Annotated in this window: 55 protein-coding genes (1 of these 55 only partly in view); 33 read left to right on the top strand and 22 right to left on the bottom strand. The window is 66.2% G+C overall.

Features of this window, described 5'->3' with window-relative positions:
- Positions 1-905, top strand: partial view of a DMT family transporter gene (locus tag L593_RS00275; protein WP_020444904.1) — the 3' portion only. 112 nt of this gene lie to the left of the window's left edge; the window shows 905 of its 1,017 coding nt (coding positions 113-1,017); its start codon lies beyond the left edge, outside the window; it ends in the stop codon at positions 903-905.
- A 97-nt stretch (positions 906-1,002) separates the two neighbouring features.
- On the opposite strand, the gene L593_RS00270 is transcribed toward L593_RS00275, so the two are convergent.
- Both L593_RS00270 and L593_RS00265 read right to left on the bottom strand, forming a co-directional pair.
- Positions 1,003-1,365, bottom strand: a complete 363-nt coding sequence (locus L593_RS00270) for a helix-turn-helix domain-containing protein (protein WP_020444903.1) — start codon at positions 1,363-1,365, stop codon at positions 1,003-1,005.
- 221 nt (positions 1,366-1,586) lie between these two features.
- Positions 1,587-1,997: a hypothetical protein gene (locus L593_RS00265; protein WP_020444902.1), complete on the bottom strand. Its 411-nt coding sequence runs from the start codon at positions 1,995-1,997 to the stop codon at positions 1,587-1,589.
- Positions 1,998-2,183: 186 nt separating this feature from the next.
- Here L593_RS00265 and L593_RS00260 point away from each other — a divergent pair, with 186 nt between their 5' ends.
- The 10 genes from L593_RS00260 (at position 2,184) to fen (ending at position 13,378) form a co-directional block, all read left to right on the top strand.
- Positions 2,184-2,789, top strand: coding sequence for a chemotaxis protein CheW (locus L593_RS00260; protein ID WP_020444901.1), 606 nt, complete (start codon positions 2,184-2,186; stop codon positions 2,787-2,789).
- 192 nt (positions 2,790-2,981) lie between these two features.
- Positions 2,982-3,344 carry a chemotaxis protein CheY gene (gene cheY / locus L593_RS00255; RefSeq protein WP_020444900.1) on the top strand — a complete coding sequence of 121 codons (363 nt, stop codon included), beginning with the start codon at positions 2,982-2,984 and terminating at the stop codon, positions 3,342-3,344.
- Positions 3,341-4,555: a chemotaxis-specific protein-glutamate methyltransferase CheB gene (gene cheB / locus L593_RS00250; protein WP_020444899.1), complete on the top strand. Its 1,215-nt coding sequence runs from the start codon at positions 3,341-3,343 to the stop codon at positions 4,553-4,555. The genes cheY and cheB overlap by 4 nt, the downstream gene beginning before the upstream one ends.
- Positions 4,548-8,318, top strand: coding sequence for a chemotaxis protein CheA (locus L593_RS00245; protein ID WP_020444898.1), 3,771 nt, complete (start codon positions 4,548-4,550; stop codon positions 8,316-8,318). The genes cheB and L593_RS00245 overlap by 8 nt, the downstream gene beginning before the upstream one ends.
- A gap of 19 nt (positions 8,319-8,337) precedes the next feature.
- Positions 8,338-8,943, top strand: a complete 606-nt coding sequence (locus L593_RS00240; RefSeq protein WP_049893715.1) for a chemotaxis protein CheC — start codon at positions 8,338-8,340, stop codon at positions 8,941-8,943.
- Positions 8,940-10,244: a chemotaxis protein CheC gene (locus L593_RS00235; RefSeq protein WP_020444896.1), complete on the top strand. Its 1,305-nt coding sequence runs from the start codon at positions 8,940-8,942 to the stop codon at positions 10,242-10,244. The genes L593_RS00240 and L593_RS00235 overlap by 4 nt, the downstream gene beginning before the upstream one ends.
- A gap of 3 nt (positions 10,245-10,247) precedes the next feature.
- Positions 10,248-10,775, top strand: a complete 528-nt coding sequence (locus L593_RS00230; RefSeq protein WP_020444895.1) for a chemotaxis protein CheD — start codon at positions 10,248-10,250, stop codon at positions 10,773-10,775.
- Positions 10,772-11,584, top strand: a complete 813-nt coding sequence (locus L593_RS00225) for a protein-glutamate O-methyltransferase CheR (protein WP_020444894.1) — start codon at positions 10,772-10,774, stop codon at positions 11,582-11,584. Before L593_RS00230 ends, L593_RS00225 begins: the two co-directional genes overlap by 4 nt.
- Positions 11,585-11,753: 169 nt before the next feature.
- Entirely contained in the window at positions 11,754-12,359 is a 606-nt protein-coding gene (locus L593_RS00220; RefSeq protein ID WP_020444893.1) for an N-acetyltransferase, read from the top strand.
- A gap of 38 nt (positions 12,360-12,397) precedes the next feature.
- Complete coding sequence (fen, locus tag L593_RS00215) at positions 12,398-13,378, top strand: flap endonuclease-1 (protein ID WP_020444892.1); 981 nt, start codon at positions 12,398-12,400, stop codon at positions 13,376-13,378.
- Here fen and L593_RS15800 read toward each other — a convergent pair.
- Positions 13,375-13,968 (bottom strand): hypothetical protein, encoded by a 594-nt coding sequence (locus L593_RS15800; RefSeq protein WP_020444891.1) that lies wholly within the window; start codon positions 13,966-13,968, stop codon positions 13,375-13,377. The genes fen and L593_RS15800 overlap by 4 nt on opposite strands.
- Positions 13,969-14,094: 126 nt before the next feature.
- On the opposite strand from L593_RS15800, the gene L593_RS00205 reads away from it, so the two are divergent.
- A complete protein-coding gene (locus tag L593_RS00205) occupies positions 14,095-15,501 on the top strand; it encodes an aspartate ammonia-lyase (protein WP_020444890.1) in 1,407 nt (468 codons plus the stop codon).
- Between the two features lie 21 nt (positions 15,502-15,522).
- On the opposite strand, the gene L593_RS00200 is transcribed toward L593_RS00205, so the two are convergent.
- From L593_RS00200 to L593_RS00180, 5 genes are all read right to left on the bottom strand, one after another.
- Positions 15,523-16,185 (bottom strand): DUF447 domain-containing protein, encoded by a 663-nt coding sequence (locus L593_RS00200; RefSeq protein WP_020444889.1) that lies wholly within the window; start codon positions 16,183-16,185, stop codon positions 15,523-15,525.
- A complete protein-coding gene (locus L593_RS00195) occupies positions 16,182-17,024 on the bottom strand; it encodes a triphosphoribosyl-dephospho-CoA synthase (protein WP_020444888.1) in 843 nt (280 codons plus the stop codon). The genes L593_RS00200 and L593_RS00195 overlap by 4 nt, the downstream gene beginning before the upstream one ends.
- A 126-nt stretch (positions 17,025-17,150) precedes the next feature.
- Positions 17,151-17,915 (bottom strand): tRNA-dihydrouridine synthase, encoded by a 765-nt coding sequence (locus tag L593_RS00190; RefSeq protein ID WP_020444887.1) that lies wholly within the window; start codon positions 17,913-17,915, stop codon positions 17,151-17,153.
- A gap of 11 nt (positions 17,916-17,926) precedes the next feature.
- On the bottom strand, positions 17,927-18,916 hold the full coding sequence (gene cofD / locus L593_RS00185; protein WP_020444886.1) for a 2-phospho-L-lactate transferase: 990 nt from the start codon (positions 18,914-18,916) through the stop codon (positions 17,927-17,929).
- 209 nt (positions 18,917-19,125) lie between these two features.
- Positions 19,126-20,682, bottom strand: a complete 1,557-nt coding sequence (locus L593_RS00180) for a hypothetical protein (RefSeq protein ID WP_020444885.1) — start codon at positions 20,680-20,682, stop codon at positions 19,126-19,128.
- 184 nt (positions 20,683-20,866) lie between these two features.
- Here L593_RS00180 and L593_RS16220 point away from each other — a divergent pair, with 184 nt between their 5' ends.
- A complete protein-coding gene (locus tag L593_RS16220) occupies positions 20,867-22,873 on the top strand; it encodes a DNA ligase (ATP) (RefSeq protein WP_020444884.1) in 2,007 nt (668 codons plus the stop codon).
- Positions 22,874-22,897: 24 nt separating this feature from the next.
- Here L593_RS16220 and L593_RS00170 read toward each other — a convergent pair whose 3' ends face one another.
- Positions 22,898-23,590, bottom strand: a complete 693-nt coding sequence (locus L593_RS00170) for a type 1 glutamine amidotransferase domain-containing protein (RefSeq protein ID WP_020444883.1) — start codon at positions 23,588-23,590, stop codon at positions 22,898-22,900.
- A gap of 162 nt (positions 23,591-23,752) precedes the next feature.
- Here L593_RS00170 and L593_RS00165 point away from each other — a divergent pair, with 162 nt between their 5' ends.
- Entirely contained in the window at positions 23,753-24,820 is a 1,068-nt protein-coding gene (locus L593_RS00165; RefSeq protein WP_020444882.1) for an mRNA surveillance protein pelota, read from the top strand.
- Positions 24,821-24,901: 81 nt separating this feature from the next.
- Here the strand turns inward: L593_RS00165 and L593_RS00160 are convergent, their stop codons facing one another.
- The gene (locus tag L593_RS00160; RefSeq protein WP_020444881.1) at positions 24,902-25,648 is read right to left on the bottom strand and encodes an MBL fold metallo-hydrolase; all 747 of its coding nucleotides are present in this window, start codon (positions 25,646-25,648) and stop codon (positions 24,902-24,904) included.
- A 51-nt stretch (positions 25,649-25,699) separates the two neighbouring features.
- On the bottom strand, positions 25,700-26,764 hold the full coding sequence (locus L593_RS00155) for a sensor histidine kinase KdpD (protein WP_020444880.1): 1,065 nt from the start codon (positions 26,762-26,764) through the stop codon (positions 25,700-25,702).
- 375 nt (positions 26,765-27,139) lie between these two features.
- Between L593_RS00155 and L593_RS00150 the strand changes: the two genes are divergently transcribed.
- Positions 27,140-27,499 carry a hypothetical protein gene (locus tag L593_RS00150; protein WP_049893712.1) on the top strand — a complete coding sequence of 120 codons (360 nt, stop codon included), beginning with the start codon at positions 27,140-27,142 and terminating at the stop codon, positions 27,497-27,499.
- Between the two features lie 215 nt (positions 27,500-27,714).
- Here the strand turns inward: L593_RS00150 and L593_RS00145 are convergent, their stop codons facing one another.
- Positions 27,715-28,941 carry a hypothetical protein gene (locus tag L593_RS00145; protein WP_049893710.1) on the bottom strand — a complete coding sequence of 409 codons (1,227 nt, stop codon included), beginning with the start codon at positions 28,939-28,941 and terminating at the stop codon, positions 27,715-27,717.
- Between the two features lie 303 nt (positions 28,942-29,244).
- Here L593_RS00145 and L593_RS00140 point away from each other — a divergent pair, with 303 nt between their 5' ends.
- Positions 29,245-29,433 carry a hypothetical protein gene (locus tag L593_RS00140; RefSeq protein ID WP_144060676.1) on the top strand — a complete coding sequence of 63 codons (189 nt, stop codon included), beginning with the start codon at positions 29,245-29,247 and terminating at the stop codon, positions 29,431-29,433.
- Positions 29,434-29,474: 41 nt separating this feature from the next.
- Here L593_RS00140 and L593_RS00135 read toward each other — a convergent pair whose 3' ends face one another.
- Positions 29,475-30,470 carry a 5,10-methylenetetrahydromethanopterin reductase gene (locus L593_RS00135; RefSeq protein WP_049893709.1) on the bottom strand — a complete coding sequence of 332 codons (996 nt, stop codon included), beginning with the start codon at positions 30,468-30,470 and terminating at the stop codon, positions 29,475-29,477.
- Positions 30,467-31,261: a coenzyme F420-0:L-glutamate ligase gene (locus L593_RS00130; protein WP_020444875.1), complete on the bottom strand. Its 795-nt coding sequence runs from the start codon at positions 31,259-31,261 to the stop codon at positions 30,467-30,469. The genes L593_RS00135 and L593_RS00130 overlap by 4 nt, the downstream gene beginning before the upstream one ends.
- Before the next feature lie 196 nt (positions 31,262-31,457).
- Between L593_RS00130 and L593_RS00125 the strand changes: the two genes are divergently transcribed.
- The 12 genes from L593_RS00125 to L593_RS00070 all read left to right on the top strand — a co-directional run bounded on the left by L593_RS00125 (position 31,458) and on the right by L593_RS00070 (position 44,479).
- Positions 31,458-32,210: an FAD-dependent oxidoreductase gene (locus tag L593_RS00125; RefSeq protein ID WP_020444874.1), complete on the top strand. Its 753-nt coding sequence runs from the start codon at positions 31,458-31,460 to the stop codon at positions 32,208-32,210.
- Positions 32,211-32,278: 68 nt separating this feature from the next.
- Positions 32,279-32,890, top strand: coding sequence for a dTMP kinase (gene tmk, locus L593_RS00120; RefSeq protein WP_020444873.1), 612 nt, complete (start codon positions 32,279-32,281; stop codon positions 32,888-32,890).
- A 71-nt stretch (positions 32,891-32,961) separates the two neighbouring features.
- The gene (locus L593_RS00115; RefSeq protein ID WP_020444872.1) at positions 32,962-33,864 is read left to right on the top strand and encodes a complex I NDUFA9 subunit family protein; all 903 of its coding nucleotides are present in this window, start codon (positions 32,962-32,964) and stop codon (positions 33,862-33,864) included.
- Positions 33,865-34,280: 416 nt separating this feature from the next.
- Positions 34,281-35,465, top strand: a complete 1,185-nt coding sequence (locus tag L593_RS00110; RefSeq protein WP_020444871.1) for a tubulin/FtsZ family protein — start codon at positions 34,281-34,283, stop codon at positions 35,463-35,465.
- Positions 35,443-36,453, top strand: a complete 1,011-nt coding sequence (locus L593_RS00105; RefSeq protein ID WP_020444870.1) for a hypothetical protein — start codon at positions 35,443-35,445, stop codon at positions 36,451-36,453. The genes L593_RS00110 and L593_RS00105 overlap by 23 nt, the downstream gene beginning before the upstream one ends.
- A 41-nt stretch (positions 36,454-36,494) precedes the next feature.
- On the top strand, positions 36,495-37,103 hold the full coding sequence (cofC, locus tag L593_RS00100) for a 2-phospho-L-lactate guanylyltransferase (RefSeq protein ID WP_020444869.1): 609 nt from the start codon (positions 36,495-36,497) through the stop codon (positions 37,101-37,103).
- A gap of 103 nt (positions 37,104-37,206) precedes the next feature.
- Entirely contained in the window at positions 37,207-38,379 is a 1,173-nt protein-coding gene (gene cofG / locus L593_RS00095; RefSeq protein WP_020444868.1) for a 7,8-didemethyl-8-hydroxy-5-deazariboflavin synthase subunit CofG, read from the top strand.
- A 101-nt stretch (positions 38,380-38,480) separates the two neighbouring features.
- Positions 38,481-39,308, top strand: coding sequence for an indole-3-glycerol phosphate synthase (gene trpC / locus L593_RS00090; protein ID WP_020444867.1), 828 nt, complete (start codon positions 38,481-38,483; stop codon positions 39,306-39,308).
- Complete coding sequence (gene trpB, locus L593_RS00085; RefSeq protein ID WP_020444866.1) at positions 39,305-40,588, top strand: tryptophan synthase subunit beta; 1,284 nt, start codon at positions 39,305-39,307, stop codon at positions 40,586-40,588. Before trpC ends, trpB begins: the two co-directional genes overlap by 4 nt.
- Positions 40,585-41,451 (top strand): tryptophan synthase subunit alpha, encoded by an 867-nt coding sequence (trpA, locus tag L593_RS00080; RefSeq protein WP_020444865.1) that lies wholly within the window; start codon positions 40,585-40,587, stop codon positions 41,449-41,451. Before trpB ends, trpA begins: the two co-directional genes overlap by 4 nt.
- 47 nt (positions 41,452-41,498) lie before the next feature.
- Positions 41,499-42,293 (top strand): 2-amino-3,7-dideoxy-D-threo-hept-6-ulosonate synthase, encoded by a 795-nt coding sequence (locus L593_RS00075; protein WP_020444864.1) that lies wholly within the window; start codon positions 41,499-41,501, stop codon positions 42,291-42,293.
- Between the two features lie 443 nt (positions 42,294-42,736).
- A complete protein-coding gene (locus L593_RS00070; RefSeq protein WP_081638611.1) occupies positions 42,737-44,479 on the top strand; it encodes a phosphatidylserine/phosphatidylglycerophosphate/cardiolipin synthase family protein in 1,743 nt (580 codons plus the stop codon).
- A gap of 29 nt (positions 44,480-44,508) precedes the next feature.
- Here the strand turns inward: L593_RS00070 and L593_RS00065 are convergent, their stop codons facing one another.
- On the bottom strand, positions 44,509-46,407 hold the full coding sequence (locus L593_RS00065; RefSeq protein ID WP_020444862.1) for a DHH family phosphoesterase: 1,899 nt from the start codon (positions 46,405-46,407) through the stop codon (positions 44,509-44,511).
- Positions 46,408-46,703: 296 nt separating this feature from the next.
- On the opposite strand from L593_RS00065, the gene L593_RS00060 reads away from it, so the two are divergent.
- Both L593_RS00060 and L593_RS00055 read left to right on the top strand, forming a co-directional pair.
- Positions 46,704-47,252, top strand: a complete 549-nt coding sequence (locus L593_RS00060) for a Mov34/MPN/PAD-1 family protein (protein ID WP_020444861.1) — start codon at positions 46,704-46,706, stop codon at positions 47,250-47,252.
- The gene (locus L593_RS00055) at positions 47,249-47,719 is read left to right on the top strand and encodes an adenylyltransferase/cytidyltransferase family protein (RefSeq protein WP_020444860.1); all 471 of its coding nucleotides are present in this window, start codon (positions 47,249-47,251) and stop codon (positions 47,717-47,719) included. The genes L593_RS00060 and L593_RS00055 overlap by 4 nt, the downstream gene beginning before the upstream one ends.
- Before the next feature lie 98 nt (positions 47,720-47,817).
- Here the strand turns inward: L593_RS00055 and L593_RS00050 are convergent, their stop codons facing one another.
- From L593_RS00050 to L593_RS00040, 3 genes are all read right to left on the bottom strand, one after another.
- Positions 47,818-48,975: an NAD(P)/FAD-dependent oxidoreductase gene (locus L593_RS00050; protein WP_020444859.1), complete on the bottom strand. Its 1,158-nt coding sequence runs from the start codon at positions 48,973-48,975 to the stop codon at positions 47,818-47,820.
- Positions 48,976-49,116: 141 nt separating this feature from the next.
- Complete coding sequence (locus L593_RS00045) at positions 49,117-49,653, bottom strand: Rrf2 family transcriptional regulator (protein WP_020444858.1); 537 nt, start codon at positions 49,651-49,653, stop codon at positions 49,117-49,119.
- Between the two features lie 75 nt (positions 49,654-49,728).
- Positions 49,729-50,421, bottom strand: coding sequence for a metal-dependent transcriptional regulator (locus L593_RS00040; RefSeq protein WP_020444857.1), 693 nt, complete (start codon positions 50,419-50,421; stop codon positions 49,729-49,731).
- Between the two features lie 184 nt (positions 50,422-50,605).
- On the opposite strand from L593_RS00040, the gene L593_RS00035 reads away from it, so the two are divergent.
- Together L593_RS00035 and L593_RS00030 are read left to right on the top strand one after the other, a co-directional pair.
- On the top strand, positions 50,606-50,800 hold the full coding sequence (locus tag L593_RS00035) for a methytransferase partner Trm112 (RefSeq protein ID WP_020444856.1): 195 nt from the start codon (positions 50,606-50,608) through the stop codon (positions 50,798-50,800).
- Between the two features lie 89 nt (positions 50,801-50,889).
- Positions 50,890-51,546 carry a hypothetical protein gene (locus L593_RS00030; protein ID WP_020444855.1) on the top strand — a complete coding sequence of 219 codons (657 nt, stop codon included), beginning with the start codon at positions 50,890-50,892 and terminating at the stop codon, positions 51,544-51,546.
- Between the two features lie 17 nt (positions 51,547-51,563).
- On the opposite strand, the gene L593_RS00025 is transcribed toward L593_RS00030, so the two are convergent.
- Both L593_RS00025 and L593_RS00020 read right to left on the bottom strand, forming a co-directional pair.
- Positions 51,564-52,685, bottom strand: a complete 1,122-nt coding sequence (locus L593_RS00025) for a DR2241 family protein (protein ID WP_020444854.1) — start codon at positions 52,683-52,685, stop codon at positions 51,564-51,566.
- A 165-nt stretch (positions 52,686-52,850) separates the two neighbouring features.
- Positions 52,851-53,732 (bottom strand): CbiX/SirB N-terminal domain-containing protein, encoded by an 882-nt coding sequence (locus L593_RS00020; protein ID WP_020444853.1) that lies wholly within the window; start codon positions 53,730-53,732, stop codon positions 52,851-52,853.
- Positions 53,733-53,888: 156 nt separating this feature from the next.
- Between L593_RS00020 and L593_RS00015 the strand changes: the two genes are divergently transcribed.
- Positions 53,889-55,049, top strand: coding sequence for a hypothetical protein (locus tag L593_RS00015; protein WP_020444852.1), 1,161 nt, complete (start codon positions 53,889-53,891; stop codon positions 55,047-55,049).
- A 163-nt stretch (positions 55,050-55,212) separates the two neighbouring features.
- Here the strand turns inward: L593_RS00015 and L593_RS00010 are convergent, their stop codons facing one another.
- A complete protein-coding gene (locus L593_RS00010) occupies positions 55,213-55,527 on the bottom strand; it encodes a hypothetical protein (RefSeq protein ID WP_020444851.1) in 315 nt (104 codons plus the stop codon).
- A complete protein-coding gene (locus L593_RS00005; protein ID WP_020444850.1) occupies positions 55,524-55,877 on the bottom strand; it encodes a winged helix-turn-helix domain-containing protein in 354 nt (117 codons plus the stop codon). Before L593_RS00005 ends, L593_RS00010 begins: the two co-directional genes overlap by 4 nt.
- Positions 55,878-56,376: the final 499 nt, after the last annotated feature.

Here is a 56,376-nt window from a genome sequence, read left to right as displayed (position 1 = left end):
TCCGGTGGAGCGACGCTCCAAGCGACGTCATCGCGTTCTATCGCGTCCTGTTCACGCTGCTGGCGGTCGCGCCCGTCGCGCTGCTCAGGCACCGCCAGGCGTTCGGGCGGATCGCTCGACGGGACGTCGTCGTCGCGAGCGTCGCCGGCGTCGCCCTCGCGTTGCACTTTCTGGCGTGGATCGAGAGCCTGGCCTGGACGACCGTCGCAGCCTCGGTGACGCTCGTGCAGACCCAGCCGGTCTTCGTGGCCCTCGGCGCCGCGCTGGTGCTCGACGAGCGGGTGGATCGTCGGACCGTCGCGGGCATCGTCGTCGCGCTGTTTGGAGCGTCGGCACTGACCCTCGTCCAGAGCGACGCGTCGCTTCCTGCCGGGGGCTCCGCGTTCGTAGGGAGCACGCTGGCGGTGATCGGTGCGGTCGCGGCGGCGGGCTACGTGCTGGCTGGCAGATCGCTCCGGCAGCGGATCCCGATCCTCCCCTACGTCACGGTGGTCTACGCGGCCTGCGTCGCGACGCTCTTCGTCGCCGTATCGATCGACGGGGCAACGGTCGTGTCCGTGCTTCGCGGCGATGCGTCTGCTGCGGGGCCCGCCGGGATACTCGACGCCGGTGCGTTCGTGGGGTATCCGGCCAGGGAGTGGCTCCTCTTTCTCGCGATGGCGCTCGGACCGGGACTCCTCGGCCACACCGTAGTCAACTGGACGCTCGAGCACCTCCGCTCGACGGTCGTGAGCGTCGCCCTGCTGGGCGAACCGGTCGGCTCGACCGTCCTCGGGGTCGTCCTGCTCGACGAAGTCGTCGGCCCAGGGGTCGTGGTCTCGATGGCGGTCGTCCTCGCGGGGATCTACGTGACGGCGACTGCCAGGGCGAATCGTGACGGAGAGCCAGAGGGGGTCCCGGAGTGAGCCGCAATCTGTCGCCCGTCGGATCGTGCGTCGTGAAGGCGGCGCCGGTAGCGGCCCTCGCCCCGTTTTGCTGTGGAAAACGCAGGCACCAGCGCGCTCAGGCGTCGCGAAGCGAGCCCGTCCTGCTGGACCCTGCGATCGAGTCCCGGTCGTCGACGTCCAGCACCGGGACGTCGCCTTCCAGCCCGAGCGTGACCTCGGAGATCGTTCTGCGATAGACCCTGGTTCGCCGGCCACGATTCGAGGATTCCCGTCCGTGACAGGTGAGCAAATTCGCCGCTTCCAGCTCCTCGATGCGACGGTAGCAGGTCGCGATCGGTACGTCGAGTTCGTCGCTGAGTTCTCTGGCGGAGCGTGGACGGTCCGCGGCAGCGAGGATCCTGGCTGCGTACTTCCCGCCGAGCGCAGCCAGCAGTGGTTCGATTGCGTCTGGATCGTCGTCGGCCGGCAACTCAGCCATGGCGGCTTACTTCCGCGGAGGATAGTTTGAATCTTTTGACCTTCTATCGAACGGGCCACGTTCCCGTGCTGGCTGCTTCCCGTGCTTCAGGGGGTGATTCGCGTGTTCTATGGTCCTGCTGTGCGCGTTCACCGGACGGTTTCCGAAGATTGAATCGCGTCCGCTGTGAGACGGGAAATCGAATTAACAGGTGGCGTGGTCGCCGAACCGGACCTGGCGGATCACTGCCGGTGGATACGGATCGGATCGACGAGCACGACCGACTCGTCGTCGAGCAATACCTTTCCGCGGACGTGCCGGATCGACCCGACGGTCGGCTTCACCTCCTCGATGGCTGTGGGGTCGCCGACGTCGGTCACGAGCCAGCCGGGAACGTGTCCGTTTGTTCCCTTCCCATGGAAGACGACGACCGCACTCTCTTCGGTGGACCGCTCTCCCAGCAACGTCGCTGCCGCAGCGATCTCTATCGTGTGCTCTGCGAGGTCGATAACCGTACCGTGTTCGACGTCGTCGAGAACGCCCGTTCTGAGCACCGTCGCAACGCGATCGAGTTTGACCGCGTACGTCCCCTCGCCGACGTGCAACGGGAGGACGTCGATACCACTCGCGCCAGCGCCGCCTGGATCGCCCATTCACCAACAGGTCGAGAGGGCGCCCTATTAACGACTTTTATCAATAATTCAGACGATCGACGAACGAGGCGACCCTCCTGACGCGTCGACTGGGTGTCAACTGGTTGTAACGTGGTCGTATCTGGGTGGCAGACCGTCCGCAATCGGGGGTCAGACTTAACCATACAGCCATCCTGCGGCAATTCGATGGAGCTGCCGGAGGAGCTCATCGGCATCGAAGAAGAGCTCGACATCGACGAGACGGCCGAGCCCGACGTCGCCCTCGGGGAGACCGAGGCAGAGGGACAACGCCAGGAGGAGGAAGAGGAGCGCGAGCAGTTCGTCCGCTTCTCACTCGGCGATCAGTCCTACGCACTCCACGTCAACGCCGTTCGGCGGCTCGTGGACGTCGGTGAGCGAACGCGAGTGCCGCGCACGTCCGAGGCGATCGACGGCATCACCGACCTCCGTGGCGAGATCACGGCAGTGATCGACCCTCGCGTCCTGTTCGGACTCCCCGAGTCCGAACGGTCCGTCGACGTGCAGGAGCTGATCGTCTTCGCGACCGGATCGAACCAGGGCAACGCCGGCATTCGGGTCGACGTGGTCGATGGCGTCGAAGCGATTCCGGTCTCTCATGTCGTACTGGAACCCGAAGACGTGAGTACGGACGCAGAGATGGTTTCCCAGCGCCTCGAGGAGCCTCTCGTCGCGGGACTCATTCGGGAAGACGATGGCGAGGGCGGGTTCGAGTACACGCCTGTCGTCGACGTCGACGCGATGCTCGACGTGGCGCGAAAGGTGACGGTCTGAGCGTTCTGTATTCTGTACCTACCGGGAGTAAGACGATCGTTCGATCGCCCGGCCGCTATCGATCGGGGCCGTTTTTCGGAGCAAGACGTGGCGCCACGAGCCCCGGGCCAAGAACCGTTATAGTATCAGTTCCGATAGGAATGGCGGTAGCATTTATGGTGCGCCTTCGCCAATCCGCTCGTGGTGTACCAAATGTCGACAGGGGTCCTCATCGTGGACGACTCTCATTTTATGCGGAACCTCCTCAGGCAGATTCTCGAAGAGGAGTACCAGATCGTCGGAGAGGCGTCCAACGGTGCCGAAGCGGTAAAGCTGTACAAAGAGCACGAACCGGATATCGTCATGATGGACATCGTGATGCCGAAGTGCAACGGGATCAAGGCCACGGCGGCCATCAAGAAGCTCGATTCCGACGCACGCGTCATCATGTGTACCAGCGTGGGCCAGCGCGAGAAGATGAAACTCGCGGTGAAGGCTGGCGCTGACGGCTACGTCACGAAGCCATTCGAGGAGCCGAGCGTCCGCAAAGCACTCAAAGACGTCGTTCCCGCATGAGTGAGGTACTCGTCGTCGACGACTCGCAGTTCATGCGTACCGTGCTCTCGACGGTCCTCGGCGAGCACGGCTACGACGTGGTAACCGCGAGCGACGGCGAGACCGCGATCGACGCCGTGGCGGAGCACGAACCCGACGTGATCACGATGGACGTCGAGATGCCCGGCATGGGAGGCATCGAGGCGGTCGAGCACATCATGGCCGACCACCCGACGCCGATCGTCATGCTCAGCGCGTACACGAAGGAGGGTGCCGACTCTACCCTCGACGCGCTCTCTCGTGGCGCGATCGACTTCCTGCCGAAACCGAGCGGCGAGATATCCGCCGACATCGGTGAGGTCGAGGACGAACTCATCGAAACCATCGACGCCGTCGAGGATGCCGACGTCGACTCCGTCGCGACGAGCCGGGCGGCAGCAGCGGCCCGAACGGCAGCAGACGCCGAGGCGGCCGTGCTCGAAGCGAGCGCGACCGTCGAACAGGCGCTGAGCAGCGGCGAGTCCAGTAGCACGACGTTCGGAGCACAGGCTGGCACGGCAACCAGCGAACCGTCCATCGAAACGAGCGAAGACAGTCTCGTCCCCGACGGCTTCACCGGTTCGCCGACGATCGTGATCGGCGCGTCGACCGGTGGCCCCCGCGTGATCGAGCGACTCCTCTCGGAGCTCCCCGTCGCGTTGAACGCACGCGTGCTGATCGTCCAGCACATGCCGGCGAGCTTCACCGATCGACTGTCGCGTCGTCTCGACGGCTTCAGCGAGTACGACGTCAGGGAAGCCGCCGATGGGGCGCGGGTTGCAGCGGGTGAGGCCCTGATCGCACGCGGCGATTACCACATGGAGGTCGCCTATTCCGGACCGGAGCACTGCAAGGTGCGACTGACCGAGTCCGAGCGCCTCCACGGCGTCCGCCCGGCGATCGACGTCACGATGCTCTCGGCGGCCCGCGAGGTCGACGAGCAACTCGTCGGCGTCGCACTCTCGGGCATGGGACGGGACGGCGCCCAGGGCATCAGCACGATCAAGGGCGTCGGCGGCGCGACGATCGCACAGGACGAGGAGACGTCGCCTGTCTACGGCATCCCCAAGCAGGCGATCTCGACGGGAGACGTCGATCGCGTCCTGCCCGACGACGAGATCGTCGAGGGGATCGTCGAGCTGGCGATCGAACGGGACGACAGCGACCCACCGGAGGTGGATCTGCATGGCTGACTATCTCGAGGCGTTCGCTCGCGAGAGCGAGGAACAGATCACCGAACTCAACAACGCGTTGCTGGAGTTCGAGAACGATCCGACCGACGAGGCGGCGATGGAACAGATCTTCCGCACCGCCCACACGCTCAAGGGCAACAGCGGTGCGATGGGCTTCGACCCGGCGGAGGAACTGGCCCACGCGATCGAGGATCTATTGGAGGCGATCCGCTCGAATCACGTGTCGGTCACCCCGGAGCTGATGGACGCCATCTTCGACGGCGTCGACGAACTCGACGCGATGATCAGCGAAGCCGTCGAAGAGGGCGAGATCCAGCGAGCGGCCGACGACGAGATCGCCACGCTCCGAGCCTATGCCGAGGCGGAGGGGCTCGCAGCGCCCACGGACGCGGCGATCGAGGACCTTCTCGACAACGTTTCGGCGCGGACGGACAGCGAACACAGCGTCTATCACGTACGGCTCGACGTGGCCGGTGACCCCGCGGTGCACGGACGAGCCGTGGTGGACGCACTCGACGACGCGTTCGAACTGCTCGGCACGGACCCCGACGGCGAGACCATCGATACCGGCGACTACGACGGAACGATCGACGCCGCTTTCGCGAGCGTCGTCGAGCGAGCGGCCGTCGAGGCTGCGCTGGATCCCGTCGACGCCGTCTCCGACCAGGTGATCACGGACGCGACCGATCGGATGGACGAACTCACGGCGGAAACGGTCGCCGAACCCACCGACGACGCGGGTGACTCCACGACCGAGGAGCCTGCCGAGTCCATGGACGACGTCTCCGTCGACGAACTGCTCTCCGACGACGACGTCGACCAGTTCGACGACCTCGACGAGATGGCAGAGGAGGTCGGCGACACCTCCGAGTTCGAGGACCTCGGCGACGCCGGGTCGTTCGCCGACCTCGGGATCACCGAGGACGACGTGGAGATCGAGGGCGTCGACACGGCCGACGAGGAGGTGACTGCCGCGGAGGAAGCCGAAACGAGCGAGTCGTCAGCCGATACCGACGACGTCCCTGCGGACGAAGGCGAAGTCGAGGACGCCGCGTCGGAGTTCGCCCAACTCAAAGCGGAGGTCGACCCTGTCGGCTTCGACGAACTCCAGGACGAACTGGCCGACCTCGAGTTCGACGAGTACGACAGCGACGACGAGGTCGGCTTCGACGAACTCCTCGACGAGGACGAACTCGAAGACGACGGTTCGTTCGCCGAATCGACGGTGACCGCCTCCGCGGCCGAGGACGCCGCTGCAGACGCCCCGGCGACGTCCGCAGTTGCGGACGACGACGCTGGCGACGCCGCGGAGACTGCAGGTGGCGCGGAGTCTGCCGAGGACCTGGGATCGGATGCGACCGCCGAGGACCTGTTCGGCGGTGTCTCCGAGGAGACGGACGAGGGCGCGATGGCCGAGGCTGAGGACCCCGCCACAGCCGACGCTGCCGTGGATATCGACGAAGCAACGACCGAGGCACAGACAGGAGGGGCCGCCCTCGACGACGTCGTCGCCGAGTCCGACGATGCTGTCGCCGGGTCTGACGATACTGCAGCCGAGTCCGACGACGCACCCGTCGAATCTGGTGATTCGCCTGCCGACGTCGGAACGTCGACCGCGGAGGCGGGGGCATCGGCCCCTGATACCGACGAACCGGCCGCAGACGTCGAAGAATCGGTTGTGGACGCCGAAGAACCCGCTGGAGACACCGATGTACTCCCCCTCGACGCCGAGGAACCCGCCGTCGACGCCGACGACACAGTGGCCGAACCCGACGACGCGGCTGTCGAGGGCGATACGACCTCGGCGGCTACCGATGACGAGGACTTCGACGCCGCGCAGGTACTGGACGCCGAGTCACTCGACGAGAGCGCGCAGTCCTTCGGTGAAGGCGGCATGGACCTCTCCGATTCGGAGGAATCCACCGCCGACGAGGACGTTCCCACTGCCGACGAGGAACTCGACCTCGACGACTCGTTCGGCGAGATGGAGGCAGACGCTGCAGCGGAAGCGGCAGCGGCGGACGCAGAAGCGACGGACGCTGCCGACGACGCCCCCGACGACGGCTTCGACCTCGGGTCGGAGGACGTCGACTTCGGCGTGGGATCCGTCGCCGGATCCGAGGAGTCGCCGGAGGACGCCACCGACGAAGGCGTCGCCGTCGGTGGGGCCCTGGAAGACGACTCGTTCGGCAGCGACGTGACGACGGATTCCCTCGGTGCCGAGGCGAGCGCGGACGTGGACGCGGCCGAGTCCGAAGCCGCCGAGGCCGTCGATGGCTTCGGCGACGCGGACGACGGCGTCCTCGACCTCGACGGCGACGTCGGTGGCTCGGACGCTCCGCCTGCCGGTGACGAGGGAACCCTGGAACCAGTGGAAACCGAGGACGTTGGTCCCGGCGCACGCATCACTGACGATGCTGAGAGTTCGTTCGAGGGAGAAGTCGACGAACTCGGCGGTTCGCTAGACGATTCCGACGCTGACACGCTCGAGGACCCAGGATTCAGCGACGCTACGGAAACCGAGGCCGACGACGGTCCCGACGTCGACGAGGATCGCCTGGATCGAATCCGCTCGCTCGGCGTCCCGTCGCGGGACGCCGACGCCGAGGCCCGTGCAGCGGGCACCCAGTCGATCCGCGTCGACGTCGAGTCGCTCGATCGCATGTTGAATATGGTCGAGGGACTGGTCACGAGCCGAGCGCGGCTCCGCCGGGCGCTGATCGAGAACGAGCCACGCGAGGTGCTGGAGGACGAACTCGACGACCTCGAGGACGTGACGAGCGAACTGCAGGACACCGTCATGGACGTCCGGCTGGTGCCGCTCCGGACCGCGGTGAACAAGCTGCCGCGGATCGTCCGCGACGTTGCCCGCGAGGAGGACAAGCAGGTCGACTTCGAGATGGTCGGGGAGGACGTTCAACTGGATCGGTCCATCCTCGACGAGATCGGCGACCCGCTGGTCCACCTCGTGCGGAACGCGATCGACCACGGGATCGAGACGCCGGACGTTCGCGAGGAGTCCGGCAAGCCCGCCGAGGGCTCCGTGGAGCTCCGAGCCACCCGCGAGCGCGATCGCGTGACCATCACCGTCGAGGACGACGGCGCCGGTATCGACGCCGACGCCGTGCGGGACGCGGCCGTCGAGGAGGGGATCCACACCCGGTCGGAGGTCGACTCGATGGACGACGAGGACGTTCACGAGCTGATCTTCCACGCGGGCTTCTCGACGGCAGCGGAGGTCACCGACGTCAGTGGGCGCGGCGTCGGGATGGACGTGGTCGCGGAGACCGTCGATCGGCTCGACGGCTCCGTGACCGTCGAGAGCGAGCCCGGCGAGGGGACGACGATCACGATGGAGCTTCCGGTGACGCTGGCGATCGCGGAAGTCCTGTTCGTCGACGTTGGGGGCGAGGAGTACGGTATTCCGATCAAGAACGTCGACGAAATCGGTCCGGTCGTCGGCGTCGAAACCCAGGACGGCCAGGAAGTTCTGGTCAGCGACGGCGGAGAGGATCGTCGCCAGCTGATCCGGCTGGACGAGGCACTGTCCACGCCGGAGCGATCCGATCCCAACGCCGGCATGCTGGTCCACCTCCGAGACGACGTTCGCGAAGCCGCGATCCACTGCGATCAGGTCCGCGAACAGCAGGAGGTCGTCGTGAAGCCCTTCGAAGGGGTGCTCAGCGACGTGCCCGGACTCGGTGGCGCGAGCGTGCTCGGCGACGGGGACGTGGTCACGATCCTGGACGTGGAAACGCTATGATCGCACACGAGGTTCACACATGACGCTAATGGTCGACATCCGGAAGTTGAGCTTCATCAACGAGATGGCAAAAGTCGGGACGAACGGCGTGGCCGACAACATGTCCACCCTGACGGGGGAGGACGCACAGATGGAGGTCACGACGACGAACTTCGTCGAGATCGAGGACATCAAGGCCCAGCTCGACGATGGCAAGCGCGTCGGCGTTCGGACGCGGCTGATGGAACCCCCACATGGCCACGTCCTCATCCTGTTCCCCGAGTCGAGCGCGAAGAAGATCACCGCGCTCATGCTCTCGGACATGGTCGACGACATGTCTTCCGTCTCCGGCGAGATGGCTCGCTCGGCCGTCGAGGAGCTGGGTAACATGATGGCGAGTGGCTTCATCGACGGCTGGGCGGACGTGCTCGGCACGACCATCGACGTGGCCACGCCCCAGCTCGTCTACGCCCCTGCCGGTGAGATCGTCGAACGAACTGCCGGGCTCGGCGGCGACGACCTCGCCCTCTTCTTCGACTCGGATCTCAGCGTCCCCAGCTACGAGATCAAGGCGGAGATCTACGCCTTCCCCGACCTCGAGGAGTTCGTCGAGATGGTCAACAATCTCGAGACCGCCACAGCATGAGGCTCGACACTACGGCACTGGGAACGTTCCACCAGATGGCCCGCGAGGGTGCCGGGATCGCCGCCGGGCGGCTCACCGGTATCGCCGAAGTCGAGGCCCGCGTCGGGATTACGAAGCTCAACTTCGTCCGCGGCGAGGAGATCCACAAGGAACTCGCGGCGGGCGGCGAGAAAGTCGGCGTCCGCGTCGAACTCTCCGGCGCGATCGAGGGCCACTCGATGGTCGTCTTCGACGCCGACAGCGCACGCCGCGTCCTCCAGACGCTCCTGGGCGACCAGTTCGACGACGCGGCTCCCGAGCCGGAGGACGGCACTACCGTCGGCGAGGCCTGGGCTCAGGACGGCGTCGACGCCGATCCGGCCGAATTCGACGAACTCGCCGAGTCCGCGATGGAGGAGGTCGGCCAGATCATCAACAGTGGGTTCGTCGACGGGTGGGCGGACGTCCTCGAGACCGCCATCGACATGACGACCCCCGAGTTCGTCCAGGGCTCGGATCCCGAACCGTTCCTCGAGGGCCTCGAGGCGGCACCCGGGGAGGACGACATGGCGATCATGTTCCGGAGCCAGATCGAGGCCGTCGGCGAGGAGATCGGGTTCACGCACTACCTCTTTCCCGATCACGACGACTTCGCCGCGCTGCTGGATCGCCTCCGCGAGAGCGACGGGATCGAGTACGACAAACTGGTCGGCTTCGACCGCATGGCACAGCGCGGTGCCGAGGAAGTCGCCGACAACATCTCGACGATGACCGGCTTCGACACGGAGATCGAGCTTCGACGGCTCAACTTCGTGCCGATGTCCGCCATCCCACAGGAACTCGGCAACCGTCGGCTCGTCGCCGTCGCCTTCGAGTTCGACGGCACGCCGAGTGGCTACCTCGTCTTCTGCTTCGAGGAGGACTCCGCGGAGACGGTCGTGGACGGCATGCTGCCGACGGCGCCCGACGACGCGTTCGGCGAGATGGGGCAGAGCGCGATCAAGGAGCTCTCGAACATCATGGCGAGTGGGTTCCTCGACGGCTGGGCGAACGTGCTCGACACCAACATCGATCACACGCCTCCCGAGTACTCCCACGACCTCGGCGCGGCCGTCATGGACCCGATCGTGCTCCAGTTCGGCGATTCACAAGACTTCGCGTTCGTCTTCGACACCCACGTCCAGGCGGCCGACCGGGAGTTCGACGTCGAGATCTACGCGATTCCCGACGAGGACGACCTCGAGCGGGCACTCAGCCAGCTCGACGTCGATCGCATCGACGACGAACCGATCGAAGCCGAGTTCCCGATCGACGAGGCCTAACACATGAAGACGTACGGAAGTGAACCCGGTGCGCCGACGCCACAGCAGGTACAGGTCGGTATCTCGGAGTTCGTCGTCACAGACGCCGACACGACCCTGAAGTCCTACGGGCTCGGCTCCTGTCTCGGGGTCGCGCTCTACGATCCGGAGGCGCAGGTCGGCGGGCTCGCACACGTCATGCTCCCCAGCGGCGACGAGGCTGGCGACGCCACGAACCCCGGAAAGTTCGCCGACACGGCGATCCGGGCGATGCTCCGGCGGATGGTCGAGGAGGGTGCGACGTACACCGACGTCGAGGCAAAGATTGCGGGCGGGAGCGACATGTTCGAGTTCAAGAGCTTCGGAGAAGGCGTCGGTAACCGGAACGTCGAGGCTGCCAGGGCCGAACTCGAGAAACTCGGCGTCCCGCTCGTCGCGGAGGACGTCGGCGGCGAGAAGGGCCGGACCGTCGAGTTCAACGCCACGACGGGCGTGCTCCGGATCACTGTCGCCGACGGCGAGGTCGACGGTGAAGGAGTGACCGAGCTGTGAGCGGAGCCGACAGCGAACCCGAGTTCCAGGCGCTCGCGACCTTCGTCGAGGACGAGATGTCCTTCGCGACCAGTCACTACAACGACAGTTACCTCAAACGTCGCTTCACGTCGCGCATCCGCCGGACCGACACGGAGGACTTCGGCGACTACCACGACCTTCTGGCCAGTAGCGAGGAGGAACAGCAGGCGCTACTCGACGCCCTGTCGATCAACGTCACTGGCTTCTTCCGCAACCCCGACGTCTGGGAGGGGATCCGGGAGCATCTGCGGGAGCTATTCGAGGAGCGGTCGATCGTTCGCGCCTGGAGCGCAGCGTGTGCGGACGGTCGAGAGCCCTACTCGCTGTCGCTCCTCGCCCACGACGACCCTCGATGTGATCCGGAACGGCTCCGTATCCGCGCGACGGACATCAACGAGGAATCGCTCGACCACGCCCGCGAGGGTCGCTACGAGAACACCAGGACCGTCGACGTCGGGGAACAACTCCAGTTCCTCTCGAACTATCACAGCTACGTCGAACAGTCAGGGGACCAGTTTCGGATGCGTCAGGCGACCAAGGCGCCGATCAGCTTCGAGAAACACGACCTGATCAACGATCCCTCGAAGTCAGAGTTCGACGTCGTGATGTGTCGAAACCTCTTCATCTACATCGACAACGAGTACAAACAGCCGGTGCTCTCGACGATCGCCGACTCGATGCGCTCTGGCGGGTACCTCGTCATCGGGAAGGCCGAGACGATCCCGCCTGCCCTCCAGTCCGCGTTCTCCGTCGTCGACAGCAAACTCCGCATCTACGAACGGGTCTGAGGCACGCTCGATCCGTTCGCCCCCGACTACTCCCCACTCGCCCCAGACCACTCCGTCCACTCGTCACGGATCACTCCACCGGTCCTCCTGGACCACTCCTCCCGTTTGCACTAGACCACCACCCGCTCACGTCGAAGCTCCTACGGCGACTGGACGCATCGTTTCGGTCGTGCAGTTCCGCTTGCTCGGGTGGCCCGAGGACTCGCCCCGCCTCGACCTCGACCACGAGCGATTCGCGTACGCCGGCAACTACGTGACTGGTCGGACCGGGATCGCCGCCGCGCTGGCAGCAGACGCCGACCCGACGGCGGCCCCGATCGAGTCACAGCGCGACGACGAACCCTGGTCGCCGTCCGAAGATGCCGTCCTGGCAGTCGCGTCGTTCGACGAGGACCGGGCTGCCGATGGAGCGCTGCGGATCCGCTACGTCTCCGTACGAACCGACCACCGCGACGGGGGGATCGGCCCGAGACTGCTGGCGTTCGTCGTCGATCGAGCACTCGAACGCGGCTACGATCGCGTCCGGATCGGCGTCAACAATCCGATCGCCTACCAGGCGGGCTACCGCGCCGGATTCGCGTTCACTGGCGAGGAGAGCGGGATGGGCGAACTGGTGCTCGAAGCGCCGGCTCCCGATCCGTCGACCGAGCAGTACCGCGACGGATTCGACCGCTTCGCCGATCGTGACCTCCCGGTCGAGCAGCAGTCCGTCGTCGAGCGGCACCGAGACGGACAGCCTCCGGACGTGATCGATCCTGAGACACCGGAGCGATAGCGGGGATTCAAGCCGGGTCGTGACATAGGCGAACGCAAATGGGGAACGCAGCCCTGCGAGAGCTAGCCGCGATCGAGGACGTCCCGATCGACTCGCTCGCCGGCGAGGTCGTTGCGATCGACGCGCACAACTGGCTGTACCGGTACCTGACGACGGTCGTTCGGTTCACGCGCGACGACGCCTACACCACGCCGAACGGCGAGGAGGTCGCAAATCTCATCGGTATCTGCCAGGGCGTCCCACGATTTCTCGAGAACGACGTCACGCCGGTGTTCGTCTTCGACGGCGCAGTGACCGACCTGAAGGCCGACGAGGTCGAGCAACGACGCGAAGCGCGTGCGGTCCGCGAGGAACAACTCGAACGGGCTCGCGAGGAGGGCGACGCTATGGAGGTCGCCCGCCTCGAATCCCAGACCCAGCGCCTGACGGACACGATCCAGTCGACCTCTCGCGAACTCCTCGAACGACTCGACCTCCCCGTCGTCGAGGCACCGGCCGAGGGTGAGGCCCAGTGTGCTCACATGGCTGCGGACGGCACCGTCGATGCCGCCGGAACGGAGGACTACGACGCACTCCTCTTCGGTTCGCCGGTCACCTATCGCGACCTGACGAGCAGTGGGGACGTCGAACGGATGGAACTGCAGGCGACGCTCGATCGACACGGCATCACCTACGAACAGCTCGTCGACGCCGGGATCCTCTGTGGAACGGACTTCAACGACGGCGTCCACGGCGTCGGCCCGAAGACCGCGATCGACGCGATCCAGGAGCACGGCGACCTCTTCGGGGTTCTGGATGCCCGGGGCGAGGAGCTTCCACACGCCGACAGGATCCGGAATCTGTTCTTTGATCCGCCCGTCACAGACGACTACGATATCGACCTGACAGTGACGCCGGATCTCGACGCCGCGCGCGAGTTCGTCGTCGACGGCTGGGGCGTCGCTTCGGACGAGGTCGACCGTGGCTTCGAGCGGATTCGCGACGCGACGCAGCAGACGGGCCTCGACCGCTGGAGCTAGGCGCCGACCACGGCGTCTCCGACGAACAGCGTCTCCTCGCAGTCCCCACAGGCCAGCAACGCCACTTCGTGGCTGGCCGAGTCGTCGCTGGTACTCGCTTGAGACGCCTCACTGCCGGGCTCGGTGACGCGGAAGGAAAGCGATGCTTCGCAATCTGGACACGTGTCGAGGAACAGGCGCGTTCCTGACAGCAGGTCGCCCCGCTGGGCGCTCGCAAGGTCGTCCCAGTCGTCGATCCGGTCTTCGAGGACGCTGGAGAAGGCCAGATCCGTTCGGAACGCCAGGCGTGACGGCCAGCGGCCGCTGGTTGTGCCTTCGCGGCGGAGTTCGAACCCGTCGTCGATCTCCTCGGCTTCGAAATGGGGTTCGTCGCTACCAGCATCGAGTGTGATCGCGTCACCAAGGAGCGTTCGTAGCTGCTCCCGTTCCGCGTTTGGGTTGGCCATGCGGTAGTACTCCTGGTCGAGGGCATCCATCACCGCTGCCGCGACCCGATGATCGTCGCCGTCGGTCGTCGGTTCGATGATCTCCGCTTCGAGGAGCGTCGCTTCGACGGTCTCCCCGTCGAGGGCATCACTACTGGCTGACATACTACTGTGTTTCGTTTCCTCCGCAAAGAAACCTCCTCAATAATGCGAGAAACGATACCTCGACCAGTATCCGTCGATTAGCCATGGATCCGGTGTATTTTACTCGCGGCCTGCGAAGGTCGAGTCATGACAGAGGAGTACCGCACGGAGCGGGACAGCCTCGGCGAGATGCAGGTGCCGGCCGACGCGTACTGGGGCGCACAGACCCAGCGCGCGGTCGAGAACTTCCCGATCTCTGACCGGCGGTTCGGCCGACGGTTCGTCCGGGCGCTCGGCGTCGTGAAGAAGGCCGCCGCACGGGCGAACCTCGACCTTGGCACGATCCCCCAGGAGAAGGGCGAGGCGATCGTCGCCGCTGCCGACGAGGTCATCGCCGGCGAACTCGACGACCAGTTCCCCGTCGACGTCTTCCAGACCGGCTCCGGGACGTCGACGAACATGAACGCTAACGAGGTCATCGCCAATCGCGCGACGGAGATCGTCGGTGGCGAGATCGGCTCTCGGGAGGTGCACCCGAACGACCACGTCAACTTCGGCCAGTCCAGCAACGACGTCATTCCGACGGCGATGCACGTCGCCGCACTCGAGGCAGTCGAGAAGGACCTCCGACCCGGTCTCGTCACGCTCCGGGACGTGCTCGCTGAGAAGGAGCAGGCCTTCGACGGCGTCGTCAAGACCGGCCGGACCCACCTCCAGGACGCGACGCCGGTTCGTCTCGGCCAGGAGTTCGGCGGCTACCGGACCCAGGTCGAGAAAGGGCTCCGACGCATCGACCACGTCGGGGACCATCTCGCGGAACTCGCACTCGGCGGCACTGCCGTCGGGACCGGCCTGAACACCCACGAGGAGTTCCCGCAGCGAGCCGCCGAGTACATCGCCGAGGAGACGGAACTCCCCTTCCGGGAGGCCGACGATCACTTCGAGGCCCAGGCGGCCCACGACGCGATGGCCGAAGCCCACGGCGCGCTCCGGACGATCGCTGGCTCGCTGAACAAGATGGCCAACGACCTCCGGCTGCTGGCCTCCGGACCGCGGAACGGACTCGGCGAGGTCGAACAGCCCGAGAACCAGCCCGGCTCCTCGATCATGCCCGGGAAGATCAACCCCGTCGTCGCGGAGTCGGTCAACCAGGTCCACAAGCAGGTCGTCGGCAACGACGCCGCGGTCTCGGCGGGTGCCGCCCGTGGCGAACTCGACCTCAACCTCTACAAGCCAGTGCTCGCGTCGAACTTCCTCGAATCGACGCAGCTACTGGCGAACGCGAGCGAGAACTTCGCCGCGAAGTTCGTCGCGAAACTCGAAGCGAACGAGGCGCACTGCGAGGCACAGGTCGCGCAGTCGATGGCGCTCGCGACGGCGCTCAATCCCCACATCGGGTACGACAAGGCGAGCAAGGCCGCCAAGCAGGCGCTCGCGGAGGACAAGACGGTCCGCGAAGTCGTGATCGACGAGGGCTACCTCAGCGAGGAGGAGGCCGACGAGGTGCTCGATCCCGAGTCGATGACGTACACCGGCATTCTCGGCGAGGACTGACTGGCCGATTCCAGCGTCCCGTTATTCTCTGATTCGATCGCGCCAGCCGACGTACTCGTCGATGCTGTCGAAAGCAGCGAGCGTCCGTGCGTCGCCAGTGGCGTCGACGACGGACGCGAGGGACTCGAGTCGCGCCAGGAGATCCGCCTCGTCGTAGCCGTCCACGTCCAGTCTGGAGGCAGGTACCGTCGCTTCGATTACGGCTGCGCGAGCGCGGTTCGCTGTCGGCACCGATCGCGTACGGACGCCCGATTCGACTGGTTCCAGCGTCCACGTCACGATCTCTGTTCCCCGATCGACGGTTCGCTTCCGTTCCTCGCACTCGATTCGCGTCCAGGCGGCGGACCGTTCGAGGATCGGCTCGTCGGTCTCGAAGGTCGTCAACGCCGCTTCGACGAAGTCCACCGGATCGGTCGTAAACTGCACGTAGGCGTCCCGACCGGCGTCGAGGTTCCTGCGGGTCCGGGTGCGCCCGTAGCTCCGTGCGGTGGCCGCCGTCGTGGCACCTGCTGGAATCTCCTCGTCGTTCCCGCCCGTGGGCGAGATACCGAGGGCCGCCTGGTTCCAGTGGTCGTTGGGGCCCTTCGTCGCGATTACGGTTTCCGTGACGCCAGCGAGGCGTGCCGGCCAGCCCTCGACGCGCTCGCCGTCGGGAGTGACGCCGTAGCTCCGTGCGTGGCTCACGGTTCCACCTCGCCGCGAACGAGCGCGACGAACAGCGCCCCGGCCAGGAGGTCCGCCGTCGTCCCGGGGTTGATTCCGCGATCGATCAGTTCCTCGGAGAAGTCCCGTACGGCATCCACGTCCTCTGGATCGATCGACGCAGCGCGCCGTCGGACCTCCGCAGCAGTCGCTTCGTCGTGCTTCGTGGCGACGAGCGTGTCCGGTTCCGCCGCGAGCAGTTCGAGGTGCACCCGGGCAGCACGCTCGCCGATCGGTCCATCGGTGGTCGCGAGTCGATCGGCGGCAGCGAACGTTCGCTCGAAGCCGTGGGTCCACTCGGCAGCGATCCCGTCGCGATCCGCTGCGGTCTCCATGACGTCGGCCAGCGTCAGGCCCCGGTCGCGGAGCGTCGGGATCGCGTCTGATCCTCGGCGGACGTCGAGTGGTTCGAGATCCGCGGGTGGATCGTCGACCCGGACGTCGACGTGACCGAAGCTCCGGTAGAAGGCTGCGGCGTCGTCGACGGTGGTTGCTGTGGCTGCTGCACTGGCTGTCTCCGGGGTCAACCGATCGTTGCGCACGCTCGCCCGGAGGAGCGGCGCGAGCAACAGGAGCGACCCGAACTGGGTGTTCGTCCCAGACGCTTCGGCCATGCAGGCGACCGCGTTCTCGAAGCCGTCCGCGATCGCGTCTCCCTCGGCAATGCGTTCGAGACCATCCCGGGCGCCGGTCGCTCCTGCGAGAAACTGCTCGAAGCGGAGGTCGGGGAGGTCGCGCTCCCGGTCGACGTTGCCCGGCGTCGGCGTCGCTGCGACCTCGAGGAGGAGTGCCCGCTCGGCCAGCGCTGCCGGGCTCGACATGTGGCGGTCTGGGGACCGCCGGACAATAAGACCGGTGCCACCGGCGGGTGTCGCCGTACGGTCGTGTCGAGTGTCTCGGCGTCGGACTGTGGAACTGCGCTCGGACCGGGAAGTGAGGTGCCCCAATCAGGGCGCGACCTGTTCGGCCTCGAACCACGCCTCCGTCGCGGATCGCACTCGCTCCAGGACTGCCGGTTCCGTGCTCGGTCGACCCACGCTCACGGCGTCGGCGCCGTACTCGAGATACTCGCGGACGCTCTCCCGTCCTCTGACCTCGTTATTGGCGATCACGAACGCGTCGGTGGCCTCGACGACGTCGGCGATCTCGGGCTCGGAGTCCATCGCGTCTACGTGCAGGACGTCGGCACCGGCGACCTCGAGGCGGCTGGCGAGAACGGGCAGGTCGACGTCCGCGAGTTCGGTGCGTAGCTTGACGGAGACCGTCGCGCCCTCGGTCGTGGCAGCGTCGACGTAGTTCGCGAGCCGTTCGGGCTCGCGAAGGAGGGTCTGTCCGGTGCCGACGGCACAGAGTTCCGGCTGTCTGCAGTGGGCGTTGACTTCGAGGATCGCGTCGTGGGCGGCACAGCGTCTGGCGGCGTCGGCGATCGGTTCGGGAGACGCCGCGCGAACGTTGACAGCCGGGAGCAGGGGTTCGTCGGCGAGGGTGGCGAGTTGCTCGTCGATCCAGCCGATGGGATCGTCCGGGAGAAACTCCTCGCGGTCCCGTTCGACGAGTTCCCGTGCGCCCTCTCGCGTCGGTTCGTCGAGGGCGATGCCACCGAGAAACGCTGCTCCGACGTGGGGCAGGGCGTTCGTCGCCCAGGTCGCGTCGGACTGACCGCTCAAACTGGCTACTGCGACGCGCGGTGAAAACGATACGTCGGGTCCCATTCCAGATACACTCAGACCTCGTCGAGCGCTCGCTCGACGGCTTGCACGACGCGGGCGGCGTCCTCGCGGCCGTCGATCTCGATGTCGGTGCGGACGACCGGGCGATCGAAGTTCGCGTCGTCGTCCTCGTCGATCACGAACGCGTCGGCGAAGGGGTAGGCCGTAGCGATGCCTTCGGTCGACGGCACGGCACCCACGGCGTCCATGAGGTCGGCGACCGGCCCGGAGAACGCTTCGTCGCCCCGGAACGGCGAGACGGCGACGACGGTGGTCTGGGCGAGTGCGTCGCTGATGCCGTCGATTGCGAGCATCGGGCCGATGCTCGTCACTGGGTTCGAGGGACCGATGACCACGTCGTCCTCGAGCGCGTCCAGCACGCCGGGTGCCGGTTCGGCCGTCGAAGACCCACGGAACTCCACGTTCTCGACGTCCGGTTCACCGTCGCGAGCGACCCAGTACTCCTGGAAGTGCATGACCTCCTCTGGGGTGTGGACGAGGCTCGCGACGGGATCGTCGCTCATCGGCAGTAGCTCCAGCGTGACGCCGAAGGCCTCGCAGAGACGCTCGGTGACCTCGGAGAGCGTGTGCCCCTCGTCGAGGAGGCTCGTTCGCGTGACGTGGACGGACCGGTCGCGGTCGCCGATCTCCATGAACTCGACCGCGCCGGAGAACCGACGCCAGTCGGCGATGTCGCGGCCGGCAGTCTGCGCGTCGTCCGCGAGGTAGCGCGGGCCGGCTTCCAGTCCCATCGCCTTCCCGATGTCGTGGAGGCCGTCGTGGGTCCGCGTCGTATCGCCGCCGATCCCCCACCAGCGGTCGCGGTTCAGGACGCCCCCGCCCTGGTAGAGCAAGGTGTCGAGGTCGGGCGAGACCAGGAGGCCGCCCAGTTCGATGTCGTCCCCCGTGTTGGCGATCACGGTCGTCTCCTCGGGCTCGTAGGCAACGGCGGCGCCGTCCAACAGCTTCGGCGTTCCGGTCCCGCCGGAGAGGAACGTTACCATGTGCTGGTCCAAGAAGTACAGCCCTATAATGATGTTCACCGTTGCAGGCCGTGCCGACTCGTATCGAACGACGGCCCCGCCGTCTGTGACTGGCATCGACGTTCCCGCAGCGGCGACAGAACCGATAACGATCCGATGCAGTGAGCCCCGATCCGGAGCGACCGATCCGATAGCGATCCGATCCAGATCGACCGGATCGAGCGATCCGATCAGTCCTCGACCCAGTCGACGAAGGATCCCTCGAGCAGCGTTCCTCGCTGTCGGTCGAGATAGGCGCGCTGGGCAGTTCCGATCGCTTCGGCGAGGTCCCCGCCCGCATCGGCTGCTGCTCTGGCACGATCCCGCTTCCAGGTCGCGGGAGTGGTTCGAAGTTCGACGCGCTTTCTGAGTGGCCGGAGATAGCTATCGATCTGGTGGGAGGGGACGTCCTTGGCCCGGAGCCCCGCCTCGGCCTGATCGAGCAGGTCGCCGTAGATCGCGTCGATCCGGCGCGTCTCGTGTCCGTCTTCGGTGATCCACAGCAGGTTCGCGTCGATCCCCTGGCGCATCGCGGCGTAGAAGTTGTCGTACGCGGTCTCCCAGTCGAGTTCGTCCACGGGATGGTCGATTCGCGGAAGCTGTACCATCAGCCCGGCGAAGGCTGCGAGCACCGAGATGGAGTCGTGCACGGTCGGTTGCCCGGCGATCGGGCGGAACTCGATCCGGGCGTTTGCTGCGGACTTCGATGGCCCGTCGAAGACAGGACGAATCCACCGCCAGAAGCTGCCGTGCTTGTGCCGGAAGTGCGCGAACTCGTCGTCGTAGCGCCCGGTCTCCTCGACGTCGATCGGGATCAGCAGGTCGTCCTCGGCCACGCGGTCGACTGTCTGCTTCGCGGATTCGATCTCGCGGGGGAACCTGACTTTGCCGGTGGTCTCGGACGGCGCGTTCAGGACGGTCTCGAAGACGGAGATGCGGTGCTCGTCCCAGCCGTCCTCGATCGCGTCCTCGATCGTCGTGCCATCCTCGTAGCAGTCCGGTGGGAAGAACGGGCTGTTCGCACAGAGCGCGAGCAACGGTGCGGCGATCCTGAGTGCGTAGCGGAAGTACAGCGGCAAATCTCTGGCCTGGGGGACCTGGTAGTGGGGTTGAATCGAGGTAATGAGGCTCTCGGGCATCACCGTCTCCGCCGACAGGGAGACGTGCGGCGCATCGACGACGAGGCCGACGTCCGCGGCCTCGCTGTTGGCCATCGCGTGGTAGCGCACGGCGTCGCTCATGTTCGTCGCGATGGCGACGTCGTTCTCGATCGCGGCCGCGGTGAGGTAGTCCCGCGCAGTCTCGCCGTGTGGCGGAATCGTCCAGAGTCCGTCGCTCACGAGGCGCATCCCTTCGGTCTGCGTGACGTCCTGAGCAGCCGCGAGCCGACTCTGGACCTCGGCCTCCTGTGAGGTCAGCCCGTAACGGTTCAGTGGCTGTGGACTGGTGCTCATCTCGGCGTTGTGGAGGCCGAGTTCCTTCTCGAAGCCGATCATCGTGAGGAGCCGGCGGGGAACCCGCATCAGACTCCCCGCCTCCGTGGCCCCGGTTCGTCCCTCGGCTGCGTCGGGTTCGGCGACGGCGTAGAACTCGTACTCGAGGCCGATGCTGCCCTGTGGGTTGTCGAATATTCCGTCGTCGATCGCCGCTTTGAGACGCTTCCGTTCCGTTTCGACCTGCTGGTGGAAGCGCTCGTGATCGATCGATCGGAGGGCCGCGACGTCGTCCACGAGGTCGACGTCTGCCATGCCCTGGGATCCAACGGCGATTGCCTTCAAGGTGGGGAAGCGGACCGAGGCTTGACGCCGCTGGCGATCATCGTTTCGACGAACTGCGCAAGCTGCATCGGATTCGCGCCCTGACCGGGGACCCGACGGACGGCTGCACTGACCCGCGGCGCTTAACACGAATCCCCCGAAATCCTCGTCTCGAATGGAGTTCGAGGCGTTCGCCACCCGCGCAGCCGAGATCGAGCAGACGGACGCCGACCTCGACGTAATCGCGCTGACGGCGGATCTGCTCGAGGCAGCCGAGGAGGACCTTCCCATCGTCGCTCGGTTCGTCCAGGGTCGAATCTTCCCGGCGTGGCAGTCCCGAACGCACGACATCGGCCCGAGCCGTTGCTACGCAGCCCTGGCCCGTGCTGCCGAGCCCGGCGTCTCCGCGGAGACCATCGAGGATCGGCTCGCGGACCTCGGCGACGTCGGCGACGTGGCTGCCAGCCTCGAGCTGGGTGGACAGGCCGGTCTCGACGCGTTCGCGGTCTCTGGCGACGACGGCGAGAAGGGGCGGTTGGTCAGCGACGTCTTCGAGGAGTTCGATGCGATCGCGAGTGCGTCGGGATCCGGCAGCGAAGACCGGAAGGAAGATCTACTCTTCTCGCTGTTCAGCGACAGCACGCCGGAGGAGGCGCGCTACCTCTCGCGACTCGTCCTCGGCGAGATGCGCATCGGCGTCGGTGAGGGCACCGTCCGGGACGCGATCGCAGCGGCCTTCGAGGTCACCGAATCCACGGTCGCCCGGGCCCTCCAGGTGACCAACGATTACGGGCTCGTCGCGGAGGAGGCCCGTGCGGGCGGCGAGGCCGCCCTGGACGAACTCGGCCTCGAGGTCGGACGGCCGGTGCAGGCGATGCTCGCACAGGCAGGCACCGTCACCGACGCGCTCGAAGACTGGAAGTCGGCGCTCGTCGAGACCAAACTCGACGGCGCGCGAGTGCAGGTCCACTACGAGGCTGCGGAGGACCCGCCGGACGATCTGGTGGCCACGACGGATACCGATGCGAACGACGGAAAGGCTCGCGAGGATCGCGTCCATCTCTACTCGCGAAACATGGAGGAGGTGACGGAGGCCCTCCCGGAGATCGTCGACTTCGTCGCAGAACACGTGGAGCCGCCGGCGATCCTGGACGGGGAGGTCGTCGCGGTCGACGAGGACGGTGAGCCGCTTCCCTTCCAGGAGATCCTGCGACGGTTCCGGCGCAAACACGACGTCGCAGCCGCCCGCGAGGCAGTCGCGACGGAACTCCACGTCTTCGATTGCCTCCACGCACCCCGGAGCGTCCACGACGAACTGGGGAACGACGGCATTCCCACGGTCGATGCAGGAGGATCGGTTCCCGAGGCCGATTCTGGAAACGGGAGCGACCCCGACGGAGCAGTCGCCGAACGGTCGCGAGAGCAGGCTGGCCTCGGGGCGTGGGCTGAAACCGGTGGAGGAAAGCGCGAGGACGGTACTGACCCGGGGTCGGACGGTGGAGGAGCTGTGAGGGGCGATGACGGCCAGCACGAATCGCCGCAGTCCAGCGGTGTCCGCGAGCCGGGGGACGGTCCCGGCGTCGATCTCCTCGACGTCCCGCTCGCTGGCCGGCGAGAGTACCTGGAAGCGGTCGCGGACGACGGCGTCGTCGAGGCGACCGTGACGGCCGACGCCGACGAGATAGCATCGCTGGAAGCCGAGGCGCTCGAAGCCGGTCACGAGGGCATCATGCTGAAGAACCCCGAGGCGGCCTACACCCCTGGTCGTCGCGGGAAGGACTGGCGAAAGCGCAAGCCGGACGTCGAGACGCTCGACCTCGTCGTCACCGGCGCCGAGTGGGGCGAAGGTCGCCGTGCGGAGCTACTCGGCACCTACACCCTCGCTGCGCGAACCGAGGACGATTTCGTCGAGGTCGGGAACGTCGCCACCGGAATCACCGACGAGGAACTCGCCGACCTCCACGACCTGCTCGAACCGCACGTCCGATCGAGCGAGGGCCAGGCGGTCGATATCGAACCCGCCGTCGTCTTCGAGGTCGGCTACGAGGAGATCCAGCGGTCGCCGACCTACGAGTCCGGCTACGCGCTCCGGTTCCCGCGGTTCGTCACGGTCCGGGAGGACCTCGATTCGGACGGTGCCGACTCGCTGGAGCGCGTCGAGCGAATCGCCGACCAACAGTGAGAAACGTGGGACTGCTGGCGGGACTCAGGCGGCCTGCTCGATGCCGAGTTCGTCGAGCAGCGTCTGAGCGGCCCGGGACGAGGAACTCGGACCGCGAGCGGTGACCAGATCGCCGTCCACCCGCACCGAGGTGTCCTGGTCGAGTTCGGCGTCCCAGTCGCCACCGGCGGCTTTGACCTCGTCCTCGACCCAGTAGGGCAGCTTCCGTCCGTCGGGCATCAGGTCCTGGTCGTCGACGATGCCCTCCTCCCAGTCGTTGGGGAAGCCGGTGACGGAGCGGCCGTCGACCAGAAACTCGCCGTCGGCGTCGCGGGTGAACGCCAGGAGACCGGCGGCGTGGCAGACGACGAGCGCTTTGCCGTCCTCGCCCACGACCGCGTCGCGGAGGAGCGTTCGAGCGTGCCTGTCCTGGTTCACGTCCCACTCCGTGCCGTGGCCGCCGGGGAACACGACGGCGTCGAAGTCCGCCGCCGATACCTCGGTAATCTGGACGGGGTTCCGAAGCCGCTCGTCGTTCTTCGCGACCTCCGTCACGTGGTCGGCCTGCTCCTCGCCGACGTTGTCCGGATCGACGGACCTCTCGTCGGGCTCCGGTGCGCCGCCAGTCGGCGTCGCGACGGTGATCTCGACGCCCGCCTCGGTGAGCGTCTCGAGCGGTTCGACGCACTCCTCGCCCCAGTAGCCGTGCTCGCTCACGACGAACAGTGCTGATGGCATCGGCTCGTCATACACCGCCGACCGGAAAAACGCTGGTGCAACCCCTCAGAAACGCAGAATATCGCAGAACTACGGCTCGGTTACGGTTGCCGATCGGCCTCGCCCGGCGACTGGCATCGACCGAACGCAGGACATTTCCGGTGCCGGCGCGGACCGCGGAGTATGCGAATCCAGGACCGATACCGGGTCGAGGGCGGTGCCGAGCGAATCACGCTCGTCCCGGACAGCCTGGACGACCTCTGGCACCTCCAGTACGTCGTCGAACCCGGCGATCGCGTCGCCGGCGACACGACCCGCCGGATCACGCGCGACGACGAACAACTCCGCGACACCGGCGGCGAACGCGAGCACCTCTGGGTCGAGATCGCGGTCGACACCGTCGAGTTCCACAAGTTCGCGAACCGCCTCAGGATCGGCGGCGAGATCGCCGACTGCTCCAGGGAAGACCAACTCGGCCTCCACCACACGCTCAACGTCGAGATTCACGACGAGATCGAGATCGAGAAGCACTTCGCCCCGGACCAGATCGAGCGCATCGAGGAAGCCGAGGAGGCCACCGACCAGCCCGACGTCGCAATCGCGACCGTCGAGGAGGGCGAGGCCGCCGTTTACACCGTCGAGGCCTACGGCACCGAAGAGCGCGCGACGATCACGTCGACGACTGGCAAGGGCGAGTTCGCCCGCGATCGCGACGAACTGTTCGCGGAACTCGCGACCGTCCTCGGCCGCATGGACGCCGACGCGATCGTGCTCGCCGGCCCCGGTTTCACGAAGCAGGACGCACTGAGGTACGTCGAGGAGAACGACGCCGAACTCGCCGACCGCATCCGAACGGTGGACACCAGCGCCGGTGGCGACCGGGGGGTCCACGAGGTGCTCAAGCGCGGCGCGGTCGACGAACTCCGGGAGGAAACGAGAATCGCGGAGGAAGCGGAGCTGATCGACGAGTTGACCGCCAGGATCGGCAGCGACGAACCGGTCGCGTACGGTCCAGACGCAGTCGCCGAGGCGACGGAGTTCGGCGCGGTCGAGACGCTGCTGGTGCTCGACGATCGCTTGCGGGTCGAGCGCGCCGGCGAGGGCGAGTGGTCGATCGACGCCGACCACGTCGTCGAACGCGTGGAGCAACAGGGCGGCGACGTGGTGGTCTTCTCCGGTGAGTTCGATCCGGGGCAGCAGCTCGCGAATCTCGGTGGCATCGCCGCACTCCTGCGCTACCGGATCGACTGAATCGAGCGATTTGGCGTCTCTCTTCTGGGCTCTCTCTTCCGGGCTCTCTCTCTTCCAGGCGTCGCTCCCAACGACGACGCGTTACTGCTGGTCGATCGTCACCGAGAGCCCGTCCTGTGCCATCCGTGCGTCGACGTCGTACTGCTCGGTGAGCGACGCGAGCATCTCCTCCTCGCGTCCGTCCGTGTGGGGATAGCGGTGCGTGAGGTAGATTCGACCGACGTCGACGTCGGCCGAGGCCAGCGTCGCGCCGAGTTCGGCCGGAGTCGCGTGGTTCGACACGTCGACGTCGTCGGGGAACGAGCAGTCGTGCGCGACGACGGCCGTGCCGTCCAGGAACTCGGCGAGTGCCTCGAACGCTTCGGAATCGCCGCTGAAGGCGAAGCGATCGTCGAACCGGTAGGCCAGGCAGGGGAGGGAGTGTTCGGTCCATCGCGCTTCGACATCGAAACCCCCGACCGTCGCGGACCCGGCGTCGAGTTCCCGGACGGTCAGGTCGATTCGGTCCTGCATGTACTCGTGGACGTCGAAGAGCCCCTCGAGCAGGTCCTCCGTCCCCTCGGGTCCGGCCACGGTCAGTGCTTCCTCGCCGGCGAGCCAGCGTGCCTTGATCAGCGGCATGAGGTCGGCGACGTGGTCGAGGTGGTGGTGCGTGAGGAGGACGGTGTCGATGGCCTCGTAGCCCGGCCCATCCGACTGCAGGCGATGGAGGACGCCGCTCCCGCAGTCGACGAGGAGACGTTCGCCGCCGTCTTCCACGACGATGCCGGTCTGGAAGCGATCGCCGGTGGGCATCGCGCTACCAGTTCCGAGGAAGGTGACACGCATAGCAAGTGCTGCCGGTGCGTGGCGTAATAGCTCCGGCGACGAGGAGCCGATTCAGTCGTCGCTCCAGCTCGCCGATCGGGTCGTGCTCTCTGTTGCGGGATCGATCGTCGGGACGAGAATCACGATCCGACAGCCACCTCCGTCGAGGCGGTCGAGCCTGAGCCGTCCACCGGCTGCACGGACGGCCCAGCGGGCTATCCAGGGAGCGATCCCGGTCGCGTGCCGAAGCTGCGTCTCGTCACGACCCTCAAGCGCCGATCGCTCCTGTTCACAGAGCGTGCCGTTCGTTTCGAGCGTGATCGTGGCCCAGTCGTCGCCTTCATCGGCGGCTAGCTCGAGCGTCGTCGCGTCGCCGTGCTCCTCGACAGTTTGACAGAGTTCCTCGAGTGCGACTTCGATCCGATTGTCCACCGTGATAGGGGGGATCGTACCGTCGACGTCGAACCTGCCAGAGAAGGCGGGTACGATCGACCGTCGAACGGTCGTCGCAATCTCCCGGAGTGATTTGGAGCGGGCGGGCGCAGTCACGCACTGCATTCGACCCGCCGAGTCTGCAACGGTTCGAAGGTCTCTCGCGGCCTCGACGATGGTCTCGGCGTCTCGACGTGACTCGGGATCGTCCGAGGACTCCGCGATGGACTGGGCGTAGCCCAGCATCACCGTCAGGTCGTTTCGGAGGTCGTGTCTGAGGACGCGGCGGAGGACCGCGAGCTGCTGATCCCGAATCTGCCGGGCAGTAACGTCGCGGTACTGGAGGTAAGCGGTGACGTCGGACCGGGGTGCCGGGATCGCCCGGACCTGGAACTGCCGGTGGCCGTCTGCGGTTCGCTTGGCCACCGTATCGCAGCCGACCGAACCCGACGCGGCCGTGCGGACGACGGCTCGCTCCGGGTCGGACAGCGCAGTTCGACGCCGAAAGCTACGTGCATCCCGCTCGTCCACGCGGCGGCCGTCGAACTGCTCGAGGTACGAACGGTTCACGACCTGGATACTGGGCGTCTCGGATCCCTGAACGGCTGCCATCGGCTGGGGTGCGTACTCGAAGAGCGCTGCAGACGCTCCGAATGCGAGCGACCGGTCGCTGTACTGACGCCCGTCGCTGCCGGCGTCACTCATCGAAATCCGCCTCCGATCGACCGATCACTCGATGAGGATCTGGGTACGAAAAGCGTGACGTGGCCCGGGCTGGGTGGGACCCGGGGCCGTCACGACCGTTGGCAAGGACCGCTGTGGTTGGATCCGGCATCGTGGGGGAGAGGGGTGGGCACGGCCGGTTCGCCGGCCCAATTACTCGTTTGGGCCGGAAGGTAATAAGATTACCGTTGGCAATTGCAAGTGGCATCCAGAAAACTCCCCCTCGACGCTGCCGGCGAGGGGCCGCATTCGACCGTTTGGCCGAAACATTCACGATGGCTGGGGCGATCGGCCGATGAGGATGGTCGTGGCGAAGGCAAGGTTATTTGGTGGTCGGTCACGTACTGACGTCCAATCGTGCGACTGAGGCAACCAACTGACTTCCTGGTGCTGGAGGCGCTCCACTCCTACGGCAGGAACGTCGCTCCGAACATCGCAGAGATCACGGGAAAGAGCAGGAAGAACGTCAACAACCGTCTTCCGGTACTCGACGATTACGGGCTCGTCCGGAAGATCGGACCGGCCGACCGCTCGGGACTCTACGAGATCACCGAGCAGGGGCGCGTGGCACTCCAGCTCCGCGACCAGTACGACGCTGCTGAGGACTTCGACGCGCTGGTCGATCGCCGTCTGGAGTCCCAGAGTGCGAGTGCAACGACGGCCGAGGCTACCGTCCGCGGTGGCAACGACGACGACGAACCGACCGACGAAGACTGATCGAGCCGTCGACGTTGGGTTCGCTATCGCGATCTCTCGGGAGCAGTTTGCACAGCGCGACACCGAATCTCGTCTTCAGTTGCTTTTCTACTGCGAGTGCCGTATAGTACTATCAGTACTCGTTACAGGGCTGCCCGTTCCTGATGGTGGTGTCGGTCAATCCCGCAGGCCTCCATTCGCTGGCGGGTGACCTCCTGCCGGCCTGGAAGTACCGGTTACTCCTCGTTGAGGCTCGAAAACAGCTCGGATGCAGTGAGGTCTGCGGCGTCCTGAGGAACGTCGTCCCGCTCGTCGTTCGCGCGGGGGCTCTCCTCGACGTTCTCGACGAGGTCGGCGATGCTCGCGTCGTTACCTGCGTCGGCGTTCTCTCCGGTCTCGACCTCGGAATCGGCGATGTCCCGTTTCATCTCGTCGAAGAGATCGTCGATCGGATCGTCGGCACCCGTCGCAGCTGCAGCACCGCCGTCGATGGCAAGCGTGCCACCGGAGGACCCTCCAGTTGTCGGCTCTGGATCGGGGTCTTCCGGCTCGAGTGAGACGTCCGAGAGGTCGCCGAAGACGGACTCTACCTGATCGTCGCTCGCCTCGACGTCGGCGTCGGCAGTGACCGACCCCGTGGTCCCCGAGCCTGCGTCGGCGTTCTCGACGGATTCGATGATGGTCTCCGGCGATTCGTCGAGCTCCAGGTCGGCGTCACTCGGTTCGAGGTCGTCGAGCGATTCGGTGGCTGGAACGTCGAGGGAGAGGTCGTCGTCGGACGCCGGCTCCACGTCCTCATCAGCGTCGTACCAGCGGGGGACCGGCGGATGCTCGTTCGCGAACGCAGGTGGCTGATCTGCCGCGAGGAGAGGGGCTCCGAAGATCCGGAGGCGCTCCCCGTATCGGTTCCGTAGCGCAGCGAGTTGCTCGACGCTCATCATCGCGAAGCGCCAGCGACCACGGGGTGCCACGAGACGGACGATCCTGAGGCCGGCGGGTGCCAGAAGCTGCTCTTCGACGTGGTGGAGGAGCGCCGGATAGTTGTCGGAGCCGAGGTCGCTGTCCGGATACTCGAACCGCGTCCAGAACTCGGTGCCGTTGGCGTCCCTGAGCCGGACGATGAACTTGCCATCTGCGAGCGTGTCTGCCCACTGGGAGGGCTGGATCGTGATCGAACAGTCGTAGGGTGCGAGCAGTTCGTCGAGGTGCACCTCGGGCGCGTGGTTCCAGTACTCCGCGGGGGCGTCGATCCCCCGCGCTGAAGCTGCGATAGCGTCGCCGAGCGCGTCGTGGAGTTCCAATTCGTCCGTGCCGGGAAGGGTCTCCGCGGGGTACGACTGGAGCGGACCGTCCGGCCGCTCCCGGTCTCCATGCGCGTCGACGATCGCGGACTCCGTGAGCCCGATCCCACGCAGGACGGCGACGTACTCCTGCAAACGTTCGTTTGACGACCGCTCGGGCATGTGCTCTAGTAACGAAGACTCACGCCGAACGAATATACCTTTTGACCATCGGGGGTACGATTGGCTTACCAGACCCGGTGTATCGAGGTTCAGACCGTCCAAACCGGCTCACGGGGCGGTCCGTGCTACGTGGCTTCTTCCCCACGTCGCAGCCCCTTCCCCGTCGCGGCTCCGTCGATCCGCTCTCCCCTGGAATCGTCCCAACGTCGCGGACCGACCGGGTGCGAACGACGCTGGAACGAACGGAGGAGCGCTGCGATCGGCTGGTAGGCGCTCCAGTACAAGGGTCGAGCAGTGCCACGGATGGCCATGGCCTCGCTCGTCTCCCAGATCGAGGAACTCGTCGAGTTGTTTACCGACGTCGCCACGAGCGATCCAGTCTCGCCGCTGCTCGTCGTTGCCGGGGCTGCGATCTTCGCAGTCGCTGTCGGCATCGTGAGCGTTCTCGTCGTGGGCGCGATTCTCGAAACGATGGGCCGACCGTTCGAGTGAGCGACGACGCTGCATCCGAGGCGTCTCGAACCGGACGGCAGTCACTGGGTAGCTTGCTCGATGGCCTCGGCGGCGAGATCGATCGCCGTTCGCAGGTCGGGACCGAGGGGCGATCCGACGACGATACCGTCGACCACGTCGTCGATCGCTGCGAGTCGTTCCGTCACGTCCTCCGGAGAGCCGGCGACGGACAGTGCGTCGATCATCGCCGGCGTCACGGCGTCGAAGGCCTCGTGGAAGGCGCCGCGTTCGAGTGCTTGCCCGATTTGCTCGGCACGATCGCTATCGAGGCCGTGTCGATCGAGCACGTGCGGGGACGCCCCGGCCGCGATGAACGCAACCGGTCGACGGGCGAGGGAGCGTGCCTCGTCGTGATTCTCGTCGATCGAAACGCTCGCGTAGGCCAGCACCTCCGGATCCACGCCGTCGTCTCGCTCCGCTCGGCCTTCGGCGACGCGATCTGTGGCCCAGGACAGGTCTCGCGGGTGGGCGGCGTTCACGAGCAGCCCGTCGCCGTACTTCGCACCCATCCGCAGCATGTGCGGTCCCTGCGCGGCGACGTACGCCGGAGGGCGCTCGACGTCGTACTCGAGACCAGCGTCGCTGGTACTGAACGTGCCGTCGTGGCTGACGCGCTCTCCGTCCCACAGCTGACGTGCGACCTGGAGCGTCTCGAGGACCCGTCGCAGCGGCCGTTCGCGGTCGATTCCCAGCGAATTTAGTGCGGAGGCGTCGCCGGGCCCGACCCCGAAGATCGCTCGACCGTCGCTGGCTTCCTGGAGCGTGGCCAGTCGCGAGGCGAGCGTGACTGGATGCGTGTCGTAGGGGTTCGCTCCCGCGGTCCCGACGCCGATTTCGTCTGTCACGCTGGCGATCCGGATGAGCGCGGCGAACGGATCCCGATTGAAGTAGTGGTTGGCGACGAAGACGGCGTCGTAGCCAGCCGTTTCGGCGTGACTCGCGAGGTCGGCCACCTCGTCGATGGGATGTTCCGGCGTCAGTTCGATCCCGGCGTGACCGACGCGTTGCCGGGTCACTGGGATCCCTCCGTGGCCGATCCGGCGTCGCTCGCGTCGGAGAACGTCCACTCCTGCAGGGCCTCTCGGACGAGGTCCTCGCTCGCGTCTCGGAAGAGGTGCTCGCTCCCCTCGTGGTCGCCGAACTCGAATTCACGGATCACCACGACCGGCACGCCGTCGTCGCCCTCGCCGGTCAGGAGGTTCGCGGTAGCCGCGAGTTCGTCGACGATCGACTCGTTGGTCACTTCGAGTTCGTGGCCGTCGCGATCTGTCTCCCCGCGCCAGTCTCGCGTGGCCGGGATCCCCGCGTACCCGATGGCGACGCCCGTCTGGCCGTGCCGGAACGGCCGCCCGCAGGTGTCCGTCACGACGACGGACGCGTCCGCGTCGAGATTGGAGCGGATTCGCTCCGCGCTGGCCATCGGATCATCCGGGAGGAGCAACAGGTCCGAGTCGGGGACGTTCGACCGATCTACGCCTGCGTTGGGTGCGACGTGTCCAAAGCGCGTCGCTGCGAGCAGGAACGGGGCTTCCATCACGAGCGTCTCGCTCTCCTCGAGAACCGCCTGGGCGAACCGGGGGTCCTTCTCGTCACCGGAAATTGCCTCGAGTCGCGCAGCGATCGAACGCGCCCGCTCGCTGGCGGGGAACGCCGAGAGATCGAAGGCCCGACCTTCGGCCTTCGAGACGACGGTGCTCGCGACGCAGACGACGTCGTCGTCGTGGAGCGTACAGCGCTCCTCGATCAGCGACGCGAGGTCGTCCCCGGGGCGAACCTCCGGCAACCCCTCGACAGCGAGACAGTGCATACGAGCGGGGTCGGTACGGCGCGTAAAAAGGCATCCGCTCCAGGAGGGTACGCCGATCGGGAGTGCCAGCGACGGGTGCGCTGACTCGGATCGGTGTCCTCACGGGCAGTTCGACAGGTGCCACTCTCGTGGCATCGTGCCCCAGCGATCGCCCGGTTCCGGTGCGTTGATGCCGAGGATCCGCCAGTACTCTGGTATGAGTGATGCCGCACGAATCGAGACCGACGTCTGCGTGATCGGGGCCGGCCCCGCCGGCCTCACCTGCGCACTCTACACCGCGCGTGCAGGGCTCGACACTGTCGTAGTCGACGGTGGACCGTCGATCCTCGCGCGGAACGCACACCTCGAGAACGTCCCCGGCTTTCCGGGCGGCGTCGATGCGAGGGAATTCCTGGCTGCCACGCGGACGCAGGTCGAGGACACCGGGGGACGGTTCGTCGACGGATTCGTCGACGGAGTGACCCGAGCGGAGGGCGACGATCGCCTCGTCGCGACCACCGCAGATCGCACGGTGATCGCGGACAGTCTGGTCGCCGCCTCCTGGAAAGATTGCTCCTATCTAGAGGGGTTCCCCGTCGAGACGACCGAGCGAGGGACCAAGACGTTCCTCGAGGTCGACGACTCGGGTCGCACTGGCGTAGACGGGATCTACGCCACCGGTCGGATCGGCGGGAAAGCCCACCAGACCGTCGTCGTCGCAGGACACGGTGCAGAGGTCGGGATCGCAGTGATCCACGACGCGGACGTTCCCTTCTACCACGACTGGGTCACGCCAGCGGGGTACTTCTCCGATCGCGACCGCGACGTTCCGCCAGGCTGTGAGGAAATCGACGAGGCAGAGCGACGAGAGCGCCTCGCCGCGAGCCGAGAGCACCGACGGCAGTTGCTGGACGGCCAGCCCGAATCGCCAGCGACGCACCCGAGTTTGCGCAACGACGGCGAGGACTGAAGGACCGGTTCACGCCCATCGGGTTGGTGACCGTAACGGCCAAAGTGGGGCCGGGCGAAGCCACACCGATGACCGACGGCCTGTTCGTCGCGTTCGAGGGCCTCGACGGCGCCGGGACGACCACACAGGCGCGCCGAGCAGCAGCGTTCGTGGCGGACGAGACCGATCGTTCGCCCGCCCGCTCTGCCGAACCGACCGACGGCCCCGTCGGGACGCAGATCCGCCGCTGTCTCGAAGGCGAGATCGAATTCGACCCGGAGACGCTCGCGTTGCTCTTCGCGGCCGACCGACTCGATCACTTGCACCGCGAAATCGAGCCACGGCTCGAAGCCGGTGACGTCGTCCTCGTCGATCGGTACTCGCTGTCCTCGTTCGCGTACCAGCGAGCCGACGGGGTCGACGCCGACTGGCTCCGGACCATCAACGCCAGGGCACGACCACCGGACGTCACGGTCTTTCTCGACGTCCCGCCGGCCGTCTGCGTCGAACGGATCACCGCCGACGGGCGCGGTGCTGATCGGTTCGAACGGGTCGAGACGCTCGAAGCCGTCGACGCGGCCTATCGCGAAGCGATCGACGCAGAGCGCGAGGCAGGCAACGACGTTCGCGTCGTGGACGGCACGCAGTCCGAGAACGCCGTCGCCGACGAGGTTACGGCGACGATCGAACGGTTCCTCTGAGAACGCGGCGCGCAGTGGGTTCTCCTGCCGACTCGCGGACCTTTTTGAGTGCGCCGAACCATGAACCGTTCATGGAGGTCCTCGTTACTGGCGGAACAGGTTTCATCGGGAGCGCACTGGCCGCCGAACTGCGCGATCGGGACCACGACGTGACAGTACTCGCCCGCGATCCCGACGGGGACGGTGTTCCGGACGGCGTCATGAGCGCTGCAGGCGACGTGACCGACTACGACTCCATCGAACCCGCATTCGAGGGGATGGATGCCGTCGTCAATCTCGTCGCCCTGTCGCCGCTGTTCAAGACGCCCAGCGGCCTCAGCCACGAATCTGTTCATCTGGGTGGGACGAAGCACGTCCTCGACGCTGCAACCGAGCACGACCTCGATCGGATCGTCCAGATGAGTGCCCTCGGTGCGGACAGCGACGGCCCAACGGAGTATCTCCGCACGAAGGGCGAGGCCGAGAGCGCCGTCCGCGACGCCACGATCGACCACGTGATCGTCCGACCCTCGATCGTGTTCGGCGACGGCGCGGAACTCGTGCCGTTCACCAAGCGCGCGAAGCAAATGTTCGCGCCTGGGCTCCCGATCGCACCACTTCCCGGCGGTGGGAAAACGCGGTTCCAGCCAATCTACATCGGGGACCTGGTTCCGATGCTCGCGGACTGTGTCGAGGGCGACGATCACGCGAACAGCACGTACGAGTTCGGCGGTCCGGAAGTGCTCACCCTCGCCGAACTCACGAGACTGGTCTACCGCGCCGAGGGAAAGACGATGCGCGTCGTTCCGATTCCGATGCCGGTCGCCGGACTCGGACTTGCAGTGCTCGGCACCGTGCCGCCGTTCCCCTTCAACAGCGAGCAGTATCGATCGCTTCGCGTCGACAACACGGTCTCCGAGAACGACGTGACGGCCTTCGGCCGATCGCCAGACGAACTCGTGACGTTCGAAGAGTACCTCGGAATCGATAACTGAAGGGACGTGGGTCCGCAAGTCGACCACGTCCGTGCGGATCGATCGCCGTCGACCACCGAAGCCGCCATTCGATGCAGGCGATTTTCACTGGTTGATCACGGACGTCTGAAAGACCAGATCGCGTTCGAGTAACCGAGGCTTACGGCCGAATCAAGCACCTGCAGCTCCGCGGGAATCTGCGATTGCGGAGGTGACTCCGCAGTTCGTCACGGAATGGGGCGAACTCGCCTCCACGTTCAACTTAAATCGTGAACCGCCGCTGAATTAATTCGATTGCCGTCGGGCGGGGATGACGGTACGACGGCCGTACCGTAGGGCGATTTTTCCGTGCCTCGTGGGGGCACGTGTCATACGTGCCAACACAAGGTTTATAGCCCTTATCGTGCTTTCGTACGTCTACGAGGCCAATTTCAAACATGAAACTGGCGATGATCGGATTCGGCCAGGCCGGCGGGAAGATCGTCGACAAGTTCCTGGAGTACGACCAGGCTACCGGGAGCGGCATCGTCCGCTCGGCGATCGCGGTGAACACGGCCAAGGCCGACCTGATGGGACTGGAGCACGTCCCCCAACAGAATCGGGTGTTGATCGGACAGTCCCGCGTCAAGGGCCACGGCGTCGGTGCCGACAACGAACTCGGCGCCGAAATCGCCGAGGAGGACATCGACGAAATTCAGGGTGCAGTCGATCAGGTACCCGTCCACGAGATCGACGCCTTCCTGATCATCGCCGGGATGGGTGGAGGCACCGGTTCGGGTGGCGCCCCCGTCGTCGCGAAGCATCTCAAGCGGATCTACACTGAACCTGTCTACGGACTCGGCGTTCTCCCTGGCTCCGACGAAGGAGGCATCTATACGCTCAACGCCGCGCGGTCCTTCCAGACGTTCGTCCGCGAGGTCGACAATCTGCTGGTATTCGACAACGACGCCTGGCGGCAGTCCGGTGAATCCGTCGAAGGGGGTTACGCCGAAATCAACGACGAAATCGTCACGCGCTTCGGGATCCTCTTCGGTGCCGGCGAGGTCGAGGCGGGCGACGAAGTGGCCGAATCTGTCGTGGACTCGAGTGAGATCATCAACACGCTCGACGGCGGCGGCGTCTCCACGGTCGGCTACGCGGCGGAGGACGTCGAACCACAGGGCGGTGACGGCGGTCTCCTCTCTCGATTCACCGGCGACGACTCCGGGGCCGACAACCTTGACACGGCCCACACGACGAATCGCATCACGAGTCTCGTCCGGAAGGCCGCACTTGGCCGCCTGACCCTTCCCTGCGAGATCGAGGGCGCCGAGCGCGCACTGCTCGTCATGAGCGGCCCGCCCATGCACCTCAACCGCAAGGGCATCGAGCGCGGTCGCAAGTGGCTCGAGGAGCAGACCGGTTCCATGGAGGTCCGTGGCGGGGACTACCCGGTCCCGCGCTCCGGCAAGGTCGCTGGCGTCGTCCTCCTCTCCGGCGTCAACAACGTCCCGCGGATCAAAGAACTCCAGCAGGTCGCCATCGAGGCACAGGACAACATCGAGGAGATCAAGCAGGAGAGCGAGCAGAACCTCGAAGAGCTGGTCGAGGACGACGAAGATGAGCTGGAGCCGCTCTTCTAAGCTCGGCCTGGCCGTCCTCCTCCTCTTCGTGCTCGCCGCCGTCGGGGTGGCGAGTGCCGTCTCCGTCACGCCGGAGCAGGCACCCGAAGAGGCCGAGGTCGGCCAGAACGTGACGATCCAGGTCGAGCTCCAGGACCTCTACGCGGAGTCGAGTAGCTGGAACTTCGACGGCCAGACGGTCCTCGAGAACGCCACCTGGACCGTCGAGGAGTACCAGGGATCGAACCAGGTCGATACGCACACGTTCCAGGGACAGAGCCCGCCGAACGGAGAGGTGACCATCGACCAGAGCGCCAGTGACGCCCCCGACCGCCTCGTGGTCGAGATTTCCGGGACCGTTCCGATCGTCGACAGCTACTCCTACGAGAACCCGGCGACCTTCCTGGGTGCCGAACTCGTCCGCGTAGCGAGCGACGGGAGCGGGTTCACGACGATTCAGGAGTACCAGATCCACCACTACACGACCGACGATCCGGGGAGTGCAGAAGCCCGCACTGCGCTCGACGACGCCAGATCGACGATCGACGCCGCCGCATCGGACGGCTCCGACGTCTCCGAGGCGGAATCGACGTTCGACGACGCCGTCTCTGCCTACGACAGTGGGAATTTCGCCGACGCCGTGAGTCTGGCAGAGGAGTCCGCGTCACAGGCCGAGTCGAGCAGTTCGGACGGCGGTAGCGGCTCCGACGACAGCGGGTCGAGCGACGACGGATCGACCGACGGTGGGTCCACGAACGGTACGGATACCACCGGAGGTGACACCGGTGACCAGAGCGGCTCGGACGGGTCGCAGACCGACAGTTCCCAGACTAGCGACGGGGGCCAGGACGCCGACGGGAACTCCTCGAGCAACGATTCCGACGACGGCGGACTGCTCATGCCCATCCTCTACGCGCTGCTCGGGGCGTTGATCCTCGGGGTCATCGTTGGAGGCTTCTACTGGTACCAGCAGCAGAACCAGGGTCCGAATCGAGACCCACTCGGGTAGCGGACGACACCCTCTTCTCGCGGCACTCGCAACCGACGAGTATGGACGTGGCCGTCCCCTTCGACGCGCTGGCTCCGAAGACGCGGCTGGGGGACCTCTTCGACGAGGCAGAGCGATCTGCGTTCGCACGGACACTCCTCGACGACGTCGTCGACGCCGTCCGGGCGACCGGGCACGAGCCGACGGTGTACGCGACGGCTCCCGTCGACGTCGACGCGGCAGTCGTCGTGGACGAACGCGGACTCGACCCGCTCTGTGCGGACCTGTTCGGCGAGCCTCCGATCGCCGTCGTGATGGCCGACCTCGGACTCGCCAGTGGAGAGGCGCTCGAGCGACTCTTCAGCGCGGACGGTGACGTCGTCGCCGCGCCCGGACTCGGTGGTGGAACGAACGCCCTGGTGGTTCGCGACGACGCGTTCCGGACGGACTTCCACGGCGTCTCGATTCGCGATCACCGCGAAATCGCCGCCGACGAGGGACTCGCCTGGACTGCCGTCGACTCGCTGCGCCTCGGCGTCGACGTCGACGAACGGGACGACCTCGTCGAGGTGCTGCTCCACGGCGACGGCCAGGCAGCCGAGTGGTTGCGCGAGCACGGCGTTCGCGTCGCGGTTCGGGACGGTCGGGCCACAGTGGTACGTGAGGAGTGATCGACCGGATCGCTCTGCCCGAGTTGCGTCCACTCCGTCCCAGAGGGCGGCGACTGGTGCCCCGATCCGAACCCATTTGCCCGCGGAGTGGCGAGCCTCGGGTGTGATTCCCGGCGCCGCGGAGTACGACGTCGACGTCGAGATTTCGGATGCGGCCGTGGAGCGGTTGCTGGCGGTCGAACCCGACGACGTGGAGTCGGCGGAAGCGCTGTCCTTCGCCAGGAACGTGTTCCTGCCACTGACGACGGCTTGCCGGTACACCTGCACCTACTGCACGTACTTCGATCCGCCGGGCGAGGCGACCCTGATGACGCCGGAGGATATTCGCGACGTCTGCGAACGCGGCGCCGACGCCGGCTGTACCGAAGCGTTGTTCACCTTCGGCGACGACCCCGACGACCGCTACGACGGCATCTACGAACAGCTCGACGAACTGGGCCACGACTCCATTCACGAGTACCTGCGAGAAGCCTGTGAGATAGCACTCGACGCAGGCCTCCTTCCGCACGCGAACCCCGGCGATCAGACCCGCGAGCAGATGGAGACCGTCGCCGACGTCAACGCCAGTATGGGCGTGATGCTCGAGACGACGGCCGACGTCGCCGCACACGCGGGCCCACGGACAAAATCGCCCGGACAGCGCCTCGATACGATTCGCACGGCCGGCGAACTCGGCGTCCCGTTCACGACGGGCATCCTGCTTGGCATCGGCGAGGACTGGGAGGACCGGGCCGAGAGCCTGCTCGCTATCCGGGACCTGCACGAGCGCTACGGGCACGTCCAGGAGATCATCGTTCAGCCGGTTCGCGAGAACGAACGCTGGAGTGGTGATTCGCCCGGGCTCGACATGCTCAGACGCGCGACGGCGATGGCCCGTGCAGCGATGCCGCCCGCGGTATCGATCCAGGTGCCACCGAACCTCGCCCCTGCCGGTGAGGTCGTCGACTGCGGCATCGACGACCTCGGTGGTGTATCGCCGGTCACCGACGATCACGTCAATCCCGACTACGCGTGGCCAGCGCTCGATCACCTCCAGACAATCGCCGACGAGGCGGGCGTGCCGCTCCGCGAGCGTCTCCCGGTTTACGAGCGCTTCGTGCCCCCGCAGCTTCGTGGTGGGGCTGCCGAGGACGGCAGCGGTGCCACTGGAGTTCGAGCGGAGGACCCGTGGCTCTCCGAGCGGATTCAGCGTGCGATCGCGTCCGACGACGATGCCGGTCGTCGGTATCGGCGGGTGCTCGCGAACGGGCCGATCGCGGATCCATCGGCACGATAGCGATACCCCGGTCGAGTTGCGGAATCGTTCATCGCACGAGACCGATTTCGCGAGCCGACCCCGCAAGCCTTATGACCGGTTCCGTCCGTTGGTGAACACAAATGGACACCGAGGAACCAATCGCGCCTGCGGTGCGCTCCATTCTCGACGCAGCGCGGGATCGTGGCGCCCCGGATCGGCGGCTCACGGTCGATCCGCGGTCGCTCGTGGGCGCGTTCGAGGAGGCGGAATCGGACGGGCGAATGCCGGTGATCGCGGAGGTCAAGCCGACCAGCCCGACCGCGGAGGGAACGAGAACAGACGACCCCGTCGCACTGGCCGAAGCGATGGTCGCGGGCGGCGCGAGCGCGCTTTCGGTGCTCACCGAACCGGAGCACTTCGGTGGCAGCCCAGAGACGCTCGAGCGCGTCCGGGAGGTAGTGGACGTACCGGTCCTCAGGAAGGACTTCCTGCTGGAGGAGGGCCAACTCGACGTCGTCGAGGCGGACGTCGTCCTGCTGATCGTCAGGTTCGTCGACGATCTTTCGGGGATGCTCGACGCAGCTCGCGAGCGGGGATTTCAGGTGCTCGTCGAGGTCCACACCCCTGCGGAGTTCGAGGCCGCCGTCGATGCAGGCGCCGACGTGATCGGCATCAACAACAGGGATCTCGCTGCGCTCGAGGTAGACCTCGGAACGACCGAGGACGTGCTCGACGCGGTCGACGTACCCGACGACGTGACCGTGATCGCCGAGAGTGGGATCCAGACCGCCGCTGACGCCCGGCGACTGCGCGAGGCTGGCGCGGACGCCCTGCTGATCGGCAGCGCCATCATGGATCACGCTGCCGCGGAATCCGACGGGGCGAGCGTGACGACCGATTCCGGGGTCGACACCGTGCGATCGAATACCGAGACCTTCACCACAGCGGAGACGGAGGTGGAGTCATGAGCAGCGACGCGACCTTCGGGGAGTACGGCGGGCAGTACGTCCCCGAGGCGCTGATGCCAGCGATCGAGGAGCTGACCGACGCTTACGAGCGGTACGTCCTCGAGAACGAGGACGGGTTCGTGGACGAGTTTCGGGAACGCCTGCGGGACTTCGGTGGTCGCCCCACGCCGATCCAGCGCGCCGACCAGCTATCCGAGCGGTACGACGCAGACGTGTATCTCAAACGAGAGGATCTCCTCCACGGCGGCGCGCACAAGCTGAACAATGCGCTCGGCCAGGTGCTGCTCGCGAAGTACATGGGCAAAGAGCGGATCATCGCCGAAACTGGCGCAGGCCAACACGGCACCGCGACGGCGATGGCCTGTGCCCACCTGGACATGCCCTGTGAGATCTACATGGGCCGGACCGACGTCAATCGCCAGCGCCCGAACGTCTTCCGTATGCGGATCAACGGGGCGGAGGTCAACCCCGTCGACGTCGGGCGCGGGACGCTCAAGGAGGCGATCTCCGAGACGATGCGGGACTGGGCCGGTTCCGTCGAGCACACCCACTACGTCATCGGCTCCGTCGTCGGACCGCACCCGTTCCCGACGATGGTGCGAGATTTCCAGGCCGTCATCTCGGAGGAGGCGCGCGACCAGCTCCGGGAACGGACCGGCGGGCTCCCCGACGCCGTCCTCGCCTGCGCGGGCGGCGGTTCGAACACGATGGGAACCTTCCACCACTTCGTGCCCGACGACGGCTCGGAGGCCGCACCCGACGGCGGCGACCGCGTCGACCTCTACGCCGTCGAGGCGGGCGGCTCCTCGCTCTCGGTCGACGAGGAGGCCGGCGTCGCGCCGAACTCCGCCTCCCTCTCGACTGGTGAGGAGGGCCTGCTCCACGGCGCGCGCACGAAACTCCTGCAGGATTCCGACGGGCAGATCATGGAGTCTCACTCCGTCTCCGCTGGCCTCGACTACGCCGGCGTCGGCCCGGAGCTCGCTCGGTTGGTCGACGACGGTCGGGTCTCCCCCGTAAACGTCGACGACGAGGCGGCGCTGGAGGCCTTCCATCGCCTCTCTCGGACGGAGGGGATCATCCCGGCGCTGGAGAGCGCTCACGCACTCGGCTTCCTCGAAGAACGGATCGTGGAGGAGGGCGAGTCGTTGGGCGATACGATCCTCCTCACGGTATCGGGCCGCGGCGACAAGGACCTCGAGACCGTCATCGAGGAGTCGGGCGATCGGAATCTCGACGCTGCACCGTCGATGGACGTGTTCCGGGAGGGGCAGCGATGAGCGAGACCGATCCCGGAACCGGCGCCGATTCCACGCTCGCCGAGGCCTTCGCGGACGGACCCGCGTTCGTCCCGTATCTCGTCGCCGGCGATCCAGACTTCGAGACCTCGAGGGAGTACCTGGAGGCGCTCGACCGGGGTGGCGCGGACGTGATCGAACTCGGCTTACCGTTTTCCGAGCCCATCGCCGAGGGGCCGACCATCCAGAGCGCGATCGTTCGCGCCCTGGAAGCCGGCATGACGCCGGATCGGTTCTTCGAACTGGCCGAATCCCTCGACGTCGACGCGTCGCTGGTCTGCATGACCTACTACAATCTGGTCTACCAGTACGGCACCGAGACCGGACCGCGACCGTTCGTCGAGCGAGCGGCCGAAGCTGGAATCGAGGGGCTCGTCGTTCCGGACCTGCCGGCCGAGGAAGCCGACGAACTCCGGGCGGCCTGTGACGAGTTCGGTCTCGACCTGATATTCATCGTCGCGCCGACGACCGACGGCGAGCGCCTCGAGCGAATGCGCGAACTCGTCTCCGGTTACGTCTACGTCCAGGCCCGTCTCGGGACCACGGGCGCCCGAAACGACGTGTCCGACCAGACGTCGTCGAGTCTCGACCGCCTCGCCGACTGGGAAGTCCCCAAGGCCGTCGGGTTCGGCATCTCCTCGGGCGAACACGCCGAGCGGATCGTCGCAGGCGGTGCCGACGGGATCATCGTCGGCAGCGCGCTGGTCGACGTCGTCGCTGAGGGGGTCGAAACCGAACGACCAGTGCGCGAAACTGCCACGCGCCTGGAGGAACTCGCTCGCGAACTCGCCGAGGGGGCAGTAGCCGGTGCCCGCAAGAACCGGCCCGAACCGGAAGGGCAATAACCCGGGATTGCCACACGATGACACACGAACCAACGTCGCCTTCGAGCATGTCAACAGGAACCACAGCGCGACTCTCGCGCATCGGAACGGACGGCACGTACCTGATCGTCCCGATGGACCACGGGATCACGATCGGGGCAGTACAGGGACTCAAAGACATCGAATCGACGATCGACGCGATCACGACCGGTGGCGCGGACGCGGTCCTCACCCAGAAGGGCATCGCGCCCCGGGTACATCCCAACAAGAACGGTGCGGGGTACATCGTCCACCTGAACGGTTCGACTGCCATCGGACCAGACGAGGCCGAGAAACGCCTGACTGGAACGGTCAAAGAGGCGATCCGCGTGGGCGCCGACGCCGTCTCCTTCCACATCAACGTCGGCAGCCAGTACGAGCCGGACCAGCTCACCGAACTCGCGGACGTCACGAGCGAGGCAGCCGAGTACGGCATGCCCGTCCTCGCGATGGCGTACGCCCGCGGCCCGGGTATCGACGAGCACGACGCGGAATCACTCGGTCACGCCGTCCGCCTCGCGGAGGAACTCGGCGCCGACGTCGTGAAGACCTCCTACAGCGGTGACGCCGAGAGCTTCCAGCACGTCGTCGAGTCGACGCGCCTCCCCGTCGTCATCGCTGGCGGCTCGCGTGGCTCCGACCGCGAGACGATCGAGATGGTGCGGGGCACCATCGACGCCGGCGGGTCGGGCGTCTCGATGGGGCGATCCATCTTCCAGCACGAGGATCCCGAAGCGATCACTCGTGCAGTCGCAGCCGTCTTGCACGACGACGCCTCGGTCGACGAGGCGCTGAAGCGTGCCGGACTCGCCGTCGAGGCCTAGCGCTTCGGTACCCGTTACGTGATTTCGTGGGTAGCGTGCAACAGTCTGGCTGCGAGGAGCTCAGTCGCTCGAATCACGTCGCCGCCGATCACTTCTCTTCACGACGGCTCGCGATGTCGTCTGCCTGAAGCGACCGGTGGGGGTCCGGTGACGGGAGCGGTGTTGGCGGTGGAAGCGACTCCGACGACGACGGCAGTTCCAGCGACGATGGTGGCAGCGGGAGTGGTATACCGGGCTTTAGTCCCCTCGCTGCCCTGATCGGCCTGCTGACGCAGCGGGCTTCGCCTCCGTCACAGAGGCCAACGAATCGGCCCTCCAGGCGGCTCACGACGCACCTACCCCCGGACGTCCGATTTTCGCATCTGACGACGGCGCTTCGTGACTCCGTTTGGGCTGTCCACACTGTCCACAGCTTTACGTAGGGAACCGAGGCGAACGATCCCGTGCGCCGTCCTGGTATCGCGTACTGTTTCGCCCTCCTGCTGATCGTCACAGCAGTTGCACCGTCGATTGGTGCCGCCGGCGTAACTGTGGGTGTCATCGACGTGGCTGCGGCAGGTCCCTCGCCACAGCAGCCGACGCATGCCGAGACAGTGAACACCTCCAGCGCGCCGACCATCGTCGCAATTTCGCCGAATCCCTATCAGGACGGTGACGCGGGCGAGTCCGTCACCATCGACTTTTCTCGTCCGACGAACACCAGTGGCTGGACGATCGTCGACGACGAGGGAACGGTCGCTCGCCTTCCGAACGAGACGATCACCGGTCGGGTCGTGTTCGCTGTCGAACCCGATGCAGTCCGAAGTGTCGAACCCGATGCGGTCGCCAGCGCCAACCCCGATGCAGTCGACAGAGAGGATGCGCGGACGGTGCGATCCCTCGGTGGCGCCCTCGAACTCGCGAACGGCGGCGAGGAACTCCGGCTTCGCCGCCCGGGTGGTGCCGTCGTCGCGACTGTCCAGTACGACGATGCGCCCGAGGGCGAACGGTATCGACGGGTCGGCGACGGCTGGCAGTGGCGTCCCGTCGGCGGAACGTCGATCGAGCCAATCGAAACCAGTCCCGACGCTGCCAGGGCGTTCGTCCTCCCGGACGCTCCGGGAGTCGTCGAAGACGAACTCCGAAGTGCGGACGAACGCATCTACCTCGCGGGCTACACCCTGACGTCCGAGCGCGTCGTCGGTGCGCTGCTGGACGCCAACCGCAGCGGCATCGACGTTCGGGTCTTGCTCGAGGGATCGCCCGTCGGCGGCGTGAGTCGACGGCAGGTGGACGCCCTCGATCGGCTCAGAGAGGCGGGCGTCTCGATCACCGTTCGCACCGGGGAGCGCGATCCGTTCAGCTTTCACCACGCCAAGTACGCCGTCATCGACGACCGCGCGCTCGTCCTCACCGAGAACTTCAAACCCGCAGGGACGGGTGGTCACTCGAGTCGCGGGTGGGGCGTCGTCCTGGACGACACTGCGATGGCGAGGGGGCTGGCCGATCTGTTCCGCACGGACAGCACTGGCCCAGGGACGACATCGTGGTCCGCTCGCCGATCGTCGGTCGACCCCGTGGCAGACTACGCCAGTCGCACGACGTTCCCGACGCGGTTCGAGCCAGCAACGGTCCAAGTCGAACGGGTGAGATTGCTCGTCGCACCGGACAACGCACGGCCCGATCTGGCCGAACTACTTCGATCGGCGAACGACTCCATTCGCATCGAACAGATGGCTATCGAGGGCGTCGACGATCCGCTCCTGCAGGCGTCGATCGACGCGGCACGGAACGGCACCGAGGTCGAGATCTTGCTGAGTAGCGCGTCGTACGTTCGAGGGGAGAATCGACGACTAGTGCGGGCAATCGATCGGCTCGCAGCGCGCGAGGATCTCCCGATCAGCGCCGATCTGGTGGATCCCCGTGGCCGGTTCGACAAGGTCCACGCGAAGGTCGCGATCGTCGACGGCGAGCACGTCGTCCTCGGGAGCCTGAACTGGAACCCGACGGCGTACGGCGAGAATCGGGAGGTGGTAGTCGTGCTCACCGGCGAGGAGGTCGCCGAGTACTACGGTGCAGTGTACGCTGCCGATGCTCGCGATCGAACGCTGTGGCGGATTCCCGTCGGCGTCGTCGGGGTGCTTGCAGGGATCTGGATCGCCCTGGGTATCCTGGCGGTCGTCAGGATCAGGTGGTCGTCCAGATGAGCCGTGGACGAGGACCGTGAGGCCGCCGATCACTCGATCGCGCTGGTCGTCGTCCCGAGGTCCTCGTCGATCTCCGCAGCGGCCATCTTCTCGACGAGCGAGTCGAGCACCTCCTCCCGCCGGCCCTTGACGTACTTGATCGAGCCGACGACCAGGTGGCCACCGCCGGACACGCCGCCACCGACGATGCCTTCGGTCAGTTCAGTGACCATCTCGGGGATGTCCAGACGAACGCCGTCGGATCGCAGGACGGCAAAGTCCGGCCCGTAACCGATCGTGATCGCGGGTTCACCGTGCTCGGAGATCATGTGGTCGTGGACGGCGCCAGTGGTCTTCCCTGGGGCGGGATAGGTGAACCGGTGCGCGTGGTTCTCGACGTCGATCCGATAGAGCGTCGCGCCGTTGTCGAGTTCCTCGGACTCGACGTGGGGGAGCGTCGCCTCTAGCTGGTCGTCGATGGCCTCACGGGAGCGCTCGGCGAGGAGGTCGACGAGTTCGGCGTGACGCTCGGGGTCGTCGCAGCCGACGTTGAGCACGTCGTCGACGAGGTGGCGACCGTCGTCGTAACGCAGCCAGTGGGCGGCGTAGTCCAGAGCTTCACCGACGTCTCGGAGGTCGTCCTCGTCGTAGCCGGCGTCGGCGGCGAGGTCGAGGTAGTCGGCCATCGCGTCGGCGTCGGAGCGGTCACAGAGTCCGGCGATTGCCGGCACGTGTCGCAGGTCGGTCGCGGGTTCCTCGGCGGAGTCGGGGGCGACCATCCGCGCGAGTTCCACGCAGAGCATCCCCGTCGTGACCGCGTAGTCCTCGCCGTGGAGGTAGGGATTGACGTGCTCTTCGACGAGGTCGGCGACGGCAGCCGGATCGGGGTGGTGGTGATCGACGACGACGATTGGCACGTCGTAGTGCTTGAGCGTCTCGTAGGAAGGGACGTCTTCCGCCGTCGAACCGTTGTCGAGCATGCAGAGCAGCGGGAGGCGCTGCCCGTGGCGAGCGCGGTCCTCGAGGGCCTGCGTGAGGTCACGCGTCGCGTCTTCGAGTTCGTAGAACGGCGCCTTGCTCGGGAGGCGACGGATCGCGTGCTGGGCCGCTTCGGGGTCCTCGCTGACGTCGTCCACGAACCGTTCGAGCGCTCGCTGCAGCGGGATCGAGGCGCACATGCCGTCGCCGTCCGCGTGGTGGCGAACGCTGACGGGTCGCCCCTCGAGGATCGCCGTTCGCAGGAGCGTGGCTACGCGTTCGAGTTCCGGCCACATCTCCTCGAGTGCGTCCCACTCGACGAGTGGTTCGACGTCGTTCGGCTGGGCGCGGGCCTCGATCGCGTCGTCGATGGTGGAAGCGACTTCCACCGCAGCCTCGCCGTCGAGCAGCGTCAGGTCCTCGATCTCGACCTGAAGACTGTCTTCGTGGCGCTCGACCGTCCCTGTGACGCGGACGTAGTCCTCGATTTCGACCTCGGGGTAGGCGCGAACGCCAGCGGACTCGAAGGCTGCTGCGGGAACGATCCCGTGCCCGTCGAGGAGCTGAAAGATCGTCGGACCGCCAGTCTGGCGGATCTGGGCGATCTGTGCTTCGACCTGGATCGTCGTTCCGAGGTAGGTCTCGAGTTGATCGGTTCGCGCAAGGTCGTAGTCGGGGGTCACTCGTTCGAGCTGGGCACCGACTGGCTCGACGTCGGAGGGGACGAACGCGAGGTCACCGTTGGCCTTGCGCTCGTCGAGTTCGACGACGACGTCGTCGCCGACGGTGTACGTGTCCTCGAGCTGGGACTCGTGGACGAGCCCGGAGATGGATTCGCTGAGGTCGACGAAGACGCCGTAGGGGACGACGCCGTTTACGGTTGCGAGGTACGGACGCCCGGACTGGAGTGCCTCGACCGAACAGGCCGGATCGAGGTCGTATACCACGGGCGCAACGTCGGAGTCGCTCATTGTTGAAGATCGATTCGCTGGGATCACGGTTAACCCCTTTGGGATACGTGCGCTGGACTCTGTTATCACGGGATGGCACCGGACTGAGTCATTGCGTGATGGCACCGGACTGAGTCATTGCGTGATGGCACCGGACTGAGTCATTGCGTGATGGCACCGGACTGAGTCATCGCGTGATGGCACCGGACTGAGTCATCGCGTGATGGCACCGGACTCGGGTGTCGGACGGCGGCGCGATCCCCGCTCGGTTGTTCTGAGTCCGGAACGTTTAGCAGTCGCAGGGACCCAGTTCGCCTATGGGCCTCTTCGATTCGCTGTTTCGCTCCAGCGAGATTCTCGGGATCGCCGAGGAGACGCTGGAGTTCGCACTCGAGGCCAGCGAAGACGCCCATCCGAACGAGTACATGGGCTTCCTGCGCGGGACGGAAGCCAGCGATCTCGGCCTCGATCGTGACGGACTCGTAATCACCGACGTCCTCGTCATTCCAGGAACGACCTCCAACCCCGTCAGCGCCACCGTGAAGACCAACATGATCCCAAACGACAGGAGCGCGATCGGTTCCGTCCACTCGCATCCCAACGGCGTCCTCCAGCCGAGCGCGGAGGACCTCGCGACGTTCACTCGCGGCGACGTGCACATCATTCTCGGTGCGCCCTACCGGCGAACCGACTGGCAGGCCTTCGACGAGGAAGGTCAGCGTCGATCCCTGGAGGTCATCGACGTCGCGCTTCCGGAGGGCGAGGAGTTCTTCCACTTCGATCAGGCCGACCTCGACGAGCAGAGCGGAGGAACGGCCCACCTCGACGACGCGGAGTTCGACGCTCGAATGGGTGACCGACAGTGAGCGAGGACGGATCCTCGACCGCAGCGGACGCTGCAGGCGACCGACGCGTCGTCGCCCAGGGGACCTTCGACATTCTCCACCCGGGCCACGTCCACTATCTCGAGGAAGCTGCATCATTCGGCGACGAACTGTACGTCATCGTCGCTCGCGACGCGAACGTCTCGCACAAGCCGACGCCTATCATCCCCGAAACACAGCGCCGCGACCTCATCGACGCACTGGCGGTCGTCGATCACGCGATCCTCGGCGATCCCGACGACATCTTCGTCCCGATCGAGCGCATCGACCCCGCGGTGATCGTCCTGGGACACGATCAACATCACGACGAGTCTTCCCTCGAGGCGGCGCTCGAGGAGCGGGGTCTCGACTGTTCGATCGAGCGTGCCTCCCCACGCCCACAGAGCGACTCGGACGAACTCCTCTCGACTGGACGCATCATCGAGAAGATTCTCAGAGAACGATCCTGATACGGCGATACAACCCGGCGTTTACAATTCTGCCTCAGTGACGGTGCTACGCTCCTTAGCGACCGTTCGGTTCGCTACCGGAGCGACTGGCTTCCAGGCTACAGGTCGGGCCAGGCCGTCTTCGCACGCCGCCAGGAGCTAATGTCTTTGATCCAGCGAGCAGCGATCGCCTTCTTGAGCAGGCGCGCCGGAACGGACCCGAACGTGTCGACGAACGGGACGACGTCCACGTCGTGAGCGACTGCGTCTTCGCCGACGGAGACCACGGTCCCCTTGTCGTCGTGGCGCCAGGACTTGAGCGATCGGCCCTCGATGGCGCGAGCGAGGTTCTGGCCCGCGACTTCTGCGGCCTGCCAGGCGGCCTGTGCCGTTGGCGGCGCGACGTCGCCGTTCTGTGCGACGAGCGCAGAGTCGCCGATGGCGAACACGCGGTCGTCGGACGTCTGGAAGGTGTCGTCGGCCGAGAGCCGATTGTGTTCGTTGTCGAGTCCCGAGTCCTCGAGGGCGTCCCGGCCGCTAATGCCGCCTGTCCAGACGAGCACGTCGAAGTGGAGGTCGTCAGCATCCTCGAAGATGACGGCCTCTTCGGTGGCCTCGGTGATCGGGTCGCCGGTCATGATTTCGATGTCACGTGCTTCGAGCCGCTTCCGGAGCGCCTGCTGAATCGAAGGGTCCTGGCCCGGGAAGATCTCGTCGAGGGCCTCGACGAGGACGATGTCGATCGGTGCGTCGTGCTCGTCACGGTACTCGGCTACTTCACCAGCCGTCTGGATCCCGGAGAGGCCGGCGCCACCGATGACGACGGTCGCGGGGTTCGAACGAGTGGCCTCCTTCGCGGCCGCCACGAGGGCCTCGTGGATCGAGAGCGCGTCGTCGAGACTCTTGAGCGTGTGGGAGTGCTCCGCCAGCCCGGGAATGCCGTAGAACGCCGTTGCACTACCGATCGCAACGAGCACGTAGTCGTAGTCGACGTCGTCGGCGTCGGCGAGTTCGATCGTCTGGGCCTCGGCGTCGAGACCGGTGACTTCGCTGTGGACGAATGTCGTGCTCGGCGCCTTGATCTCCTCGACGGGGAAGGTGATCGAATCGCGGACGCTCGGATCACGAATGCAGCGATGGGACTCGTGGAGAACGAGGTGGTAATCAGTATCCGAGATCCAGACGAGATCAGCGTCGTCCCCCAGTTCAGATTCGAGCCGTTGGACCGCGCCGGCGCCCGCATACCCGGCGCCGAGCACGGCGACCGTCGGTGACATGAGAACCTGTCGGCGAGGCTCCGATACAAACCCTGCGAATCGCACGCCTGCGTGTCATCGGTTCACGTCCATCACTGTTCGTGATGGACTCGGCCACTACCGGCAACAGGAACCGTAACTGCTGGACTGCGAGGCGACGAATCAGTGGGCGGGCTCCTCGGCGGGCGCCTTCATATCTTCGATCTGAAGTATGAGTACGTTCGCGGTGTCGTCCTTTCCGTCGACGGTTCCCGTAACCTGCAGCTTCGATAGCGGGGTTGGACCGACGGTTACCTGGTCGCCCTCCTCGACGGAGCGGATGGACCCCTGCAGGTGAATCTCGGCACGGCAGAGATCGGGATGATGGATACTGTTGAGGTCGATCTCCTCGACTGTTGCGCCTTCGAGGAGTTCGCCCTCGTGGAAGAGCGGAACGCTCGCGGCGTCGTCCATCTGTTGGACGTCCAGCGCCTCGTAGGCGGTCGGTGTCGGCTTGTAACCCCCTTTTGGACCGGGGACGCCCTCCACCAGTTGGAGTGCCTTCAGGCTCTGCATCTGATTCCGGATCGTGCCCGGATTGCGATCGACCTCCTCCGCGATCTGCTCCCCCTTGACCGCGTTCTCGGATTCCTCCCCGTAGAGGTTGACCAGCGCGGTCAGAATCGTCTTTTGGCTGGGAGTCAGCTCGATCGATGACATGCACTGTAATTGCTCGTAGATTTCCTTAAATCCGTGGGTACTGCTCCCGAACACGCTTGGGAGTCTGGGAGACCGTTATGCACCCTCTATTTCCTCGACGACGGACGTAACGAGGACCTCGCCCGCGACGTCCTCCGGGAGCGCACACGTGTCGGACGCAGTCGCTGCCCGAACCGTGACCACGCCGAACGGTGCGACGTCGACGACCTCGAGGACGGCACCGGGTTCGATCCCGCGCTCTGCGAGGTACCGGAGGATCTCGGGATCGCCGTCCTCGATCCGCGCGACTGCGACGCGATCGTCGGGATCGTACTCGGTGAGCGGAATGCCAACCTCCGCAGCCGGTGGTTCGAGCTGTTCGTTCGGGATGGGATCGCCGTGGGGGTCGACCTCCGGATCGTCGAGAATGTCGGCGAGTCGGCGTTCGAACTTCTCCGAGATGTGGTGCTCGAGGCGATCGGCCTCGTCGTGGACCTCGCTCCAGTCGTAGTCGAGGTGTTCCGTGAGGTACGCCTCGAGGAGCCGGTGGTGGCGGAGGACCTCGAGGGCGACCGTCTCACCCTCGTCGGTCAATCTGACGCCCTTGTACTTCTCGCGGTCGACCAGCCCGCGGTCCTCGAGTTTCTCGAGCATGCTGGTGACCGTCGGCGACGTCACGTCGAGGTGGTCGGCGATTGCAGAGGTCCGGATCCGCTCACCCTCCTCGTCCTCGCCCTGGAGGTAGTAGATCGCCTTGAGATAGTCCTCCATGACGTCGCTCAGCATCATACGCGGAATTTGGTCGGGCATTCCGTATAGGTGCCGGTCACGGGTCGCGGAGCCCGTACCTCTGTGCGGTCCCGCACCGAGCGCGCCGGTAGCCGTCTGTTACGATTCGGATCCACGCCGCTCGACCCGTCACGCTTTTTTGAGTGCCACGTGGAGTACGTCACATGACACTGGGTGACTCGCGGTGAAGCAGTCGACGCTCGACATCCTCCGCTGCCCGCTGGACAAGGCCGAACTCGACCTGGACGTCGAGGAGCAGGACGGCGAGGAGATTCTCGAGGGCACGCTGACCTGCACCGATTGCGGCGAGACGTACCACATCGAGGACGGCATCGCGAACCTGCTCCCGCCGGACATGCGAGAGGAGGCACCCTCCTGAGCGGCTCACGTATCGAGGCACTCGTTCGACGGTCATGGGGCCTCTGAGCCCTGCGAACCTTTTTGCCGTCCCCGCGTGCACTGAAGCCCGTGACTGACGCGCTCGCGGTTCACCTCAACCGCTCGAAGCACCACGCCATCGAGCCCGCGAGTGACAGCTTCGAGACCGACGGCCCGTTCGTCGTCAGAATCCAGAACCACGGCGAGGGGAGCCACGTTCACTGCTCGCTGTCTGGCGACCTCGCGACGACCGCGACGATCACCGACGGCAATCCTTTCCTCGAACCCGACGACGTCGTCGACGTTCCGATCGACGTCCGGACGGACCTCCGGCCCGCGCGTGGCACCCTCGAACTCTCGACGGGGTACGGTCGGGAGTCAGTAGCCGTCGACGTGCTCGTACGGGAGTCGGGCGCCCTCGCGACCAGCCCGATCGAACACGAGCAGGAGGACGACGGGGCGGAAGCGAGTCGTTCGACGGGGGCTCCGGTCGCGGCGGAGGATTCGACCGGTCCCCCGGAGACGGAGTACGACACGTCGACTGCCGTCGAGGCAGTACGGTCCAGCCTCCAGTCGTTCGCGCCCCGTGCCGACGTCTGGAACGTGCTCCTCTTCGTCCTCGCCGCGATCGCAATCGTCATCGCCGCGTTCGCCTGGGGATACTTCGACAGTCTCGCCGTCAAACTCGGGGTCGTGCTCGTCTTCGCGACCGTCCAAGCGGCGTTCCTCTCGTTGCTTCGACAGTGAGGAAGCGGTAGCGGGGCCTACTCGTCGCCGTCGGTCGTGGGAACGCCACAGAGGTTCCCCTCATCGTCGAAGCGCTTGGCTCGGAGGTATCGCGCCCGGTAGCGATTGGCGCCGTCGCCCACGTCGGCTTCGCGAATCTCGTCCACCCGGCCGTCGGCGACGGCGTCTATCAGCTCTTCCAGTTGGTGTTTCTCACTCGGCGTGAGGTCGAACTCGTAGGTCCGCTCGGTCTCGCCCTCGAGGATCGTCCACTTTCGGGCCGCGGCGACGACCAGTGAGCAGGGCTCCCGACAGGGGTACGTGCCGTCACCACCGTCTGCCTCGAGCGCCTCGCCCTCGTCGTACTGCCACTCCCGACGCTTCGTACACTGCGAGTCGACGCAGCACGCCTCTGCGACCCACTCGACGGCTTCGCGTGGAAGCTCTTCGACGACGTCGTAGATGCCCGTCTGGCGTTCCGCGGTGTCTCGCCAGTGATCGACGTCGAGGTCCCCCTCTCGTTCGCGGTGCCAGTTCGGGATCGTCGCCGGGTAGAAACACTCGACGGCGCGGACGAGTGCAGACGGGTCCAGGTCGGGGAAGCGCCAGCCACGCTGGAGCGTCGGTGCCGTCTTGAGTGGACGGTAGCGATTCCGGTCGTCGTGCTTCGACAGTTCGCGGGCGTCGAGCGGGTCGGTGTGATCGGTCAGGTCCGCGGAATCCACGGGGGCTTCGCCGTGGACGTCCTCGGCATGTCGCAACGTGTACTGACGGTGGTATTGGCTCGCGGGAGCCGCTGCTCCCGAATCGGCCAGCGTCACCGTGACGTGTAGCTGCCCCCACGTCGTCTCGACGCCGTCTTCGAGGCGATTCAGGCGGTCCGGGAGGGGTTCGTCCTCGGCTCCTTCGAGCCACCGGAGGAAGGCGACACGATCGTCTCCCGGCGGCGTTTCCTGGGCCCAGAATCGCCAGTTCCCGACGTACCGGGGGTGCTCGCGTGCGAGTTCGCGGAATCGTTCCTCGTCGACGCCGTGATGGCGCTCGTCCCCGGCGGCGAACACGTAGCCGTCACTGTCGTCGACGGTCGCCACGAGTCCGTCGCAGTCGACGCCTCCGTCCTCGGCAGCGACGAGTAGCGCGTCCACCAGCGCGTCGTCCATGCGCGAGGAATACGGCTGCCGCGAGAAAAGTGGGCTGCTTTCGGCGAACAGGACGGCCCGCAGCGACAGATCGGAAAGCGGTTCGGTCGTTCGCCAGCGAGTTTCGGTCGTTTGGCGGCGGTGTTCGGTCGGCTGCCGGTCCGGTACAGTCGTCTGCCGGTGTGGTCAGTCGTCTGCCGGTGACGGCGACACTCGCGTCTGCTCGCGAACCTGCTCGACAGCGTCGCCGACGTCTGCACCGGCGTCGGCGGCCCGTTCGAGCAGGACGTCGGCCATGAGCGGCTCGGTGCCGACGGCGCCGGCGTACCAGATCCGCTGGCCGTCGACCGTCGCCGGTGTCTCCCACCCGTCTCGGTAGTCCTCGGTCAGGCCCATGTCCTCGGGAATGTCTTCCTGGGTGTGGTAGCCGTCGGCGACGAACAGCGGCACGACGACCACGTCGTCGCTCTCGAAGTAGTCCGTCACGTCGTCGACTTCCGGCTCTTCGTCCATGAAGAGGGCCTGCACCTCGTCGAAGCGACCCATCTCGTCGATCCGATCCGCGTGATACTCGATCGCGCGGGCCGAGTGCTCGTTCCGTTTCGTCCCGTGGCCGACCACCGCGAGACCGAAGCCGTCACCGACGTCGGGGTCGCCGGTCACCGATTCCGCACGGCGGACGATCACGTCCGACATTGCATCGTGGGTCCCTGCTGGACCGACGTAGTGGACGTCCTTCTCGACGTCGGCAGCGGCGTACGTCGCGTGGCTCGCGCTGACGCCGTCTCCGGACTCCCAGTCCTCGACGTCCCACCCTTCGAGGCGGAGTTCTCTGGGGATGACCTCCTCGGTGAAGTACCCCTCGCTGATGAACAACGGAACGACGTACACCTCGTCGGCAGCGACCGTCCGGAGCGCCTCACGGAAGTGGGGTTCCTCCTTCCAGAACGCCTCTCGAACCTCGTCGAAGGCTCCCGTCGCGCGGATCGTGTCGGCGTGTTCGAAGGTGGGTTCGCTCGAACCCGGATTCAGGTGCGATCCGTGGGCGACGATCACGAGGGCTTGCATGAATCCCGTTTGGTCGTCGGCGTGTTTGAGGGCTTCGTCCGGCGACGATGCCCTGGGGTACTACGTTCGCAGGTTCGCCTGCGTCTAACTAATCGTAACGACGTGGATGGTACGATTTAAGCACCTGGCAATACCCAGCTTCGACCGATTCCCCGCATGAGCACCGCCCGACGGATCGTCCTCGCACTCGTCCTCCTCGGGGTCCTCGGGCTCGCCGGCTGCGCCCTGCAGTTCTCGGAGGACTCCTATCCCGACGAGAGCGAGGTGCGCGATACACTCGACTCGCTCGAGACGATCGAAGCCGACGTCGTCACTGAACAGCGCAGTGGAGGAAACGCGACGGCGATCTCGATGCACGTCGTCCAGAACTTCGATACCGGGGAGTTCCGCGTAACCGTTCAGTCCGGTCCAAATCGGGGGACCACGATGGTCTCGAACGGCTCCAGAATGTGGTACTACCAGCCCGAGCAGAACGTCGTCCGCGTGATTGCGGTCCCCGACGCGAGTGGGAACGTCAATCGAACCGTGGAGATGGTCGCCGGCATGTACGATCAGCTCGAGGACGGCGACGCGGACGGGAGCGTCGGTATTTCGGCCGCGCCAACGGTCCCTGCAGCCGGTACGAGCGCCGGATCCGCGCAGGACCTCTCTATCCCGCTCGGAGAGAACCTCTCCGTCGAGTCGTCGGGCACCGAAGCAGTCGACGGTCGCGAGGCTCGCGTCATTCACCTCGACGCGCCAGCCGATAGCGGGCTCGTCCAGAACGCGACGTACTGGATCGACCGCGAGTGGCACTTCCCGATTCGCTCTCGTATCGGCGTGCAGGTCGGAAACGATACCACCGTCGCGACCTCGACCTACCGGAACGTCAGCTACAACCCATCGTTCGACGGGGAGCAGTTCACGTTTGATCCCCCAGCGACGGCTCGCGTCGTCGAGGGAGTCAACGGCACCGTCGGGCAGTACGAGCGCTACTCGGCGCTCGCCAGTGCGACCGACCGCGACGTTCCCGAGCCGTCGGTTCCAGACGACTACGAGTTCGAGACGGGGCAGATCCAGCCGGCCGGCGACGGCCAGTCGATCACGCTGATCTACAGCGACGGGTCCGACTCGTTCACGGTCACGAAACTCGCTGGCGTCGACTCCGACCTCGAAAACGGGGAGCGAATCGACGTCGGGAGCAAGCCGGGACGTCGCGTCTCCGTCGGAGCTAACGAAGCCGTCGTATGGACCTGTGGGGGGAACACGTACTCCGTCGTTGGCGCGGGCGACACGGTCTCGCTCCACGACGTCGCGACGTCGATCGGTTGCCAGTAAGCCCGACCTGGGAGTTGGCTCGTCGCGAGAGGCTCAGCGATCGGTTCTTCGTCGAACTCGTCGCTCGAGTCCTGCAGTCATTTTCGTGATTCGGTCACGTGGGCGGTCCGGGACGCGAACGATATCGGAGAACCGAATGAGAAAGTACCCGTTCGGGGTCGAGTCAGTCGGGCCGATTGTACAGCGAGTAGGTGATCAACGCGAGCCCTGCGACCTGCAGCAATCTGACGACGAGCGTGAGGGGATCGCGCAGCGACGGGTCGAGGTACTCCGCCCGGAGGAGCAAGGTGCCCACGAAGGCGAGCGTGAAGGAGACGGCAGTCAACAGCAAGAGGCCGACAGATAGCTGACGCATGGAGGCGCTCTGGTGCCGACGGAAGCCGCGATAGGCCTGATAGCCCACCACCAGCCCGAGCAACGTCGCTACCAGAGAGGCCGCGAGGATGACCAACCGGAGGTTGGTGAAACCGTAGATCATAGGCCCTCCCACATCCGTGTGAAGCGGTCGGCCACGTCTTCGTCGGCCGTTTCGGTTCGTTCGATCGCAAGGACTGGTTCGGCCTCCTCGAAGGTAACGCGAACTTCCTCGAGCCGCGAAGCGTAGACGCTCCGGTGGTGGCCGTCCGGATCGTAGCGCATTCGCTCTTCGAGCAGATTGCAGTCCGTGAGACGGTCGATTCGCCGGTAGATCGTCGACCGGGACGCATCGCATCGGTCGCTAAGTTCGGTAGCTGACATGGGTTGGGCACTCGTTTCCCCCAGAATCGCCCGTGCATACTCGTCGTCGAGGAGGGCGAGAATCTCCGTCTCGTCACACTCCTCGCTCACGCTCCCTGCTCGCTCGCGGTGTAGTATAAAGGTCCTGTGACGGTCGCAGGCTCAGCAACTCTTGCAGGCGGGGCAGTTGCAGGGTATCGTTTCGCTCGCCACCTCGACCGACCCGTATGGACGATGACTTCCGCGCCTCCCTGCGGTCGACGGCGAAACCGCAGGACTAGACGATGACTTCCGTGCCTCCCTGCGGTCGACGACGGCACCGCACAATCGGTCGACGCCTTCCGCGCCTCCTTTCGGTCGGCGCCGACGCCGCAGGACTAGACGATGACTTCCGCGCCTCCCTTCGGTCGGCGCCGACGCCGCAGGACTAGACGATGACTTCCGCGCCTCCCTTCGGTCGGCGCCGACGCCGCAGGACTAGACGATGACTTCCGCGCCTCCCTTCGGTCGGCGCCGACGCCGCAGGACTAGACGATGACTTCCGCGCCTCCCTTCGGTCGGCGCCGACGCCGCAGGACTAGACGATGACTTCCGCGCCTCCCTTCGGTCG

Source organism: Salinarchaeum sp. Harcht-Bsk1 (assembly GCF_000403645.1).
In the GTDB taxonomy this organism is placed as follows: Archaea; Halobacteriota; Halobacteria; order Halobacteriales; family Salinarchaeaceae; genus Salinarchaeum.
The sequence above is the reverse complement of the archived record's forward strand: the minus strand, read 5'-3'. Positions and strand labels throughout refer to the sequence as shown.

Bases quoted from the DNA above. Each gene is read 5' to 3' on its own strand.
- L593_RS00170 (WP_020444883.1), bottom strand. From the start codon at position 23,590: ATGCCATCAGCACTGTTCGTCGTGAGCGAGCACGGCTACTGGGGCGAG.
- cheB (WP_020444899.1), top strand. From the start codon at position 3,341: ATGAGTGAGGTACTCGTCGTCGACGACTCGCAGTTCATGCGTACCGTG.
- L593_RS00230 (WP_020444895.1), top strand. From the start codon at position 10,248: ATGAAGACGTACGGAAGTGAACCCGGTGCGCCGACGCCACAGCAGGTA.
- L593_RS00020 (WP_020444853.1), bottom strand. From the start codon at position 53,732: ATGCAAGCCCTCGTGATCGTCGCCCACGGATCGCACCTGAATCCGGGT.
- L593_RS00110 (WP_020444871.1), top strand. From the start codon at position 34,281: ATGAAACTGGCGATGATCGGATTCGGCCAGGCCGGCGGGAAGATCGTC.
- tmk (WP_020444873.1), top strand. From the start codon at position 32,279: ATGACCGACGGCCTGTTCGTCGCGTTCGAGGGCCTCGACGGCGCCGGG.
- L593_RS00190 (WP_020444887.1), bottom strand. From the start codon at position 17,915: ATGGGACCCGACGTATCGTTTTCACCGCGCGTCGCAGTAGCCAGTTTG.
- L593_RS00240 (WP_049893715.1), top strand. From the start codon at position 8,338: ATGACGCTAATGGTCGACATCCGGAAGTTGAGCTTCATCAACGAGATG.
- L593_RS00105 (WP_020444870.1), top strand. From the start codon at position 35,443: ATGAGCTGGAGCCGCTCTTCTAAGCTCGGCCTGGCCGTCCTCCTCCTC.
- L593_RS00245 (WP_020444898.1), top strand. From the start codon at position 4,548: ATGGCTGACTATCTCGAGGCGTTCGCTCGCGAGAGCGAGGAACAGATC.
- L593_RS00235 (WP_020444896.1), top strand. From the start codon at position 8,940: ATGAGGCTCGACACTACGGCACTGGGAACGTTCCACCAGATGGCCCGC.
- L593_RS00125 (WP_020444874.1), top strand. From the start codon at position 31,458: ATGAGTGATGCCGCACGAATCGAGACCGACGTCTGCGTGATCGGGGCC.
- L593_RS00045 (WP_020444858.1), bottom strand. From the start codon at position 49,653: ATGTCATCGATCGAGCTGACTCCCAGCCAAAAGACGATTCTGACCGCG.
- L593_RS00025 (WP_020444854.1), bottom strand. From the start codon at position 52,685: ATGGACGACGCGCTGGTGGACGCGCTACTCGTCGCTGCCGAGGACGGA.
- L593_RS00050 (WP_020444859.1), bottom strand. From the start codon at position 48,975: ATGTCACCGACGGTCGCCGTGCTCGGCGCCGGGTATGCGGGCGCCGGC.
- L593_RS15800 (WP_020444891.1), bottom strand. From the start codon at position 13,968: ATGTCAGCCAGTAGTGATGCCCTCGACGGGGAGACCGTCGAAGCGACG.
- L593_RS00140 (WP_144060676.1), top strand. From the start codon at position 29,245: ATGGCCATGGCCTCGCTCGTCTCCCAGATCGAGGAACTCGTCGAGTTG.
- trpA (WP_020444865.1), top strand. From the start codon at position 40,585: ATGAGCGAGACCGATCCCGGAACCGGCGCCGATTCCACGCTCGCCGAG.
- trpB (WP_020444866.1), top strand. From the start codon at position 39,305: ATGAGCAGCGACGCGACCTTCGGGGAGTACGGCGGGCAGTACGTCCCC.
- L593_RS00145 (WP_049893710.1), bottom strand. From the start codon at position 28,941: ATGCCCGAGCGGTCGTCAAACGAACGTTTGCAGGAGTACGTCGCCGTC.
- L593_RS00195 (WP_020444888.1), bottom strand. From the start codon at position 17,024: ATGTCGAGCCCGGCAGCGCTGGCCGAGCGGGCACTCCTCCTCGAGGTC.
- L593_RS00040 (WP_020444857.1), bottom strand. From the start codon at position 50,421: ATGATGCTGAGCGACGTCATGGAGGACTATCTCAAGGCGATCTACTAC.
- cheY (WP_020444900.1), top strand. From the start codon at position 2,982: ATGTCGACAGGGGTCCTCATCGTGGACGACTCTCATTTTATGCGGAAC.
- L593_RS00165 (WP_020444882.1), top strand. From the start codon at position 23,753: ATGCGAATCCAGGACCGATACCGGGTCGAGGGCGGTGCCGAGCGAATC.
- L593_RS00115 (WP_020444872.1), top strand. From the start codon at position 32,962: ATGGAGGTCCTCGTTACTGGCGGAACAGGTTTCATCGGGAGCGCACTG.
- trpC (WP_020444867.1), top strand. From the start codon at position 38,481: ATGGACACCGAGGAACCAATCGCGCCTGCGGTGCGCTCCATTCTCGAC.
- L593_RS00015 (WP_020444852.1), top strand. From the start codon at position 53,889: ATGAGCACCGCCCGACGGATCGTCCTCGCACTCGTCCTCCTCGGGGTC.
- L593_RS00060 (WP_020444861.1), top strand. From the start codon at position 46,704: ATGGGCCTCTTCGATTCGCTGTTTCGCTCCAGCGAGATTCTCGGGATC.
- L593_RS00260 (WP_020444901.1), top strand. From the start codon at position 2,184: ATGGAGCTGCCGGAGGAGCTCATCGGCATCGAAGAAGAGCTCGACATC.
- L593_RS00270 (WP_020444903.1), bottom strand. From the start codon at position 1,365: ATGGCTGAGTTGCCGGCCGACGACGATCCAGACGCAATCGAACCACTG.
- L593_RS00155 (WP_020444880.1), bottom strand. From the start codon at position 26,764: ATGAGTGACGCCGGCAGCGACGGGCGTCAGTACAGCGACCGGTCGCTC.
- L593_RS16220 (WP_020444884.1), top strand. From the start codon at position 20,867: ATGGAGTTCGAGGCGTTCGCCACCCGCGCAGCCGAGATCGAGCAGACG.
- L593_RS00265 (WP_020444902.1), bottom strand. From the start codon at position 1,997: ATGGGCGATCCAGGCGGCGCTGGCGCGAGTGGTATCGACGTCCTCCCG.
- L593_RS00075 (WP_020444864.1), top strand. From the start codon at position 41,499: ATGTCAACAGGAACCACAGCGCGACTCTCGCGCATCGGAACGGACGGC.
- L593_RS00180 (WP_020444885.1), bottom strand. From the start codon at position 20,682: ATGGCAGACGTCGACCTCGTGGACGACGTCGCGGCCCTCCGATCGATC.
- L593_RS00205 (WP_020444890.1), top strand. From the start codon at position 14,095: ATGACAGAGGAGTACCGCACGGAGCGGGACAGCCTCGGCGAGATGCAG.
- cofD (WP_020444886.1), bottom strand. From the start codon at position 18,916: ATGGTAACGTTCCTCTCCGGCGGGACCGGAACGCCGAAGCTGTTGGAC.
- cofC (WP_020444869.1), top strand. From the start codon at position 36,495: ATGGACGTGGCCGTCCCCTTCGACGCGCTGGCTCCGAAGACGCGGCTG.
- L593_RS00130 (WP_020444875.1), bottom strand. From the start codon at position 31,261: ATGCACTGTCTCGCTGTCGAGGGGTTGCCGGAGGTTCGCCCCGGGGAC.
- L593_RS00160 (WP_020444881.1), bottom strand. From the start codon at position 25,648: ATGCGTGTCACCTTCCTCGGAACTGGTAGCGCGATGCCCACCGGCGAT.
- fen (WP_020444892.1), top strand. From the start codon at position 12,398: ATGGGGAACGCAGCCCTGCGAGAGCTAGCCGCGATCGAGGACGTCCCG.
- L593_RS00010 (WP_020444851.1), bottom strand. From the start codon at position 55,527: ATGATCTACGGTTTCACCAACCTCCGGTTGGTCATCCTCGCGGCCTCT.
- L593_RS00065 (WP_020444862.1), bottom strand. From the start codon at position 46,407: ATGAGCGACTCCGACGTTGCGCCCGTGGTATACGACCTCGATCCGGCC.